The 55,315-nt window shown below is 68.8% G+C and carries 52 protein-coding genes and 1 pseudogene (2 of these 53 only partly in view); 25 read left to right on the top strand and 28 right to left on the bottom strand.

What is annotated here, in order from left to right:
* Positions 1 to 77, bottom strand: the 5' portion of a protein-coding gene (locus ACLJQ7_RS37900; protein ID WP_410653001.1) for an MSMEG_1061 family FMN-dependent PPOX-type flavoprotein. Its footprint begins 565 nt before the window's first position; 77 of the gene's 642 nt are visible here — the first part of the coding sequence; the start codon lies at positions 75 to 77; its stop codon lies off the left edge, out of view.
* A gap of 67 nt (positions 78 to 144) precedes the next feature.
* Between ACLJQ7_RS37900 and ACLJQ7_RS37895 the strand changes: the two genes are divergently transcribed.
* Both ACLJQ7_RS37895 and ACLJQ7_RS37890 read left to right on the top strand, forming a co-directional pair.
* On the top strand, positions 145 to 762 hold the full coding sequence (locus ACLJQ7_RS37895; RefSeq protein WP_410653000.1) for a TetR/AcrR family transcriptional regulator: 618 nt from the start codon (positions 145 to 147) through the stop codon (positions 760 to 762).
* A 62-nt stretch (positions 763 to 824) separates the two neighbouring features.
* Entirely contained in the window at positions 825 to 1,046 is a 222-nt protein-coding gene (locus ACLJQ7_RS37890) for a hypothetical protein (RefSeq protein WP_410652999.1), read from the top strand.
* A gap of 1 nt (position 1,047) precedes the next feature.
* Here the strand turns inward: ACLJQ7_RS37890 and ACLJQ7_RS37885 are convergent, their stop codons facing one another.
* Positions 1,048 to 1,863 (bottom strand): oxidoreductase, encoded by an 816-nt coding sequence (locus ACLJQ7_RS37885; RefSeq protein WP_410652998.1) that lies wholly within the window; start codon positions 1,861 to 1,863, stop codon positions 1,048 to 1,050.
* 148 nt (positions 1,864 to 2,011) lie between these two features.
* Here ACLJQ7_RS37885 and ACLJQ7_RS37880 point away from each other — a divergent pair, with 148 nt between their 5' ends.
* Positions 2,012 to 2,683, top strand: coding sequence for a helix-turn-helix domain-containing protein (locus tag ACLJQ7_RS37880; protein ID WP_410652997.1), 672 nt, complete (start codon positions 2,012 to 2,014; stop codon positions 2,681 to 2,683).
* A 58-nt stretch (positions 2,684 to 2,741) separates the two neighbouring features.
* Here ACLJQ7_RS37880 and ACLJQ7_RS37875 read toward each other — a convergent pair whose 3' ends face one another.
* Entirely contained in the window at positions 2,742 to 3,560 is an 819-nt protein-coding gene (locus tag ACLJQ7_RS37875) for a peptidoglycan-binding domain-containing protein (RefSeq protein WP_410652996.1), read from the bottom strand.
* A gap of 255 nt (positions 3,561 to 3,815) precedes the next feature.
* Between ACLJQ7_RS37875 and ACLJQ7_RS37870 the strand changes: the two genes are divergently transcribed.
* The 3 genes from ACLJQ7_RS37870 to ACLJQ7_RS37860 all read left to right on the top strand — a co-directional run bounded on the left by ACLJQ7_RS37870 (position 3,816) and on the right by ACLJQ7_RS37860 (position 8,628).
* Entirely contained in the window at positions 3,816 to 4,577 is a 762-nt protein-coding gene (locus tag ACLJQ7_RS37870; protein ID WP_410652995.1) for an NBR1-Ig-like domain-containing protein, read from the top strand.
* Between the two features lie 323 nt (positions 4,578 to 4,900).
* Complete coding sequence (locus tag ACLJQ7_RS37865) at positions 4,901 to 5,470, top strand: YbhB/YbcL family Raf kinase inhibitor-like protein (RefSeq protein ID WP_410652994.1); 570 nt, start codon at positions 4,901 to 4,903, stop codon at positions 5,468 to 5,470.
* Positions 5,471 to 5,502: 32 nt separating this feature from the next.
* A complete protein-coding gene (locus ACLJQ7_RS37860; protein WP_410652993.1) occupies positions 5,503 to 8,628 on the top strand; it encodes a BTAD domain-containing putative transcriptional regulator in 3,126 nt (1,041 codons plus the stop codon).
* On the opposite strand, the gene ACLJQ7_RS37855 is transcribed toward ACLJQ7_RS37860, so the two are convergent.
* Both ACLJQ7_RS37855 and ACLJQ7_RS37850 read right to left on the bottom strand, forming a co-directional pair.
* A complete protein-coding gene (locus tag ACLJQ7_RS37855) occupies positions 8,612 to 9,355 on the bottom strand; it encodes an ABC transporter permease (protein ID WP_410652992.1) in 744 nt (247 codons plus the stop codon). The genes ACLJQ7_RS37860 and ACLJQ7_RS37855 overlap by 17 nt on opposite strands.
* Positions 9,352 to 10,284: an ATP-binding cassette domain-containing protein gene (locus tag ACLJQ7_RS37850; RefSeq protein ID WP_410652991.1), complete on the bottom strand. Its 933-nt coding sequence runs from the start codon at positions 10,282 to 10,284 to the stop codon at positions 9,352 to 9,354. Before ACLJQ7_RS37850 ends, ACLJQ7_RS37855 begins: the two co-directional genes overlap by 4 nt.
* 133 nt (positions 10,285 to 10,417) lie before the next feature.
* On the opposite strand from ACLJQ7_RS37850, the gene ACLJQ7_RS37845 reads away from it, so the two are divergent.
* Complete coding sequence (locus tag ACLJQ7_RS37845; protein ID WP_410652990.1) at positions 10,418 to 11,635, top strand: cytochrome P450; 1,218 nt, start codon at positions 10,418 to 10,420, stop codon at positions 11,633 to 11,635.
* Here ACLJQ7_RS37845 and ACLJQ7_RS37840 read toward each other — a convergent pair.
* Positions 11,619 to 12,521, bottom strand: a complete 903-nt coding sequence (locus ACLJQ7_RS37840) for an EamA family transporter (protein ID WP_410652989.1) — start codon at positions 12,519 to 12,521, stop codon at positions 11,619 to 11,621. The genes ACLJQ7_RS37845 and ACLJQ7_RS37840 overlap by 17 nt on opposite strands.
* A gap of 93 nt (positions 12,522 to 12,614) precedes the next feature.
* On the opposite strand from ACLJQ7_RS37840, the gene ACLJQ7_RS37835 reads away from it, so the two are divergent.
* Positions 12,615 to 13,121, top strand: a complete 507-nt coding sequence (locus ACLJQ7_RS37835) for a MarR family winged helix-turn-helix transcriptional regulator (protein WP_410652988.1) — start codon at positions 12,615 to 12,617, stop codon at positions 13,119 to 13,121.
* Here ACLJQ7_RS37835 and ACLJQ7_RS37830 read toward each other — a convergent pair.
* The 5 genes from ACLJQ7_RS37830 to ACLJQ7_RS37810 all read right to left on the bottom strand — a co-directional run bounded on the left by ACLJQ7_RS37830 (position 13,110) and on the right by ACLJQ7_RS37810 (position 18,204).
* The gene (locus ACLJQ7_RS37830; RefSeq protein WP_410653031.1) at positions 13,110 to 13,478 is read right to left on the bottom strand and encodes a GntR family transcriptional regulator; all 369 of its coding nucleotides are present in this window, start codon (positions 13,476 to 13,478) and stop codon (positions 13,110 to 13,112) included. The genes ACLJQ7_RS37835 and ACLJQ7_RS37830 overlap by 12 nt on opposite strands.
* 5 nt (positions 13,479 to 13,483) lie before the next feature.
* Complete coding sequence (locus tag ACLJQ7_RS37825; protein ID WP_410652987.1) at positions 13,484 to 14,191, bottom strand: hypothetical protein; 708 nt, start codon at positions 14,189 to 14,191, stop codon at positions 13,484 to 13,486.
* Positions 14,192 to 14,242: 51 nt separating this feature from the next.
* Positions 14,243 to 14,821, bottom strand: coding sequence for a DUF4232 domain-containing protein (locus tag ACLJQ7_RS37820; protein WP_410653030.1), 579 nt, complete (start codon positions 14,819 to 14,821; stop codon positions 14,243 to 14,245).
* A 64-nt stretch (positions 14,822 to 14,885) separates the two neighbouring features.
* Positions 14,886 to 17,417 (bottom strand): phosphocholine-specific phospholipase C, encoded by a 2,532-nt coding sequence (locus ACLJQ7_RS37815; protein ID WP_410652986.1) that lies wholly within the window; start codon positions 17,415 to 17,417, stop codon positions 14,886 to 14,888.
* A 373-nt stretch (positions 17,418 to 17,790) separates the two neighbouring features.
* Positions 17,791 to 18,204 carry a hypothetical protein gene (locus ACLJQ7_RS37810; protein WP_410652985.1) on the bottom strand — a complete coding sequence of 138 codons (414 nt, stop codon included), beginning with the start codon at positions 18,202 to 18,204 and terminating at the stop codon, positions 17,791 to 17,793.
* A gap of 186 nt (positions 18,205 to 18,390) precedes the next feature.
* Here ACLJQ7_RS37810 and ACLJQ7_RS37805 point away from each other — a divergent pair, with 186 nt between their 5' ends.
* The 3 genes from ACLJQ7_RS37805 to ACLJQ7_RS37795 all read left to right on the top strand — a co-directional run bounded on the left by ACLJQ7_RS37805 (position 18,391) and on the right by ACLJQ7_RS37795 (position 21,196).
* Positions 18,391 to 19,104: a Crp/Fnr family transcriptional regulator gene (locus ACLJQ7_RS37805; RefSeq protein WP_410652984.1), complete on the top strand. Its 714-nt coding sequence runs from the start codon at positions 18,391 to 18,393 to the stop codon at positions 19,102 to 19,104.
* A gap of 77 nt (positions 19,105 to 19,181) precedes the next feature.
* Positions 19,182 to 19,379 (top strand): hypothetical protein, encoded by a 198-nt coding sequence (locus ACLJQ7_RS37800; RefSeq protein WP_410652983.1) that lies wholly within the window; start codon positions 19,182 to 19,184, stop codon positions 19,377 to 19,379.
* Positions 19,379 to 21,196: an aKG-HExxH-type peptide beta-hydroxylase gene (locus ACLJQ7_RS37795; protein ID WP_410652982.1), complete on the top strand. Its 1,818-nt coding sequence runs from the start codon at positions 19,379 to 19,381 to the stop codon at positions 21,194 to 21,196. Before ACLJQ7_RS37800 ends, ACLJQ7_RS37795 begins: the two co-directional genes overlap by 1 nt.
* 1 nt (position 21,197) lies before the next feature.
* Here the strand turns inward: ACLJQ7_RS37795 and fxsT are convergent, their stop codons facing one another.
* The 5 genes from fxsT to ACLJQ7_RS37770 all read right to left on the bottom strand — a co-directional run bounded on the left by fxsT (position 21,198) and on the right by ACLJQ7_RS37770 (position 30,564).
* Positions 21,198 to 25,589: an FxSxx-COOH system tetratricopeptide repeat protein gene (fxsT, locus tag ACLJQ7_RS37790; protein ID WP_410652981.1), complete on the bottom strand. Its 4,392-nt coding sequence runs from the start codon at positions 25,587 to 25,589 to the stop codon at positions 21,198 to 21,200.
* 1 nt (position 25,590) lies between these two features.
* Positions 25,591 to 26,673 (bottom strand): AAA family ATPase, encoded by a 1,083-nt coding sequence (locus ACLJQ7_RS37785; RefSeq protein WP_410652980.1) that lies wholly within the window; start codon positions 26,671 to 26,673, stop codon positions 25,591 to 25,593.
* A gap of 13 nt (positions 26,674 to 26,686) precedes the next feature.
* Complete coding sequence (locus ACLJQ7_RS37780; protein ID WP_410652979.1) at positions 26,687 to 28,498, bottom strand: hypothetical protein; 1,812 nt, start codon at positions 28,496 to 28,498, stop codon at positions 26,687 to 26,689.
* A gap of 142 nt (positions 28,499 to 28,640) precedes the next feature.
* A complete protein-coding gene (locus ACLJQ7_RS37775; protein ID WP_410652978.1) occupies positions 28,641 to 29,357 on the bottom strand; it encodes a S1 family peptidase in 717 nt (238 codons plus the stop codon).
* 172 nt (positions 29,358 to 29,529) lie between these two features.
* Entirely contained in the window at positions 29,530 to 30,564 is a 1,035-nt protein-coding gene (locus tag ACLJQ7_RS37770; RefSeq protein ID WP_410652977.1) for a PucR family transcriptional regulator, read from the bottom strand.
* 96 nt (positions 30,565 to 30,660) lie between these two features.
* On the opposite strand from ACLJQ7_RS37770, the gene ACLJQ7_RS37765 reads away from it, so the two are divergent.
* The 4 genes from ACLJQ7_RS37765 (at position 30,661) to ACLJQ7_RS37750 (ending at position 36,245) form a co-directional block, all read left to right on the top strand.
* A complete protein-coding gene (locus ACLJQ7_RS37765) occupies positions 30,661 to 31,563 on the top strand; it encodes an alpha/beta hydrolase (RefSeq protein ID WP_410652976.1) in 903 nt (300 codons plus the stop codon).
* Positions 31,560 to 33,302, top strand: a complete 1,743-nt coding sequence (locus ACLJQ7_RS37760) for an ABC transporter ATP-binding protein (protein WP_410652975.1) — start codon at positions 31,560 to 31,562, stop codon at positions 33,300 to 33,302. The genes ACLJQ7_RS37765 and ACLJQ7_RS37760 overlap by 4 nt, the downstream gene beginning before the upstream one ends.
* Positions 33,299 to 34,999, top strand: coding sequence for an ABC transporter ATP-binding protein (locus tag ACLJQ7_RS37755; RefSeq protein ID WP_410652974.1), 1,701 nt, complete (start codon positions 33,299 to 33,301; stop codon positions 34,997 to 34,999). Before ACLJQ7_RS37760 ends, ACLJQ7_RS37755 begins: the two co-directional genes overlap by 4 nt.
* 61 nt (positions 35,000 to 35,060) lie before the next feature.
* Positions 35,061 to 36,245, top strand: a complete 1,185-nt coding sequence (locus ACLJQ7_RS37750; protein WP_410652973.1) for a GNAT family N-acetyltransferase — start codon at positions 35,061 to 35,063, stop codon at positions 36,243 to 36,245.
* A gap of 95 nt (positions 36,246 to 36,340) precedes the next feature.
* Here ACLJQ7_RS37750 and ACLJQ7_RS37745 read toward each other — a convergent pair whose 3' ends face one another.
* Entirely contained in the window at positions 36,341 to 36,877 is a 537-nt protein-coding gene (locus tag ACLJQ7_RS37745; RefSeq protein WP_410652972.1) for a dihydrofolate reductase family protein, read from the bottom strand.
* A gap of 91 nt (positions 36,878 to 36,968) precedes the next feature.
* Between ACLJQ7_RS37745 and ACLJQ7_RS37740 the strand changes: the two genes are divergently transcribed.
* A complete protein-coding gene (locus ACLJQ7_RS37740; protein WP_410652971.1) occupies positions 36,969 to 37,556 on the top strand; it encodes a TetR/AcrR family transcriptional regulator in 588 nt (195 codons plus the stop codon).
* Positions 37,557 to 37,595: 39 nt separating this feature from the next.
* On the opposite strand, the gene ACLJQ7_RS37735 is transcribed toward ACLJQ7_RS37740, so the two are convergent.
* The 3 genes from ACLJQ7_RS37735 to ACLJQ7_RS37725 form a co-directional block, all read right to left on the bottom strand.
* Positions 37,596 to 38,570 (bottom strand): sporulation protein, encoded by a 975-nt coding sequence (locus ACLJQ7_RS37735; RefSeq protein WP_410652970.1) that lies wholly within the window; start codon positions 38,568 to 38,570, stop codon positions 37,596 to 37,598.
* Positions 38,571 to 39,078: 508 nt separating this feature from the next.
* A complete protein-coding gene (locus tag ACLJQ7_RS37730) occupies positions 39,079 to 39,921 on the bottom strand; it encodes a carbohydrate-binding protein (protein ID WP_410652969.1) in 843 nt (280 codons plus the stop codon).
* 78 nt (positions 39,922 to 39,999) lie between these two features.
* Complete coding sequence (locus ACLJQ7_RS37725) at positions 40,000 to 40,905, bottom strand: AraC family transcriptional regulator (RefSeq protein ID WP_410652968.1); 906 nt, start codon at positions 40,903 to 40,905, stop codon at positions 40,000 to 40,002.
* A gap of 134 nt (positions 40,906 to 41,039) precedes the next feature.
* On the opposite strand from ACLJQ7_RS37725, the gene ACLJQ7_RS37720 reads away from it, so the two are divergent.
* Both ACLJQ7_RS37720 and ACLJQ7_RS37715 read left to right on the top strand, forming a co-directional pair.
* The gene (locus ACLJQ7_RS37720) at positions 41,040 to 42,218 is read left to right on the top strand and encodes a glycosyltransferase 87 family protein (RefSeq protein WP_410652967.1); all 1,179 of its coding nucleotides are present in this window, start codon (positions 41,040 to 41,042) and stop codon (positions 42,216 to 42,218) included.
* The gene (locus tag ACLJQ7_RS37715; protein ID WP_410652966.1) at positions 42,206 to 42,955 is read left to right on the top strand and encodes an SDR family NAD(P)-dependent oxidoreductase; all 750 of its coding nucleotides are present in this window, start codon (positions 42,206 to 42,208) and stop codon (positions 42,953 to 42,955) included. The genes ACLJQ7_RS37720 and ACLJQ7_RS37715 overlap by 13 nt, the downstream gene beginning before the upstream one ends.
* Before the next feature lie 30 nt (positions 42,956 to 42,985).
* On the opposite strand, the pseudogene ACLJQ7_RS37710 reads toward ACLJQ7_RS37715, so the two are convergent.
* Positions 42,986 to 43,681: pseudogene (locus tag ACLJQ7_RS37710) on the bottom strand (transposase family protein).
* Positions 43,682 to 43,797: 116 nt separating this feature from the next.
* Here ACLJQ7_RS37710 and ACLJQ7_RS37705 point away from each other — a divergent pair.
* Positions 43,798 to 44,340 carry a GNAT family N-acetyltransferase gene (locus ACLJQ7_RS37705; RefSeq protein WP_410652965.1) on the top strand — a complete coding sequence of 181 codons (543 nt, stop codon included), beginning with the start codon at positions 43,798 to 43,800 and terminating at the stop codon, positions 44,338 to 44,340.
* Positions 44,341 to 44,539: 199 nt separating this feature from the next.
* Complete coding sequence (locus ACLJQ7_RS37700; protein WP_410652964.1) at positions 44,540 to 45,796, top strand: DUF222 domain-containing protein; 1,257 nt, start codon at positions 44,540 to 44,542, stop codon at positions 45,794 to 45,796.
* A 238-nt stretch (positions 45,797 to 46,034) separates the two neighbouring features.
* On the opposite strand, the gene ACLJQ7_RS37695 is transcribed toward ACLJQ7_RS37700, so the two are convergent.
* The 3 genes from ACLJQ7_RS37695 to ACLJQ7_RS37685 all read right to left on the bottom strand — a co-directional run bounded on the left by ACLJQ7_RS37695 (position 46,035) and on the right by ACLJQ7_RS37685 (position 48,590).
* Positions 46,035 to 47,231 (bottom strand): FAD-dependent monooxygenase, encoded by a 1,197-nt coding sequence (locus ACLJQ7_RS37695; RefSeq protein WP_410652963.1) that lies wholly within the window; start codon positions 47,229 to 47,231, stop codon positions 46,035 to 46,037.
* Between the two features lie 19 nt (positions 47,232 to 47,250).
* Positions 47,251 to 47,811 (bottom strand): TetR/AcrR family transcriptional regulator, encoded by a 561-nt coding sequence (locus tag ACLJQ7_RS37690; RefSeq protein ID WP_410652962.1) that lies wholly within the window; start codon positions 47,809 to 47,811, stop codon positions 47,251 to 47,253.
* An 80-nt stretch (positions 47,812 to 47,891) separates the two neighbouring features.
* Positions 47,892 to 48,590, bottom strand: a complete 699-nt coding sequence (locus ACLJQ7_RS37685) for a type 1 glutamine amidotransferase domain-containing protein (protein ID WP_410652961.1) — start codon at positions 48,588 to 48,590, stop codon at positions 47,892 to 47,894.
* Positions 48,591 to 48,710: 120 nt separating this feature from the next.
* On the opposite strand from ACLJQ7_RS37685, the gene ACLJQ7_RS37680 reads away from it, so the two are divergent.
* The 3 genes from ACLJQ7_RS37680 (at position 48,711) to ACLJQ7_RS37670 (ending at position 50,416) form a co-directional block, all read left to right on the top strand.
* A complete protein-coding gene (locus tag ACLJQ7_RS37680) occupies positions 48,711 to 49,613 on the top strand; it encodes a LysR family transcriptional regulator (protein WP_410652960.1) in 903 nt (300 codons plus the stop codon).
* A gap of 83 nt (positions 49,614 to 49,696) precedes the next feature.
* Positions 49,697 to 49,885, top strand: a complete 189-nt coding sequence (locus ACLJQ7_RS37675) for a hypothetical protein (protein ID WP_410652959.1) — start codon at positions 49,697 to 49,699, stop codon at positions 49,883 to 49,885.
* Positions 49,886 to 49,921: 36 nt separating this feature from the next.
* Entirely contained in the window at positions 49,922 to 50,416 is a 495-nt protein-coding gene (locus tag ACLJQ7_RS37670; protein WP_410652958.1) for a hypothetical protein, read from the top strand.
* A gap of 8 nt (positions 50,417 to 50,424) precedes the next feature.
* Here ACLJQ7_RS37670 and ACLJQ7_RS37665 read toward each other — a convergent pair whose 3' ends face one another.
* Complete coding sequence (locus tag ACLJQ7_RS37665; RefSeq protein ID WP_410652957.1) at positions 50,425 to 51,381, bottom strand: GlxA family transcriptional regulator; 957 nt, start codon at positions 51,379 to 51,381, stop codon at positions 50,425 to 50,427.
* An 86-nt stretch (positions 51,382 to 51,467) separates the two neighbouring features.
* Here ACLJQ7_RS37665 and ACLJQ7_RS37660 point away from each other — a divergent pair, with 86 nt between their 5' ends.
* Together ACLJQ7_RS37660 and ACLJQ7_RS37655 are read left to right on the top strand one after the other, a co-directional pair.
* Positions 51,468 to 51,611: a hypothetical protein gene (locus ACLJQ7_RS37660; protein ID WP_410652956.1), complete on the top strand. Its 144-nt coding sequence runs from the start codon at positions 51,468 to 51,470 to the stop codon at positions 51,609 to 51,611.
* A 356-nt stretch (positions 51,612 to 51,967) separates the two neighbouring features.
* The gene (locus ACLJQ7_RS37655; protein ID WP_410652955.1) at positions 51,968 to 53,716 is read left to right on the top strand and encodes a BCCT family transporter; all 1,749 of its coding nucleotides are present in this window, start codon (positions 51,968 to 51,970) and stop codon (positions 53,714 to 53,716) included.
* 64 nt (positions 53,717 to 53,780) lie between these two features.
* On the opposite strand, the gene ACLJQ7_RS37650 is transcribed toward ACLJQ7_RS37655, so the two are convergent.
* The 3 genes in view from ACLJQ7_RS37650 to ACLJQ7_RS37640 are tightly spaced (at most 26 nt apart) and all read right to left on the bottom strand, a layout consistent with a single transcriptional unit that may run on beyond the window.
* Entirely contained in the window at positions 53,781 to 54,146 is a 366-nt protein-coding gene (locus ACLJQ7_RS37650) for a DoxX family protein (protein WP_410652954.1), read from the bottom strand.
* Positions 54,146 to 54,622 carry a carboxymuconolactone decarboxylase family protein gene (locus ACLJQ7_RS37645; protein WP_410652953.1) on the bottom strand — a complete coding sequence of 159 codons (477 nt, stop codon included), beginning with the start codon at positions 54,620 to 54,622 and terminating at the stop codon, positions 54,146 to 54,148. Before ACLJQ7_RS37645 ends, ACLJQ7_RS37650 begins: the two co-directional genes overlap by 1 nt.
* Positions 54,623 to 54,648: 26 nt before the next feature.
* On the bottom strand, positions 54,649 to 55,315 hold the 3' portion of the coding sequence (locus ACLJQ7_RS37640; protein WP_410652952.1) for a sigma-70 family RNA polymerase sigma factor. It continues 197 nt past the right edge of the window; the window shows 667 of its 864 coding nt (coding positions 198–864); its start codon lies off the right edge, out of view; it ends in the stop codon at positions 54,649 to 54,651.

Below are 55,315 nucleotides of genomic sequence, written 5' to 3'. Positions count from 1 at the left end.
TCCCCCAGCCGGGCACGGACCTGCTCGGGCGAAAGCCGGCGCGGACGCGTCTCGTTCACGAGATCACTGCTGGTCATGGCACAATTATGAGCAATTGTTCAGCGTTCTCGCTACTCGCTTTCTCGCCGCTTCACCGGGAGTGTCATGACGTCGGAGCAACGACGGATTCAGCCACGTAAACAGCCACGCCAGGTCCGGGCCGAGCTGACCAGGCAGCGCATCCTCACCGCCGCTGCTCACGTTTTCGCCGAGTACGGGTACGCCGCGGGCACGACGAACCGGATCGCCGAACGGGCCCGGATCTCGATCGGTTCGCTGTATCAGTACTACCCGAACAAGGACGCGATCCTGGCCGAGTTGCTCACCCGTCACCTCGACGGCGACCGGGCCGCCGACACGTTGCGCCGGTACAAGGAGTCGCCGGAGCCGCTCGAGACCGTCATCCGGGAATTCGTGCGCACGGTGATCGAGAACCATCTCGACGATCCGCGGCTGCTGCAGATCATGATCGAGCAGGCTCCCCGCTCCGGTGAACTGCTGGAACGCATCACGCGGGTGGAATGGGAGATCATCGGTGACCTGCGGGAACTCCTCCAAGGTCACCCCGAAGTCCGGGTGCGGGACAAGGACACCGCGGCCCGGCTCGTCGCGTCCACGGTCGAACTGAACGTGCATCAGCTCATCGCCGCGCCCGGATCCATCGACGTCGCCCGGCTCGAGAACGAACTCGTGGCGATGATCACCGGCTATCTCCGCGCCTGATTTCCGGGGGTTGACCAGGCGATGAGTGGGTATCCACCGGTGTGAGCCGAGTAGAGAACAGGATGCGCGACGTCGCCGCCCGATGGCGGCGGCGGGGCGGCACCCTCGCGCTGATCTGGACGCTGATCACCCTCGGCCTGGTCACGATGCTGTGGGTGTCGGGTTTCCGCGCGTGGCCGGTGTACCTGACGACGGTGCCGGGCGCCGTCGTCTCCGTCCTGTTGTGGATCGGGGTCGCCCGCACCCGACGCAGGAAGGCCGTCGGAAAGCAGCCGAGCGGTTGAGCTACTTCGTCGCGCGCATGGCCAGCTGGTCGAACTCGCGGTCCGGCAGGGTCCTGTTGAGTTCCAGGAGTTTCTCGGCGAGGTGGCCGACGGCGTAACGCGTTTCCGGGTTCTCGGACTCGACGGCGCGGCGGATGGCGTCCACGACCACGGACGGGTCGGAGCCGTCACTGAGCCCGGTCTCACCGTGCCGCGCCATGGCCTCCGCCATCTCGCGGTAGGCCCCGCGGCCGGAATTCTCGCGGAGCTGCGCGGCGGTCTGGTCCTCGAACTCGGTTTTGATGATGCCCGGCTGGATGATCACGACGTCGATGCCGAAGGGCGCGACCTCCATGCGAAGCGTGTCGGAGAACGCTTCGAGCGCGTGCTTCGACGCGTAGTACCAGGCTCCGAACGGCAGGGCGATCTCGCCGCCGATCGAGGAGACGTTGACGATCGTGCCGGACCGCTGGGCCCGCATGGCGGGCAGGACGAGCTGAACGAGCCTGGCGGGCGCGAGAAGGTTGACTTCGAGCTGATCGCGCGCGCGGTCGAGCGGCACGTCCTCGACGGCACCGTGCAGCACGGTGCCGGCGTTGTTGACCAGGACGTCGATCCGTTGGTGCGCGTCGAGAACGGTGCCGACCGCACGGCGGAGATCGTCCTCGTCCCTGGCGTCCATCTTCAGCGGATGGCCGCCCGCCTCACGCAGGTCGTCCATCTTCTCGACACGCCTCGCGGCGCCGTAGACGATGTGCCCGGCGCGCAGCAGTTCCAGCGCGGTGGCGTGGCCGATCCCCGACGAAGCGCCGGTGACCAGGCATACCTTGGCCGTCATCCCGGTTCCCTCCCGATCTCTCTCTTTCACCGGGAACACTAGGCTCGATTTTCCATACCCGGCAACTTCGCGCTGCGGTTTCCCGAGGTAGAACGCCTACAATCGATGCAATGACCATGGAGCTGAATGCACCGGGAGGGCAGGACGGGTGCCGGGAAGACGCCTGACCCACGAGGAACGCGGGCAGATCGCCTCGGGCCTGTCGGCCGGCCTCGCGTACGCCGAAATCGCCCGCCGGATGGGCCGCCCCAAATCGACGGTGATCCGCGAAGTCGCGCGCAACGGCGGCGCCCACGGCTACCGCGCGGGCCAGGCGCAGCAGGCGACGCGATGGCGGGCGCGCCGCCGCAAACCCGGCCCGCCGCCCGGCACCGCACGGACCTCGGAGACGGTGCGGGACTTCGAGACCGAATTCGCCGAGACGATGGCCGCGACCGGTGTCCCGTCGATGATGGCCAGGGTTCTCGCCTGCCTGTTCACCGCGGACACCGGCGGCAGTACCGCCGCCGAACTGGTCGCCAGGCTGGAAGTCAGCCCAGCGTCGGTGTCCAAGGCCGTGGGCTGGCTCGAACAACGCGGCCTGATCACCCGCGAGCGCGAGGGCGGGCGGCAGCGGTACGTCGTCGACGACGACTTCGGTTATCGCGCCTGGCGCACCAGTCTCGACGCGATGACCCGCTGGGCGGAGGTCACCCGGCGGGGCGCCGGGCTGATCGACGGACAGGCCGGGGCACGCCTGGACGCCACGAGCCGGTTCTTCCGGCATCTGCACAAGGACATGAGCGAAGCCGCGGAACACTGGCGGCGCACGGCGCGGTGATCACCACACGACAGGGCGGGCGGCCGAAGCCGCCCGCCCTGTCCGAACCACCGTGGGGTCACCCACGCTTGAATTCCTCCCAGGTCACCTTCTTCACCTTGGGGCCGTCGTCCTTGGCGTGGCTCGCCAGGCCGTTGAGGCCCTTGAAGTAGTCACCGGCCTGGGCCTGCGCCTGCGGCGACATGTCGGTGTCGCTGATCGCGATCCCGTGGATGTGCTCCGCCCAGTTCCCCTGGCTCGGGGTGCGGTGCCACGCGGCGAACCCGACCTCGCGCAGTGCCTTCACCGCGGCGGACTTGTTCGAGATGTTGTTCACCGAGATGTCGACGGCACCGCCGCCGTCGTGCGTACCGCCCGAGGCGCCGACACCGCCGGCGTTGTACGAGCCCTGGGTGATGGTGAACTTGACCCCGGCCTTCTTCTCCGCGGCGGCGATCATGTCGGCGGTGCGCTTGTTGACCGTCTTGCCGTCGAGGCTGGTCTTGGCGCCCACGCTGATCGGCGCGGTCACCGTGTAGCGGCCTTTGCCCAGTTCGGTCAGCGAGCCCTTGCCCGGCAGACCGCTGGCGGCGAGGCCGCTGTGCCCGAGCGACTTCTGGTACTTCTGGTACGCGGTCACCGTCGAGGTGCCGAAGTGACCGTCGACCTGCTTCTTGTCGAGCAGGTTCTTCGCGGCCAGCGCCTGCTCGACCGCCTTGACGCTGTCCCCGGAGCCAGGCGTGATCGACTGGTCGGCCTTGTACGGATCCCACATGGCCGCCTTGACGACGGCCTCCATGTTGACCGACGGCGCGGCCGCCGCGGGCTGTCCCGCCGTCATCCCCAGCGCGGTCGCGGACAGTGCGGCGAACATCGCGGCGGTTGCCACCTTGCGCATGACTGCTCCTTCACTCGATGGCTGCTCCCCGTGAGCAGCTCGTGACCGACACTGGCCCGGACCCGGTGTCAGCCGGAACCACCTGTACGGAACGTCTGACGTCAAAAACCGCAGGTTGACAGCGTCTGACAGCGCCGGTGCCCGGCGGATTCCGCAGGTCGGCGCGGCGATCCGGACACTCCTCGCGATATAGTCACCAGGCCGCGCAGAGTGACGGAAATCTTTGTCAGGTCGGACACGATCGCGAGGGGGAGCGTGCCGGAACCGCGAACAGGAGAACGCACACCGGAGCTGGAAGCGTTCATGGACGGGCTGCGGAAGCTCCGGACACGGGCCGGGGAGCCGTCCTTCCGGAAGATGGCGGCGAAGTCCGGCGCGGTGTCCCACGCGACCCTGCACCTCACCGTCACCGGCACGCGGTTGCAGCCGTGGGAGACGGTCCGGGAGTTCGTCCGCGCCTGCGACGGTGACGAAGAGGAATGGCACGCCCGATGGCAGGGCGTCCAGCTCGTGCTCTCCGCCGGCCGCGAAACGGAACCGGCCTCGCGATGGCGGTCCAAACGCGTCCTGGTGCCGCTGGTCCTCGTGCTCGTCGCCGCGGTCGCCGCCGTCGTGGTCATCCTGCTGCCGGGCGAGCAGGACACGCCCGCACCGCCGCATCCCGGTGACTCGAGCCGATTCGTCGCCGACGTGACGATCCCCGACGAGACCGTGGTCAAACCCGGCACCCAGTTCGTGAAGGTGTGGGAACTCGAGAACACCGGCACCGTCGAGTGGTGGAAACGGTACCTGCGCCGCACCGATCTCCCGGTCGCGCCCGGCACCTGCCGCACCCCCGACCGGATCCCGGTCAACGACACCGCGCCGGGCGGGCGCGTGCAGGTGACGGTCACCGTGAGCACCCCGCCGAACGCCCCGGCCGACTGCAAGGTGTTCTGGAAGATGGTCGACGAACAGGACCGGGAACTCTTCCCGGCCAACAGGCCGATCTACTTCTCGGTCCTCGTCCGCGCCTGAAGCCGTAACTCGCGTGATCATGAGGGGAAGTCAGACGTGTCGTGGTGCGACCGCGACCAAGACCCTTCCCGGTGTCCGATTCGGGTGCTTTGCGTGGGGGTCGTGAGTGGTAATGGTCGCTCTAACGCTCTTCAGCACTCACGACCCCGGCGCGAAGCGCCCAAATCGGGCATCGTGGACCGATCTTCTGGCTTACCTCTCACCATCCGGACGGATCCGGCGAAAACACCTCGATAGGCCGGGAAAGTGCGCTAGCCGCCGCTTTCCGCGCTGCCTAGGCTGAATTCCGCGCACGAGAACCACAACGTCCTCGGGAGTCTCCGATGAGAGCAACGAGAATCGTGTTCTGCGCCCTGTTCGCCCTCGGCGCCGCCTGCCTTTCCCCGACGGCGTCGGCGGGGCAAACCGCGTTCAGCCTGTCCAGTACCGCGTTCGCCGACGGCGGCCGCATGCCGAAGATCCACGAGTGCACCAGCGGCGGCGGGCAGGACCCGGCCAAGAAGAACGAGTCGCCGCCGTTGGCCTGGTCGGGTGCTCCCGCCGGGGCGAAGAGCTACGCGATCGTCATGCGCGACCTCGACAACGCCGCCCTGATCCACTGGGTCATCTACGACATCCCGGCGGCCACGGCCTCGCTCCCCCAGAACGTCCAGCACGTTTACCGGCCACCGGTGCCCGCCGGCTCCAGGCAGGTCTACTACCGCGGGAGCGCGAGCCTCTACGGCTACCAGGGCCCGTGCTCGCCCTCGACCGTGAACACCTACGAGTTCGTCGTGCACGCCCTCGACCGGCCGTCGCTCACCGGCCTGAACTCCGGTTCGTCGACCCGGGCCGCCGCCCAAGCGATCACCGCGGCTTCGATCGGCTCGGCGAGGATCACCGGCGAGTCGTAAGTCCCCTGGTCACCCGTGGCAAAATCGGCCCAATGCAGATCGGGATGCTGGGGCCCTTCGAGGTACGCACGGACGACGGTGACCTCGCCGACGTGCCCGGCGCCCGGTTGCGCGGGCTGCTGATCGCGCTCGCGCTCGAACCGGGCCGGGTGGTCCCGAAGGCGACGCTCGTCGACTGGATCTGGGGCGAACAGCCTCCCGCCGACGCGGCGAACGCCTTGCAGCGCTTGGTTTCCCGGCTGCGGAAGGTGCTGCCGGAAGGCGTCGTCGATGGGCAGACGGACGGCTACCGGCTGAAGGTGGCGCCCGACGCCGTCGACGCCGTGCGGTTCGAGCGGCTCGTCGGCCAGGCCCGTGGCGATGAGGAGCCGAAGCGGCTCCGCGAGGCCCTCGCCCTGTGGCGCGGCGCCGCCATGCAGGACGTCGGCCTGCAAGACAGTGGTGCCTTCGACGCGGCGGTCACCCGGCTCGAAGGGCTTCGCCTGACGGCGTTGGAGGATCGGTTCGACGCGGAGCTCGACCTCGGCCACGGCGCGAAACTCGTCACCGAACTGACCGATCTGGTGGCCGCGCATCCGCTGCGCGAACGACTCGTCGCCGCCCTGATGCGGGCTCTCGCGGCGACGGGCCGCGACACCGAAGCCCTGCTCGTGTACCAGCGCACGCGGGAAGCCCTGGCCGACGCGCTCGGCGTCGATCCGTCGCCGGAGCTGTCCGCGGTGCACGTCGCGCTGCTGCGAGGCGAGCTGGGACGGCGTGAAGAGAACCGCAAGACGAACGTGCGCGCCGAGCTGACCAGCTTCGTCGGCAAGGAAGCCGACGTCGCCAAGGTCCGCGACCTCGTCGCCGGGCACCGGCTCACCACCCTGATCGGCCCCGGCGGCTCGGGTAAGACCAGGCTGGCCACGGAAACCGCGCGCACCTTGCTCGGCGACCTGCCGGACGGCGCGTGGCTGGTGGAACTCGCCGCCATCGGTCCGGAAAGTGATGTCGCGCAGGCGACTCTCGCCGCGCTCGGCCTGCGGGACGCCCTGCTCGGTGACTCGTCGAACGCGGAACCCGTCGAACGGGTCATCGCCGCGATCCGGGACCGGGAGGTCCTGCTGATCCTCGACAACTGCGAGCACGTGATCGAGGCGGCCGCGGCGTTCGCCCATCGTGTGCTCGGGGAATGCCGCCGTCTCCGGATTCTGGCGACGAGCCGGGAGCCGCTCGGTATCACCGGCGAGACGTTGTGGCATGTCGTGCCGCTGGCCGTGCCGGACCGGCACGCCGGCCCCGCCGAGATCGAATCCTCCCCCGCCGTCCGGTTGCTGCGCGACCGGGCGAGCGCGGTGCACAAGGATTTCGTGGCCGACGAGACGACGTGGGCCACCATGGCGCGCGTCTGCCGGATCCTGGACGGGATGCCGCTGGCGATCGAACTGGCCGCGGCCAGGCTGCGCACCATGTCCATCGAGCAGCTCGCGAACCGGCTCGACGACCGGTTCCGCCTGCTGACCGGCGGCAGCCGGACCGCGCTGCCCCGGCACCGGACGTTGCGCGCCATGGTCGACTGGAGCTGGGAACTGCTGTCCGACGCCGAGCGGACGGTCCTGTGCAGGCTCTCGGTGTTCTCGGGCGGGGCGAGCCTCGAAGCGGCCGAGCGGGTCTGCGCCGGCGAGGCGGTCGAGCAGTACGAGGTCCTCGAACTGCTCACCACGCTGACCGAAAAGTCGCTGCTGGTCGCGGCGGGCGACGAGGCGCCGCGCTACCGGATGCTCGGCACGATCAAGGAGTACGCCGCGCAACGGCTCGCCGAGGCAGGCGAAACGGAGGTGGCACGCCACGCGCATCTCGCCTGTTTCACCGAGCTGGCCGAGGCCGCGGAGCCGATGCTCCGCCGCGCCGAACAGCTGGAGTGGCTCGCCAAACTCAAGGCCGAGCACGACAACATCACGTCCGCGATGCGCGGCGCCCTCACCGCGGGCGAGGGTCCGGAGGCGATGCGGCTGGCGGCGGCCTGCGGCTGGTACTGGTGGCTCAGCGGGCACCGCACGGAGGGCATGGAGCTGGTCAGCGCGGCCGTCAAGACACCGGGCGAGGTGTCCGCCGACGTCGAGGCCGTGGTGTACGGGCTCGTCTCGCTGTTCGTGAGTTCCGGTTTCGCCGACGAGCACACCGCGGCGAAGTGGATCCACGAGTCGTACCGGCTGAGCATGCACAGCGACTCGCGGCATCCCTTGCTGGGGCTCGTCGTCCCGCTCGAACGCATGCTGGCCGGGGACGAGGCGCTGTCCGCGTGGGAACCGGTGCTGGCGGACGAGAACGACTGGGTCCGCGCGCTGGGCAGGCTGCACCTCGGCAAGATGCGGATCACGCTCGGCCATCCCGGCCGGGAGGCGGACGAGTATCTCGAGCAGGCGCTCCGCGAGTTCCGGGTGATCGGCGAGCGGTTCGGGATCTCCTTCGCCCTGACCGAACTGGCGGACCGGATCGCCACCCGCGGCGAGTTCGCCACCGCGTGCGCGTACTACGAAGAGGCGATCACGGTCGTGACCGAGGTCGGCTCCCTCGAGGACCTCATCCGGCTGCGGTCGCGGCAGGCGCAGCTGTACTGGCTGATGGGCGACGAGGAGGGCGGCGCGGCCGCGGTGGCCGAAGCGCAGCGGTACGCCGAACGCGTCACCTGGCCGGGCGCGCTGGGCATGCTCGCCCTCGCGAACGCGGAACTCGCCCACTGGCGCGGGGAGACCGAGGAGGCGGCGCGGCAGCTCGACATCGCGATGACCGTGATGGGCGACGAAGCCGGTCTCGGCCACGTTCGCGCCATCAGCCACGACCTTCGTGGCTATTTCGCGGAGGAGCTCGAAAAGTCCCGTGAACACCGGCTGGCGGCTTGGCAGGCGGCCGCCGAGGTGCGGCACGTGCCTCTGATCGCCCACATGCTCGTCGGGATCGCGGATCTGGCCCTGCGCCAGGACGATCCCGAACAGGCCGCGCGGCTGCTCGGGGCGGCGGACGAACTGCGCGGGCTGCCGGACCGGTCCCGTCCGGACGTGACCCGGATCGAGGAAACAGTGCTGCGCCGCCTCGGCGAAGCGAAATTCGCGGAGGCGGCGCGAGAAGGCACCGAAGCGGACTGGAAGCGGCTGGCCGAGGTCACGCTCGCTTCTTGAACGTCGAGGACGCCCACAGGTAGCCGGCGAGCGCGATCCCGGCGCACCACCCGAGGGCGGGGAGCACGTCGCCCGCGGCCGGTGCCCCGTCGAGCAGGCCGCGCAGGGTCTCGATGATCGGCGTGAAGGGCTGGTATTCCGCGAACTCCCGGAGCCCGGGGCCCATCTTCTCGGCGGGCACGATCGCGCTGCTGAAGAACGGCAGCATGACCAGCGGCACCGAGGCCATCCCAGCGGTCTCCGGGGATTTCGCCGACAGCCCCAGCGCGACCGTGAGCCAGGCCGCCGCGAAGCCGAGCAGGACGACGATCCCCACTACCCCGAGCCAGTCGAGGAAACCGGCCGCCGGGGAGAAGCCGAGCAGGAAGGCCACCCCGGTGAGCGCCGCGATGGCGAGCAGGTTGGTCAGCACGCTGGCGACGACATGTCCGTTCAGCACCGCGCCGCGGGAGACGTCCATGACCTTGAACCGGTTGATGATGCCCTTGGTCATGTCGGAGTTCACCGCGGTCGCGGTCGCGCCGAGCCCGTAGCAGACGGCCAGCAGCATCAATCCCGGCGTCGCGTAGTCGACGTAATCGACGCCGACGCTGAACGCGTCACCGAACACGTACACGAACATCAGCATCATCACGACCGGCATCAGGATCGCGTTGAACACCGAGGTCGGGTTGCGGACGAGGTGCTTGAAATTACGGCGCAACATCACCGTGGACGCGGACTTCATTTCACTGCCTCCGTGTTGTGGCCCGTCAGGGCGAGGAAAACGTCATCGAGATCGGGGGTGTGGACGGAGAACTCTTCGGCGGCGACCGCGTACTCGTCGAGCCGGTCCAGCAGCGAGCGCAGGGATTTCGTCCCGCCGTCGCTGGGGACCCGCAGGGTGAGCGCCTCGTCGTCCCTGGTGGCCCCGGGGAAGATCCGCGCGGCCGCGTCGAGTTCGGCGACGGTGGTGAACCGCAGCCGGACATGCGTTCCGGGCATCCGGCGCTTGAGTTGATCGGGCGTGCCCTGTGCGACCAGGCGGCCCTGGTCGAGGACCGCGATCCGGTCGGCGAGCTGGTCGGCTTCTTCGAGGTACTGGGTGGTGAGGAAGACGGTGACCCCGCCGTCCACCAGTTCGCGGATGATCGACCACATCGTGCGACGGCTGCGCGGGTCCAGTCCCGTGGTGGGCTCGTCGAGGAAGATGATCCGCGGATCACCGACGAGCGTCATCGCCAGATCCAGTTTCCGGCGCATGCCACCGGAGTAGGTCGACGCCGGTTTCCGTGCCGATTCCACCAGGTCGAAGCGTTCCAGCAGGTCGGCGACGACCCGCTTGCCCGCGGCAGGCCGGCTCAGGTCCGCCATCAGCTGCAGGTTTTCCTGGCCCGTCAGCAGTTCGTCCACCGCCGCGAACTGGCCGGTGACCCCGATCGCCGCGCGTACCGCCTTGGCCTCGGTCACGAGGTCGTGGCCGGCGACCTTCGCCGTCCCGCCGTCGGACTTCATCAGTGTGGTCAGCAGGTTCACCGTCGTGGTCTTCCCCGCCCCGTTCGGGCCGAGCAGGGAGAAAATGGTGCCGGCGGGGACTTCCAGGTCGATACCGTCGAGCACGACCTTGTCCCCGAAGGTCTTTCGCAGTCCCGAAACCGCGATCGCTGTTTCTGTCATGGGCACCACTTTGGGCGGCCACGCTGACACGCCCCCGCCACGGCGCTGACACGGGTGGTGTCAGCGCCGTGTCAGCCCGATGTCAGGCCCCACGAGCACGGTGGTGGTCACAACCACCACGAAAGGCGAAGCGATGACTCAGACGGTTCCCATCCCGCAGGGCCTCCCGATGGACCGCGACGCGGGCCCCTTCGACCCGCCCAGCGAGATCACCCGGCTGCGCGAGGCCCGCCCGGTGAGTCCCATGGTCTTCCCCGACGGCCACGAGGGCTGGCTCGTCACCGGCTACGACGAGGCGCGGCAGCTGATGGCCGACACCAGGTTCAGCTCGCGCCAGGACATCGGCGTCCTCCACGCCCCGTACGAAATGCCGGGGATGCCCACCCCGACCGAGCCCTCCCCGCCGATGCCGGGCATGTTCGTCGCCATGGACCCGCCGGACCACGGCCGGCTGCGCAAGCGGCTCACCGGCGCTTTCACCGTCAAACGGATGAAGCAGCTCGAAGACCACATCGTCGAGATCACCGAACGGCAGCTGGACGCGATGGCCGCGCTGGTCCCACCGGTCGACCTGGTCAAGGAGTTCGCGCTGCCGGTGCCTTCACTGGTGATCTGCGAGCTGCTCGGTGTTCCCTACGAGGACCGGGATAGGTTCCAGGCCGACTCCGCCCAGCTCATGGTCAGGGACCAGACGCTGGAGGAGAAGATGGCCGCGTTCATCGGGATGAACACCTTCCTCACCGAACTGGTCACCCGCAAACGCGAGACGCCCGGCGACGACATCCTGTCCGACCTCGGCCGCCACGAAGACCTCACCATCGAGGAGCTGGCGGGAGCCGCTTTCCTGCTGCTGCTCGCGGGCCACGAGACCACCGCGAACATGCTGTCGCTGGGCACTTTCGCGCTCCTGGAGCACCCTGAGCAGCTAGCCGAACTGCGTGCCGACGCGGAGCTGCTGCCCGGTGCCGTCGAAGAGATGCTTCGCTACCTGTCCGTCGCCGACATCTTCTTCCGCTACGCCACGGAAGACCTGGAACTGGGCGGCGAAACGATCCCCGCGGGGTCCACCGTCATCATCTCGCTGCTGGCCGCCAACCGTGATCCACGGCGGTTCGAAGACCCCGACGCCCTGGACCTGCACCGCAACGCCCGTGGTCTGTTGTCCTTCGGGCACGGCATTCACCAGTGCCTCGGCCAGCAGCTGGCGCGGATCGAGATGCGGGCGGGGTTCGAGGCATTGTTGCGCCGCTTCCCGACCCTCGCGCTCGCCGTCCCCGCCGACGAGGTCAGGCTCAAGACCGACATGAACATCTACGGCGTCCACGAGTTGCCGGTCACCTGGGACTCCTGAGGGTCTGGCTGAGCGTCAACGCGGTGAGGGCGACGGCGAATCCGGTGAGCTGCCAGCCGGTGAGTGTCTGGCCGAGCACGAGGAACCCGGCGGCCGTGGCGACGAGGGGGTTGGTCAGCGTCAGCAGGGAGACCGACGCCGGGGCGAGGCGGTCGATCCCGCGGAACCACAGCGGGTAGGCCAGCGCGGTGGTGACGATGCCGATGTAGCCGTAGCCGAGCAGGTTCGCGGTCGTCAGCGAGTCCGGGAGGCCCTCGAACAGGAGCGTCGCCGGGGCGAGGACGACACCGCCCAGGCTCAGCTGCCAGCCGGTCATCGCCAGCGGATGCTCGGGACGGCCCCATTTCTTGGTCAGGATCAGGGATACGGCCATCAGCCCGACGGCGGCGAACATGGCGGCCAGGCCGAGCGGGTCGAGGCGGGCTTCCGCCGAAAGGGTCAGCAGGGCGACACCACCGGCGCCGACGATCGAGGCGAGCACGATCGGCGCCGGTGTCCGGACGCGGAGGATCGGCAACGCGAGCAAGGCGACCAGCAGGGGCTGGAGGGCGCCGAGGGTCGCGGCGACCCCGCCGGGAAGGCGGTACGCGGCGAGGAAGATCAACGGCAGGAAGGCCCCGAAGTTGAGCATTCCGAGCACCGTCGTCTTCCACCACCAGGATCCTTGCGGAAGCCGTCTGGTCAGCGCCAGCAGGAGCAGCCCGGCCGGAAGCGCCCGCAGCGCGGCGGCCAGCAACGGCCGGTCCGGCGGCAGAAGGGTCGCGGTGACGACGTACACGGTGCCCCAGCTGGCCGGTGCCAGTGCGGCGAGCCCGGCGTCGCGGAGCGTCGGTTTCGCGGCCGCCAGCTCGGTCGCGGCGACAGGCCGTTCGGCGATGACCGCCATGATGTCTCCTCACTGATAATCTCAACGTTGAGATAAAAGCAGCGACTTCTGTCAATGTCAAGTCTCTTAATGTTGAGATGATTGGAGGGTGTCATGGCCGACGCGGTGGACGCGGTGATCGCGCTGTGGCGGCACGAGCGGCCGGACCTCGAAGACAAGCTCTGGCCCGCCGAGGTGATCGGCCGCGTTCAGCGGCTTTCCCGGATCCTCGACCGGAGGCTCAAGGAGTTCAACGCCCGGCACGACCTGGAGTCGTGGGAGTTCGACGTGCTCACCACGCTCCGCCGCTCAGGCGAAGCCGACGGCCTGACCCCCGGCGCGCTGCTCAAGGCCGCCATGGTCACCTCGGGGGCGATCACGAACCGGATCGACCGCATGGAGGCCAAGGGCCTGGTCGAGCGGGTGCGCGACAGCGACGACCGCCGCTCGATCAAGATCCGGCTGACCGGCAAGGGCCGCGAAGTCGTCGACGAGGTCTTCGAACTCCACCTGGAGAACGAGGCAGGCCTTCTCCCCGAGCTGAAACCGGCGCAGTGGGCCGAACTGATCGGCGGTCTGCGGCTGCTGCTCGAACACTTCGGTGACACGTCACTGGAGTGATTTCAGCGCGGCCGCGGCGGCGTCCAGCGCGGCATCCGGATCGACGCCGAGTTCCGTGACGGCACGGGCGTAGTCGTCCGCCGCCGCCCGCAGAAGGGCCGCCGGGCCCGGGCGGTCGGCGAGTTCGGCGACGACCGTGCCCTTGGCGCGGGCGGTGCACACCCAGCCGGTCTCCTCCAGCTCCCGGTAGACCCGGGCCACGGTGCCCGAAGCGAGCGCCAGATCCCTGGCGAGCTGCCGGATGGCGGGCAGCCGGGTGCCCGGCGCCAGCGCGCCCGTGGTGATCAACCGGATGATCTGGTCACGCACCTGACGCCACGGCGCGATCCCGAGCTCCGTGTCGACGACGACTTTCAGTGGCGTCACACGGCTTCCGCGGGCGAACGGTGGGCGAGGTGGTACCAACCGGCGAGCCCGGCGAGGATCACGGCCGCCGAACCGACGTTCGTCGCCTCCGGCATCGCCAGTGTCACGGTGGCGGCGAGCCCCAGGCCCGCGGCGACCCGCGCACTGCGGACCCGCAACGCGCCGTCCGCCGCGGTGTCCCCTGTGGACGGTCGGCGCACGGCGAGCAGGACGATCAGCCAGGTGACCGCCGAAACGGCCGCGGCCACGCCGAGCGGCGCCCACCAGCGATGGACCACGAGCCAGACCGCCGCGGCCGCGACGACCACCGCGTAGAGGATCAGCCCCCAGCCGGGAACGAGCCCGCGCACCCCACGCCGCTCCAGCCCCGCCTCGCGGCGAGCGCTCTTTCGCGGCCGTTGAGCCAGAACCTCGGCGATCAGCGCCCCGATCAGCAGTGTGGCAAGGACAAGCGACGCGCTGTCACCGCGAATGCCGGCGAGATCGGCCAGCACCGGCAGCCCGAGGAACAGCCACGGATACCAGAACCGGCGACGGCGCAGGTAACGCACTGCCTCGGCGACATCGGCCGGCGAAGGATCGCCGACACCCCATCGCCGCAGCACCTTCTTGCCCTGCTTTTCGCCCGGCCACAACAGAACCAGGATCGCCAGGCCGAACAGGCCCATGATCAGGGCGACGGCCACGATGTTGTCGAACGGCACGATCGACCTCCTCGGTCTTGTATCAAGTACATGATACAAGACCGCCGGGGCTCACGCCGGATCGGCGAGGATCCCGTTCACGTAGGTCCCCGGACGCGTGGCGGCATCCTGGCGCAGCACGGGAAGATCCGACGGCCAGTTCGCGGTGAGCGGTTGGGTCTGTCCCGGCGGGATGCTCGTCACGCGCGTCGGCGTCCACGTGCCGGAACCCGCGGCGGGCTTCAGGATCGTGACGGTCGCGGTCGCGGTGGAACCCGCCGGAACCTCGTTGTACTTCACGCCGTTGTCGACCCGGGGCAGGTGGTAGACCGGCCCGTTCGGGTCGTCGGGACCGTTCAGGTCGACGCCGGGAACGCCGTACAGCGCGCAGGTCCGGGGCGAAGTGTTCTTGTAGGTCAACGGCACGTCGACCTGCCCTTGCGCGTTCGGGCTCGGCTTGGGCGCGCCGAGCACGAGCGAGAGATCCGTTGTGGCACAACGGGGAGTGCTGCCCGATCCGGCCTGCTTCCCGGTGGCCTGAGGTTTCGTGGTCCCCTCGTTCCGCGCGGCGGAAGTCGCCGGTGGCGCGGAAGTGGCGGTCGGCGCGGCGGAGGGGGCCGGAAAGATGCGCCGCGATGACGCTGCTCTCAGAAAAGCAACCTCGGCGGCCGACGCACATCTTTCCCTTTGGGACAAGGAATTCTGCCCGTTCGGGTCACGTCCAGCCGAGCGGGGTCACCTCCGCCGCCGACGTCCACGGGCCGCGCCCGCCCGCCTCGGTGAGGGCGCGGAACCGCACATAGCGCGCTCGAGCCGGCCAGAACCGCAGGGTCTTCCGGGCGGCGTCGTCGGCAAAGGTACCCGTGGCGACGGGGCTTCCCCAAGCCGACCCGTCGGCGCTCAGGTAGACCTCGTATGCGCCGACGCGGCCATTGCCGGAACCGTCCTGACGCGGCAGATAGGCCAGCCCCGTGACAGTGCGGGCGGCGCCCAGGTCGAGTTGCAGTTCGTGGGGCAACGGGTCCGCCCCGCCGGACCACTTGGTGTGCCAGTGGGTGGCCGGATCACCGTCGACGGCCTTCGTGGCGGCGCCGGACTCGCCCGCGGTCTCCTGGCTGTCGGCCGAGCGGACGGTGGCGGCGAGCGGCCCCGAGCCCATCACCGGGTCGCTGATGGTCTCGGCACCCGTCTCGACATGCCCCGCGAAGCGGCGAAGGAATCCGCCCGGCCCCTGAACGGTCAGGTCGTACCAGCCACCCATGCCGCCTTCGGTGCTGAACCAGTCCTCCACCGTCGCGCCTTGGGCGACCGTGTACGTCCACGGTCCGCCACCCCGGTTGCCGGTGCGCACAGTCAGCTCGCACGCGGCGCCGGCGTTGGTCATCTTCAGGTACACGACACCGGAACCCGGCCGCAGCACGACTTCCGGATTCGGTGCGCCGCCGGTGGTCGCGGTGATCCGATTACCCGCGAACCGGCGAAGGAAACCGTTGGGGCCGTGCGTGGTGAGGTCATACGCGCCTTCCGGGGAACCCGCCTGCCAGTAGTCCGAGAGCGTCGCGTTCGCGCCGAGCGTGTAGCGCCAAGGCCCGTCGGTGCGGTGCGCGTTGGCGTACACGTAGAAGTGAGCGCCCGCGGTTCCGGTGTTGGCGAAGTCGATCCAGAACCGCTCGGCCGTCACCCGGCCGGAAACCTCGAACCGGTAAGGCAGGGGCCGTGCGGGCCGGATACCGGTCTCCGGAACCGGCGGCTTCTGCACGGAAGGCGGCTGCGGCTGGGTGTTCCACGGCCCGCTCGTCGGCACCGGTGCGGGCAGCGCCGGATAGCTCGCGTTCGGCGCCGCGGTGTCCAGCGCCGAAGTCAGGTCGCCGCATACGGTGCGCCGCCACGGCGAGATGTTCGGCTCGGCGACACCGCTCCACCGTTCCAGGAACCGCAGCACGGAAGTGTGGTCGAAGACCTCCGAACACACCTTCCCGCCCCGGCTCCACGGCGAGATGACGAACATGGGCACCCGCACGCCCAGCCCGATCGGTTCACCGGACACGAATTCGTCGGTCGTGGCGACGGAACTCTTGCCCTCGTCGTCGGAGAACGGCGGCGCGGGCGGTGGCATGTGGTCGAAGAAGCCACCGTCTTCGTCGTAGGTCAGCAGGAACAGGGTCTTGTTCCACACGCCGGGTTTGGAGGCGATCGCGTCGAGGATCGACTTCACCAGCTCGGCCCCGGTGTTGGGCCCCCACGCGGGATGCTCGGTCTGCGATTCCGGCGCGACGATCCACGACACCGACGGCAGCCTGCCCGCGTCGACGTCGGCCTTGAAGGCGATCGGCAACTGTTTCGGCGCGAGCCTCGCCAAACCCCTGTCGTACAGAGCGCGCTCGGTCGCGGTCAAGGTCGCCACCCCCGCGGCGAGTCCGTCGAGCAGCCGGGTCCGTTCGGCGGCCGAGGCCGAATCCAGGGCGTAGTAGAAATACTCGAGCTTCGGAAAGGCCTTGCCCGCGGAGTCCTTCACCTTCGACAGGGCCTTGGTGCCGACGGCCAGCAAACTACTGAAATAGTCCAGCGAATTGTCGCCGTAATTGTCCCATTCCTGATAGACCCGCCAACTGCGGCCCGCGGCCTGGAGCCGCTCGGCGTAGGTCTTCCAGGTGTAACCGGTGTGCCCGGGGTTCTGCCACGCGTCGTTGCCGATCGCGCGGGTCTTGCCGTCCGGTTCGAAGCCGAGTTTGCCGGTGAACAGGTACATCCGGTTCGGGTTGGTCGGGCCCATTTCCGAGCAGTGGTAGGCATCGCAGACCGTGAACGCGTCGGCCAGTTCGTGATAGAACGGCAGCGCCGAACGCTGGTGATAGGTCAGCGAACGCACGCCCTTGGCCGCGCGCCACGCGTCGTGGCGGCCCTTGTTCCACGCCCGGTGCCCGCCGGACCAGCTGTGGTCGACGTCGGCCATGAACTGGTCGTCGATCGCATACGGCAGCAGGGTTCCCGCGCCGTCGGGCTGCTGGAAGACCGACGCTCCGGACGGCAGCTTGATCGCGGCCGGATCGGCGAAACCCCGCACTCCGCGCAGCGTCCCCAGATAATGGTCGAACGACCGGTTCTCCTGCATGAACACCACGACGTGCTCGATGACTTCGAGCCCGCCCGTCGGCGCTTCCGCGGCCAGCGCCTGCCGGACACTCGCCGGAAGCAAGGTGAAAGCGGAAGCCGCGCCAGCGGCCTTCAGCAGGGTACGACGGCGCACGGAGCCCTCCAGGAACTGCGTTGAACCCGATCAAACGTGTTCGAAACTGCACCTTTTCTGCGACTACCGAGCAGATAGAAGCATACGGGCCTGATCGGTTCAAGAGTTCCGTCTGCGGGCTGCATGATCGGAGCAACAAGACGCGACTTTCGGATGGTAGATCCCGCCGCCGGTGCCGGGGTCATGAGTGTTCGGGGTCATTAGCCGTCCGGTCCGTGAAGGCCTCGCCAAGTACATGAAGGCCCCCATCCTTGCGCCTGGGTACAGGAAGGGGGCCTTCATGTACCGAACGCACCGGCACGCAAACCGTGGTGGGGGCCGCCCCCCTTGAGCGTCCCCCACCCGGTTCACCCGGCCGGAAACCGGCCGGACGTCATTTCGTGGTGTCGTCCCGACGGCCGGACAACGCCGCCACCGCGAGAAGCATGACCACGGGCCAGATCACGGCCATCGACGCGGCCCCGCCGAAAGTGATCGCCGTGACCGAAACCGCCGTCGCGATCAGCCCACCGACGGGCGACACATAACAAAAGCCCAAAGGCCCCAGAAAGAGCACCCACGACAACGCCGCCTTCACCGATTTGGCGGGCGGACGCGGAACCGGATACCGCCCCGGGCCGACGACCTCGTGGTCTTCGCCCTGATACCACCCGCCGGACATCAACGGCGGGTGCGGCGCGAAGAAGGCCGGTCTTCGGCCGAATGCCCGCGGCGTCCGCGGATTCGGTACGGCCGGTTCACGCCGGTGATCCTTCGGCCGTTTCATGACACTTTCGGCGCTGCGCATGACGTCCTCCCCCCGTCGCCGGCCCGAGGCCTGGTGAACTCACCCCTTGCCTGGCACAATTACCGGTTGCGGTGCGAAACTTCCGGGTCGTTCTGCCCACTGACCATGCTGACGAGTCGGGGGAGTGGCTGATGCGTCAAATGGAACACAGCGCGAATCCGGCCCCCGGCGATCCGGAGGGTCAGGATGACCGGTTCTCCATCGGGTGACCACGGTGGCTACGGAACCTGGGGCCGGCTGACGCCCGCGGAGCAGTCGGCTCTCCGGCGCGCGGGCCATGTGAAGGTGTGGCGGCCAGGCCAGATCCTCGCCCTCCAGGGCAGTCCGCCCACCAGTATGTTCGTCGTCCTCCATGGCTGGGTGAAGATCAGCGCCACCAACTACCGCGGCGAGGACGCGCCGCTCGCCGCCCGCGGCCCGGCGGAGATCGTGGGCGAGCTGGCCCCGATCAGCGGGCTCCCCCGGTCCGCCACCATGTCGGCGATCGACGAGGTGCGCACCCTCGTCGTGCCGAGGGAGAAATTCCTCGGCGTCCTGCGAGACCGGCCGCGTATCGCCGAAGAAATCTTCCGTACCGCGGCGATCCGCCTGCAGCAGTCCGACCGGCTGCGCCTCGAAGCGGGCGGGCCGGATTTCCCACAACGTCTCGCCGCGGTTCTCCTGGAGCTGGCGCTGCAGCACGCCGTCGACTGGACGGACGGGCAGCAGGTCGATCTCCGGTTCAACCAAGGGGAATTGGCGGGCTTCGCGCGCGTTTCGCGCAGCACCCTGATCCGGGGACTCGAAGAACTCCGGCGGCTGGGCGTCGTGCGCACCGCGCGCCAGCGCGTCACGATCACCCGTCCTCGCGCATTACGGGAATTGGCGGCCGGGCGGCCACCACCGCCCGCCGAGGCCTGATCGGTCGCGAAATCTCGGCTATCCTTGTCGAGGTTCGACTCTGGCAACCGTTCCACGGGGTGGAGGGAATCGGCACGATGAGTTCTTTCTCGGCGAACACCGAACCGGACATCGAATCGGCGTTGATCGATCTCGACGCGGTCTCCTTCACCGCGTTACGGGAGCTGGACGGCGAAGCCTTCCGCCAGTCCGCGCTCCACGTCGTCGAACGCACCCGACGCGTCCACGCGCGCTACAGAAGCGCTGCCAGCGCGGGCGGCGAGCGCATCGACTGATGCCGCCGCCCGCCGAGGCTCGCCCCGCGTTCCACCGGTTGTCGTGGCGGGACTTCGACGCGCTGGCGCGCCTTGACGGCGACGAGGACATGGCCCGGCGGTTGCGGCGGGCCGAGCGAAGCCGTCGCAAACTGCTGATTCACGCGTTGCTGACCGAGGCCACGAAGACGCCGGGCCATTCAGGTCCCCTGCCCTCGCTGGATTCCGCCTGGGAACTCCTCGCACGTGCCGAGGCACGAGCACCCCGCGCGGTGAACCGGATGCTCACCAACCCGTACACCGGAAGCTGGGCGGGTTACACGACTCGCCTGCTGCGCGACGGGATCGACGGTGTCGGTCCTTTGTGGATGCATCTGGGCCACGCGCACGCGATCGCGGCGGCCGCGGCGATCCGGGCGGAGCTCGACTTCGAGACGGCCATCCCGGCCTGGCACGGCAACGCCATGCTCCCTTCCCTCGGCATGGCGAGATTTCCCGGTACCGCGCCGTTTTCCTCGGCCATCGTGCGCGGCGAGAACGGCCGGTACTTCGTCTCGAACGCCGAAACGACGGTCCGCCTGCCCGGCTCGCCCGACACCGGCGCACCCGGCTGGTGGGGAATCCGACGGGTGCGGAGCCAGGTCGGCGCACACCGGTTCTCCCTGTTGCTGGACGATCTCGACCCCTACCGCGGGCTTTACGAACCGATCCCACCGGAACGCCTGCCTGCCAAGGAATTCGCCGATTGGCAGCGGCTGATCGACGAAGCCTGCCGTCTGATCGCCGCCCATCTCCCCGGCCTGGCTCGCATCATGCCCGTGGGGCTCGCCTCAGTGGTGCCCAAACCCCAGGTGCTCTTCCGGAATCCGAGCGCGTCGACCGGGGAGGCGTTCGGCAGCGCGGTGGTCGGCCTGCCCGCCGACGGCGCGTCCCTCGCGGAGACCTTGATCCACGAGTTCCAGCACATCGTGCTCGGCGGCCTGCTGCATCTGGTCGAGTTGTACGAACCGGATCCCGGTGAACGGATCTACGTGACCTGGCGGGATGATCCACGGCCCGTGAACGGTGCCCTGCAAGGGGTCTACGCGTTTTTCGGGGTCACCGCGTTCTGGCGCGCATTGGCCCGTGCCGGTCAAGGTCCCCGGCGCTCCGCCTTCGAATTCGCGTTCTGGCGCGAGCAGACGTGGCGCACTCTGCGGGTCCTGCGCGTGGACCCGACACTGACCGACGCCGGACGCCGGTTCCTCGACGGCATCGCCGAACGCCTCGGCCCCTGGCAGGACGAGCCCGTACCGGCGGAGGCGCGCGAACCGGCCGCGGCCGCCGGCCGGGATCACCTCGCCGGCTGGCGGGTCCGCCACCTGCGGCCGGATCCGTCCGTGGTCACCGAGCTGGCGGGGGCATGGCTCGCCGGAAGACCGAGGCCGCCGATCACCCTCGACGCCCCGGACCTTCCCCCGACGCCGGTACCGGACGGAGCCTGGTCCCACGCCAGAACGGACCTGATCCGGCTCGCCGTCGGCGACACACCGCTGTCGCCGGACGGACGTCCTCCAGCCGTACCCGGCGCCACCGCCGCCGATTTCGCCTACACCGCGGGCGACTTCCTCGAAGCGGTCCAGGCCTACCGGCGGGAACTCGCCACGGATCCCGACCGGCCGAACTCCCTGGTCGGCTTGGGCCTCGCGCTCGCCGCCCGAGGCCCGCATCCCGCCGCCCGCGCCCTGCTGCACTGCCCCGAACTCGTCCGAGCCGTGCATCGGTCCTTGCGAGCCGTTCCGCGGCCACCGACCGTGGAACAGCTCGCCGCCTGGATCGGGCAACTCGTCCCGGGCTGATTCACATCAGGATCGGGTCGATGTCGCAGTTGGCGCGGGCACCCCGGCCCGCCGCCTGCGTTCCGGGGTGGGCCTCGCCGAGGACCCGGCGGTACCGCACCAGGATCGGGTCGCGGAACGGTACGGCCTCGTCCGTCCGGCCGAGCTCGGTCAGGTCCAGTCCGAGGTTGAAGCACGCCGCCAGTACCGTCGGATGGTCTTCGCCGAGTACCTGCGTACCGCGCTCGACCGCGTCCCGTCCCAGTTCCACCGCCCGGTCGAACTCACCCAGCGCCGCCAGGTCACTCGCCAGGTTGATCGTGGCGGCGACGGCGTACGGGTGGTCCGGGCCGATGCCGGCCCGGAACTGCTCGAGGGCGCGCTCGTCGAGGACACGAGCGGCCGCGGCGTCGCCCATGAGCCGCAAGGTGACCGCCAGGTCGACATTGGCGACGAGGGTGTGCGGGTGATGCTCGCCGAGTCCGCTCCGGTATCGCTCGAAGGTCTCCTCACCGAGCCGCTTCGCCGCGGCCAAGTCACCCGAGTGACGAAGGTCGAGCGAATGGGCGAGAGCGCAGCTCATCGTGACGGAGTGGTCGTCACCATAGGCGAACCGGTACCTCTTGAGGGCGTCCGTGGACATGCTGAGCGCGCCCGCATGGTCGCCGTCCTTACGCCGGTTCACGGAAAGCAGGAACGAATGGGTCGCGCTGTCCAGCTGGTCCGGGCCGAACCGCGCGTGGAAGTTCTCCGTGAGCCTTTCCTGCTGCACCCGGGCCTGGCCGTAGTCCCCCGCCTCGCGCAGGTCCACGATCAAGGAAGCGTTGACACTGAAGGTGCGGACGTGATCGCGGCCGAGTACCTCGATCCGGCGCCGGAGGGTGTCCTGGTCCAGTTCCGCGGCGGCGCGGTAGGCACCGCTCAACCGGAGGCTGATGGCGTGCTGGTACGCGGCGTTGAGTGTCTCCGGGTCGTCCTCGCCGAACATGCGTTTGGACTTCTGGTAGATCTCTTCGCTCAGTTTGGTCGCCGCCGCGAAGTCGCCCTGCGCCCGCAGGTCGATCGTGATGTTCCGCTGGAGGGCGAAGGTCTCCTCGTTCTCCTCACCGGACACCTGAAGGCGCAGCGCGAGAGTGCGCTGATTGAGTTCCGCGGCTTCGGAGTACCGGCCGATCGCCCACAGATAGAGCCCCAGCCTCGACGAGACTTCGAGCGTCTGCGGATGGGTGGGGCCGAGGGCGTCGGTGAACCTCTTCCGAGCTTCGAGGCCGAGCCGGGCGGCCTCCTCGTGATCGCCGTACTCGAACAGGTAACGCATCAGGTTGATGTAGAGCTGACGCGGCCAGTCGTCGTCGCAGCCCAGCACATTCGCGGCGTAGGCGTGCGGCAGCAGTTCGCGGTAGCGCGCCCAGTGCCTGCTGGACTCGGGGTCGTTCGGGTCCAGCGCGGCCAGCAGCTGGTGGGCACCGTGTTGCATCCGCGCGTGCACCTGACGGGCCATGACCCGGTTGCGCAGGACCAGCTGGACCAGCCGGTGCAGCTGAAGGGTGTTGTTGCCGTGGTCGATCTTCGCGAGGCCGTACCGGTTGATGTCCCGGATGGCCCGCGCGAGTTTGATCGGGTCACGCAGGGCCGCGTCGAGCTCCGGGGAGATCGACACCCGGTTGACCCCGGTGAGCAGGTCACGCGAAATCGGCTCCGGCGAGAAAAAGGCGCAGATGTGCAGGATCTGATGCGCCGCCGGGTTGCGGGTCTTCAGCTCCTCGAACGAAACATTCCAGGCCGCGGCGACGGACACCTCGTTGTCGGGCGCCGAGGCGGTGTCGAGGATTTCCTCGACCGACTCGTCGAACAGGCGCAGATACTCCTGCACCGGCATCCCGGTCACCGCGCGCCAGGCCGCCGCCTGTTCGACGGCCAACGGCAGATCGCCGAGTTTTTCGGCGAGTTCGTCGGCGTCGGCCGGGTCGATCTCCGGACCGCGGCGTCCGAGCAACTCGACGCTTTCCTCGCGTTTGAACACCGCCAGTTCCAGCGGCCGCGCGATCCCCGCCCAATCGGAGTTGCGCGAGGTGATCAGGATTTCACCGGGACCGTTGCGCGGGAAGAACGGCAGCACGGTGTCCGGGCTTTCGGCGGCGTCGAAGACCAGGAGCCAGCGCCGGAACGGCCGTCCGGTCCGGAGTGCCTCGATGACCGCCGGAACCGCGACGCTGGCCTCGGACGCGCCCTGCAGGCCGAGCATCCCGGCGAGTTCGGTGAGACCGGCACGGATCTGGGTCGTATGCGCGGCGTCGATCCACCAGACGAGGTCGTAATCCTGGAGGTGCCGGTAGATGTACTCGGTGGCCATCTGCGTCTTGCCGATACCGCCGAGACCGTGCAGCGCCGAAGGGAGCACGGCGGTGGTACCGCTGCTCAATCGTTTGGTGAGCTGGTCGAGCAGTTCGTCGCGACCGGTGAAGTTGGGATTGCGCGGGGGGACGTTCCCGAAGACCAGCGGCGGGTCTTCGGGCTGCCGGTTGGGGAAGTGCCGGGAACTGTCCGCCGCCGAAGGGTGGACGATCCTCGTCGTCGGTTCGTTCGCGTCGGGCTCGCCGAGATGAGTCGAGCGTCCCTGTGGCACAGGTGTCGAAGCAGGTGGACGTTCGGCCGTCTCAGGCATTTTTGGGCTCACAGCCTTCTTTATTGATTCAGATTCCGGTGCGACGAGACCCCTGCCTTTTACCGCGTTGCGCAGCCGGTCGGCCCGGGACAGGTACGGTCCGGAAAGCGCGCGCATGAGCGCGCCTTCCAATTCCACATCGGCCGGGGACTCGCGGGTGAGGTCTGGATCCGGTGTGTTGTTCGGGTCGGCGATGGCGTCCCGGAGGTGACCGAGCAGCCTGATCCGGTCACCGAAATGGGTGGCGGCCACTCGGACGACACTGGCCGTTTCCGACCGTCGTGCGCCACTGAGCAGCAATTCCCGGACTGCCTCGGGAAAAGCGAAGACCCCGTCGGTGTCCCAAGTGGACTCGCCCTCCCTGAGTGCGGGAGCGTACATCATCCCCGAAAGCAAAAGTTCGAGGAGGTGCTCCACTCCCGCTTCCGGTACGAACCGCTGTCCGACCAGCTTCGCGATGTCGAGACGGACCGGTACCGCCGCGAGCAACTGCGCCAAGCGTAGCGCCGGCGGTGACGCAACACTGCGGAATCTGTGCACTCTTTCGGCGGGTGACAAAGTTACCGGCGGGTCGGCGGAATCGGACCGGGAAATCCGTTCCGTGGCGAGGACTACCGTTCCTTCGGCGGCACCGGCGTTCTCGCCGGTCATCAGTCCGGCCCACCAGCCCAGCGACCGCGGCCGCAGTTCGAGCACCGGCACCGGGACGAGGTGGCCGGGCACTTTCGAGCCGGGTTCGAGCCAGGCGTCCGCGAGGTCGCAACCCCATCTGCTGTTGGGTGCCAACGCGTTCGGGACCCGTAACCACGCCTTGTGCGGATCCATGCCGCACCGACCCCACAGCCATGGCGGCAGCAGGTGGACGATGCTCACCGGCATCGTCCTTCCCCAGCGCGCCAGCACCGGGTACAGCGCGTCCTTGTGCTGCCAGGCATCGCCGACACCGTCGGTCAGCAGCAACACGGCCCGCCGTCCCGAAGAATCCATGATCTCGTTCGGGTCGCGGGCGGGCGCACCGGGTGTGCCACCACGAAGAACGAGTCCCTCTTCGCTGTCCTTCGCGGTTTCCAGCAGCCGGACCTGAATGGTACGGAAAGCACCCGCTTGCCGGAGTAATTCGACGAACGCCGACACCCTCGGCCGCCACAACGCCATCGAGGGACCATTGTCGAGGACGAGCGTCAGGTCCAGCCAGCGCTCCTTGCTCGATCGGGTGACCGGCCACCACCGGCCGGTCTCCGCGACCCGGACGGCGGTCGCCACTTCGTCCAGGACCACATTGTCGTGTCGCCGCGAGACCGTTTCCCGTTTCAGCGATCTCAGTGCGCGGAAGTACTCCAGCGATTCGAGGAGTACCACTCCCCCCGGTCCGGTGCCGTCGACCGCGGGTTCGGGCAGCTCTCCGGGTACGGCTTCGATCGCGACGACCTGATCTCCGTCCTCCGCGGGAGCCTCGGCGCCGGCGATCCGGGACAGCTCCGATCCGGGCGGTTCCAGGGTTTCCCCGCGCTCGGCGGGAGCGTTGCGGATCCGCACTTTCTCCGGAGGCTCCTCCGGCTCCTCGGCCGGATCGGATCCGTCGGCGGCCCGCCGCGGCGAGATGGCCGCGGCCAGCCACACGATGTCGGCGACGTCGGTCCAGCTCAGGTCCTCGAACCCGAACCGCTTCACCCCCTGGGGGGAACCGGTCTTCCGCCGCTCCGCCACCGGGGCGGAACGCGAGTCGGACACACCGCCCGGCCCGTCCACGTCACCGCACCGTCAGTCGTTGCCAGAGCGCGTCCACCAGCCGCGGCCATGCCTCCTGATCCGGCTGGTACGCACCCGACGTCGCGAGGTAGACGGCGTCGAGCAGCCTGTCGGTGGGGAGACCGCCTTCCGCCTTGCTCCGTTCGGCGAACTCCCGGATGAGCCTGTCCCGGTGTTCGCCGTTCTCGTCGACCAGATGGCCCGCCACGATCGCCGCGAGCTGCTCCTCGTCCGGGTTCTCTATCCGCAATTGCAGGCAGCGGCGCAGGAAGGCGGGCGGGAACTCCCGTTCGCCGTTACTGGTCATGACGACGATCGGGAAGGCGTGGCAGGCTATCCGGCCGTCGCGGACCGTCGCGGTGCGCTGCGGGTCGGCGGTGTGCACGGTGACTTCGGGATGCCGGTTGCGCACGCGCGCCAATTCCTCGATGGAGAATTCGCCGTCCTCGAAGAGCGACAGCAGATCGTTGGGCAGATCCGCTTCGGATTTGTCCAGCTCGTCGATCAGCAGTACCCGCGGCAACCTGCTCGGGAGGAAAGCGGTGCCCAGCGGGCCGAGCCGGACGAAATCGCCGATCGGTGGTTCTTCCGCCTCGCCGCCGCGCTGCGCCTGACTGGTCGCCGCCGCCTGCACGCGGCCGATCGCGTCGTAGCCGTACAACCCGGAACTCAGCGCGGTATGGCTGGTGATCGCCCAGCGCAGCACCCTGCCGAGACCGAGTTCCCTGGCGATCCGATACGCGAGGCTCGACTTCCCGGTGCCCGGGTTTCCGGTGACCAGCAACGGACGGCGCAGGTACAGGGCGGCGTTGACCATGTTCAGCTCGCCGGCGTCGACGGTCAGCTCCGACAGGGTGAACGCGGTACCGAGACGACGCTCCGCCTCGCCGTCGTCCGGCGGCGGCACGTCGTCCTCCGGGGGCGGATCCCCGCGATACGAACGCCACGGCGGCGGCGCGGGCAGCAACTGCGCGAGATCGATGTCGTGAATGGGCCGTCCGGTTCCCCGGTAGATCCACCAATCGGGGGCATCGTGCTGAGGCGTCCGGTCGTTCACGGCCGTGTCCTGATCGATCCCGCTCATCCGCGGTATCCCCTTACAGTCGAGTCGGGATCAACGGCTGGTCCAGAACGATCACACGTTTCGGATCGTCCCACATTACCACCAGATCGTGAGCCAGAGAATTCTTGAACGGTACCGCCGCACCCGAATTCGCCAGTTTGCGGCGATCCGGAAGTTCGATGAAACCGCTGTCCGCGGCCAATACCCAGTCGAGCAACTCGCGCAGGTTCTCCGGCTCGGCGTCCGGATGCCAGAGCACCACGGGAAGGCCGCTGCGGAGCGCGCTCGTCAGTTCGTCCGGCAGGCCGCCCGGTTCCCCTTGGGGCGACGGGGGTTTCGCCAATACCAGGCCGACCCAGCGATCGTCGCTCAGGATGGCGTCGATCGGGTGATCCTCGAACTCCGCGCCTGAGGAATAGTGCAGCCGATCGGCGGCGGGGTCCTTCACCATCGAATCCCAGCGAACGTGCCATGCCCGATGCCAATGCCTCGCCCGCATCCTTTCCAAGGACCGTATTCCGAGCCGGTACCCGTAGCGCAACGGCTGGGGATGGCCGGTCTCGTGCTCCTTCGCCCAGCGCTGCACGGGCAAATTGATCAATGTCCTCGGCAGCAGGAATTCCACCGACGCGGACATGCTCTGGCCGGACCAGACGCCTTCAGTCTCCAAGATGACGTCGTCGACCCTGAACTCGACCTCGTCTATCCCGATTTCGCGCACTCCACCGAGTGACGGCGGCCAGACCTCCGGATCATCCTGCCGCCAGAACGCGAGCGTGCAACGCGTCGGATCCCCGGAAACCGGTTCGAGCATGATCAGCAGATGTAAATGGGGCCGGTCCGGAATCGGTGGCCTGCTCTGCCGCTGATGCCCGAGAGCGGGACCGAGCCGCAGTGATCGGGCCTGGTCACCGATCCAGTTCGTGATCATGGCCGCGGGCTCGTCCGCCACGTTTTCCGCGAGCAGGCCCAGAAAAGTCAGGGCCGGCGGGACACCGTCCGGCCCCGCGTTGAAGTCGGCGAGCAGGTGGAAAGCGCCCCACGCGTCGGTGATTCCGTCCAGCCGCGGCAACGGGACCGCGGGACCGAGCGCGCGGCTCACCATGACCGCCAACTGGGGGACTTTCAGCCGGGTCAGCCTGCGGTGCAGGCCGGCGAGATCCTTTCGGGGGATCAAATCCAGAACGGCGCTGTTCAGCTCGGCCAGAAACAGGTCTTCGGCGGCCACCGACGCCGGATCGGCGGATTTGGCGACCGGCGCGGTGACTTCTCCGTGCAGTCGTAAATAAGCCGTTCCGGTGAAAGTCTTCACCGAAACGGGTATCGGACTGTAGGACTCGGGCAAGAGGCCCGGGTCCCTTTCGATGACATCGGCGAAAAAACGCTGCGAACAGATGAACGCGATCATCCGGCCGGATTCCGCGAACGCGTCCTTCGCGTGCTGCGCGTCCAGAATGCGGAAAGCGATGTCGACCGCTTCACCGACCCATCCGTTGCCGTCGTCGATCACCTCGCCGGAGTTGAGGCTCACCCGGAGCCGCATTTGCGCCTGCGGCGTCCGCGTGTGGTTGTACCGGCGGAGGGCGACCGCGATGCGATCCGGAAACAGGTCGGCGACCAGGCTTTTCGTCGTTCCGGGTGGCAGCAGGACCAGCACGCCGTCGCCGCGGTCCTCGTGCGCGCAGGAATCGAAGTCGATGCCGCTTTCGGCGAAAGCGGTCTTCAGCACCTCGTACATGCCTTGGTGCACGGCGAGTCTGTCGAGCGGGTTGCGGTCCGGCGCGGTGAACCCCACGACGTCCACCACGACGATCGTGCGGTCGAGAGCCCGCGTCGGTCGCGCCACTGGCCCCCTCCCAAGGTCCACGGCGCCGACCCTCCGGCGCCGACCGCCACATTATCGCGTCGATCGGCCCGGAGGGTGCGTGTCACTTGACAAATTGGACGGGGCGGAAACGTGCTGGGTCAGGCGAGTGGTCAGGACGCGGTCAGACGCCGGCGATCTGCTGAATCCAGCTGCGGTAGCGGGTGATGTTGGTGTAGGCGGTGTTGTTCGACCGGTCGCTGGTCGAGGCGACGCCGACCTGGCGGCCACCGGAGAACATCGGACCGCCCGAGTCGCCGCCGGCGGTGATGCCGTCGACGCGGTTCGCGCAGACCGCCACGCCACCGTTGTAGTCACTGCAGTTGACCGAGTTGACCCGGACGGTGGCGACCTTCAGGTACCGGGACTGGCAGTTGATCTCCGAACCGCACTGGCTGGTCGCGCCCCAGCCGTAGACCTGGACGTTCTGGCCGACCGCGACGTTGCTCGTGGTGCCGAGCGGCGCGTAGGTGGCGTTGACCGAGCTGGTCAGCCGGACGATGGCGAGGTCCGCGCCGGAGTGGCGGGTGATGCTCGCCGCGGTGGCCATGGTGCCGCCGCTCTGCTGGTCGAGGCTGCCGATCCGGAACGTGTAGCTGCCGCTGCCGGCGACACAGTGCTTCGCGGTGAGGATGTACTGCGGCGCGATGATCGTCGCGCTGCAGTTCTGCTGCCCGTTCACGAACAGCCGCGCCGCCCACGGCCCGCTCTGCGCGTACTGGCCTCCGATGATCATCGGCTGCACGCCCGAGGGCTCGGCGGCGGTCGCGGCGGGGGCGGTCGAACCGAGCAGCGCCATGAAGGCGGTGCCGGCCAGCAGGACAAGAGAGCGCAGTCGCATGTTCCGACTCATTTCTGCGGCGGGGTTCCGGCCGCTTCAGTGGGGACGAACGCGCTGATTCTGTGTCGTGCCAAGGGAACCCGGAAACCGACGAAAGTTCGCGCGGGCTACCTATTTATTTCCATGACGGACGGCGGCGGTTTTTGAGTACCCGGCGAAGATCATTAGGTAGTCATTCGCCGAGCAGCCGCCACGCGGTGAGAGCGAGCCTCGCCCTGGTCAGCCCGAGCGGATCGGTCAGGTCGACGCCCAGGCTCCTGCCGATCTGGGTCAGCCGGCGCGCGACGCTGCTGTGGTGCAGGTGCAGGGAATCGGCGGCTTGACGCACCGAACCCGTGGCGCAGTAGGCGTCCAGCGTGCGCAGGTCCTCGGGATCCGCCGCCAGCTTGGAGATCGCGACGACGTCGGCGTTGGCGCGCGTGTCCTCTTCCGGGATCCGCGCGAGCAACGCCAGCGCTCCGAGGTCGCCGTAGTGGATCACCGGACGGCGCGCGGTCGTGAAGCGCAAAGCGGTCCTGGCGTCCTGCCAGGACCGATGCGGGCACGCGGTCTCTCCGATCCCCGCCCGGACGTCCTCCGGGAAACGGTCCGGATCCACCGCGGTGGCGAGGATGATGCCGACGTCGGTGAGGGACGCGGCCTTGACCGGGCGGCCGGGGCAGATCAGGCTTCCGATTTTTTCGAGCGGGAGCCCCGACCGGACGGCGACCACCCGGATCGGCGCGTCGGCGGGGAAACCCAGCAGCCGCAGGGCCCGGGTCCTCGCGGCGTCGTCGCCGTCGGCGCTGATCACGAGTTCCACCAGCGCCGGATCGGCCATGGTGGTGCGGGCCGGCCCGTACCGCTCGACGACCGTCGCCACGGCGATCGCGAGCCGGTCCAGCACCGCTTCGTCGAGGGCGTCGGGTGCTCCCTCGCGTTCCAGCCACACCGTGCCGATCTCCTCGTCGTCGAGGGTGATCGCCTCCGTGATGGACGCGGGCGCGGAGGCCGGCCCGGCTTCGCGGCCGTCCGGCGCCATGCGGAGGGTGCGTCCCGTGCTGTGGAGCCGGATACCCGCCACGCATTCCGCCAGTCCCGCGGTGGCGCGCGCGAGCGCGGGGAGGTCGACCCGCCGCCGCATCAGGGTGTCGTAGAACATCACGACCCGGATCGCGCCCTCGACGTCGGGATCCAGATGCGACAACCGTGCGGCCAGTGCCTCCATGTCCGCGAGCGTACGCGGCGATCGTCGCGCGAAGAGGCGATCACGCGCGACGGATGGCGGCCGCCTTCCGGCCCGGGAGCCGGGAGGATCGTGGTCATGGATCCCGAACTCGAAGCCTTCATCGCCCTGTTCCCGCAGGCGAAACTCGACGACCCGGTCGCGGACCGCGTGAGCTTCACGAAACTCGCCACGTCCGTGCCGCGGCCCGACACGTCGGCCATGGAGGTCGAAGACCGGACGGTGCCCGGCGAACCCGGCGTCCCGATCCGGATCTACCGGCCGCGGGAGGCACAGGGCGCCATCATCTGGCTGCACGGCGGCGGCTGGGTCATGGGCAACCTGGAGACCGAACATCCTTGGGCGGCACGGCTCGCCGAAGCGTCCGGCGCGACGGTGATCTCGGTCGACTACCGGCTGGCACCGGAAAACCCGTTCCCTGCCGCGTTCGACGACGTCTACGCCGTGCTGAACTGGACGGCGGACCACGCGGCCGAACTCGGAGTCGCCCCCGACCGGATCGCGATCGGCGGGCACAGCGCGGGCGGCGGGCTCGCGGCGGCGACGGCACTGCGGGTCCGCGACGAAGGCGGCCCGCCGATCTGCTTCCAGCTGCTCAACCAGCCGGGGCTCGACGACCGGCAGGAGTCGTGGTCGGCGCGGAACTTCACCGACACGCCGTGGATGAACCGAGCCAAGATCACCGCCGCGTGGGGGCACTACCTGAACGGAAAGCCCGCGTCTTCGCCGTATGCCGCCCCTTCGCGGTCCACCGACCTCTCCGGCCTGCCGCCCGCGTATGTGGCCTCCGCCGAGTTCTGCCCCAACCGCGACGAGAACATCGAGTACGCGCTCCGGCTGCTGCAGGCGGGGATTTCGGTCGAACTGCACCAGTGGGCGGGCACCTTCCACGGGTCGCAGGCCATCCTGTCCGCCGAGGTGTCCCGGCGCCAGATCGACGAACTGGGCGGCGTCCTGCGCCGCGCCCTGGCCTCGTCATGACGGCACCCACGACCGCTCGGTTGCTGCGCCCGTTCGCCGGAAGTTTCGCCGCGGTCGTCGTTTTGCAGGTCATCGGCGCCATCTCGGGGTTGGCGCCGCTGCTCGCGGTCGTCGAACTGGGCAGGGCGCTGCTGGTGCCCGGCCCGGCCGACGCAAGCCGGGTGTGGACGGCGGTGGCCGTGGGCGCGGCCGGGCTGTTCGTCCGGCTGGTGCTCACGGCCGCGTCGTCCGGGATCGGGCATCTGCTCGACGGCCGGGTCCAGCTCACGTTCCGCCGTCTGCTGGCCGAACGCCTGGGACGCGTGCCGATCGGCTGGTTCTCGAGCCGCCGCACCGGTGAACTGGCCAAGGTCGTCGGCGAGGACGTCGGCGCCGTGCACCCGTTCATCGCCCACACCCCCGGCGAACTCGTGTCCGCCTTCGTCGTCCCGCTGGTGTCGCTGGTCTACCTGCTCACCATCGACTGGCGGCTCACCTTGATCACCCTGATCCCGGTGGTGTTGGCGGTGGCCATGGTCCCGTTGATGATGACGCCCTCCCGGCTGCGTGAGCAGGAGGAGTTCGACCGGGGTATGGCGGGGATCTCGGATTCGGTCGTCGAGTTCGTCCAGGGCATCGCCGTGGTCAAGGCGTTCGGCGGCGCGGGCCGCGCCCACCGCAGGTTCCGCACCGCGGCGGACGCCTTCGTCGCCACCTTCACCCGGTGGGTGCACGGCATGGCCGGGCCGGCGGCGGGGATGCAGCTGGCGCTGTCGCCGCCGTTCGTCCTGCTGGTGGTCCTGGTCGGCGGCACGCTCCTGATCACCGGCGGCGGCCTCGCCCCGGTGGATCTCCTGCCGTTCCTGGTACTGGGCCTTGGCTTGACCGCACCCGTCGCCGCGCTCGGCCACGGCTTCGACGAACTCCAGGCCGCCCGTCGCGCGACCGGCCGGATCCGCGAGGTGCTCGGGGTCCCGTCGCTGCCCGAGCCGTCGGATCCCGTCGCGCCGCGAGGCCATCGGGTGGAACTGCGCGGCGTCCGGTTCGGTTACGAGGCCGGCCGCGAGGTCCTGCGCGGGATCGATCTGGCGCTCGAACCGGGCACGGTCACCGCGCTCGTCGGGCCGTCGGGCGGCGGGAAGTCCACTTTGGTCACTCTGCTGCCGCGGTTCTTCGACCCGACGGACGGTTCGGTGCTGTTGGGCGGCGTCGACCTGCGCGAGATCGGCAGCCGGGAGCTGTATCGCAAGGTCTCCTTCGTGTTCCAGGACGTCCGCCTGCTGCGCGCGTCGGTCGCGGACAACATCGCGCTCGCCGTACCGCACGCCGATCGCGAAGACGTCGTGCGCGCCGCCCGGCTCGCGCAGATCCACGACCGCGTCCTCGAACTGCCGCGAGGCTACGAAACGGTGCTGCACGAGGAAACCGGGCTCTCGGGCGGCGAAGCGCAGCGGATCTCGCTGGCCCGTGCGCTGCTCGCCGACACGCCCGTCCTGGTACTCGACGAGGCCACCGCGTTCGCCGATCCGCGTACCGAACTGGCCGTGCGCCGGGCACTGACGACGGCGCGCGCCGACCGGACGGTCCTGGTCATCGCCCATCGCCTGGAGACCGTCGTCGACGCCGACACCGTCGTACTGCTGGAGAACGGCACCATCACCGAACGCGGGAAACCCGCGGATCTGCTGGCACGGAACGGGAAGTTCGCCGCCTTCTGGCGTTCGCACCGCTCCGCCGAACCACTGGGGGAACCTCGATGATCCGGATGTTGCTGAGCGTCCTCGGACCCGGCCACGCCCCGCCCGTGCGGCGCACCGTGGCACTGATGACGGCGACCGCGATCGTCGAAGGCCTGTCCTACGCGTTGCTGGTCCCCCTGCTGCGGGCCCTGCTCGGGAGCACCCCTGGCGACGCCGTCCCCTGGCTGATCGCGTTCGGCGTGGCCTTCTCGGTGTTCGCGATCCTGCGTTACCGCGCCGATCTTTCCGGCTTCCGCGCCGGGACGACGTTGCTGCGCGGGATGTACCACCGGTTCGGCGACCATCTCGCCCGGCTGCCGATGGGCTGGTACAGCGGGAAACGGGTCGGTGAGGTTTCGTCGCTGGCCGGACCCGGTGTCCTGCAGGCGATGGGCGTGATCGCGCATCTGCTGGCGCCGTTCATCGCCGCGTGCGTCACCCCGCTGACGATCGTGTTCGTGATCCTCGTCTTCGACTGGCGGCTGGGGCTGGCCGCGCTGATCGCGGCGCCGGTCGTGGCGGCCATCCAGGTCTGGACGGGCCGTTCGATGGCCGCCGCCGACGAAGAGGCCGCGGAACGCGAAAACGAGGCCACCGGGCGGGTCATCGAATTTCTGCGGGCGCAGCCGGTACTGCGCGCGGGCGGGCGCACCTCGGAACGGTTCCGGTTGCTCGACGACTCGCTGCGGGACCTTCAGCGGGCGAACCGCCGGTCCACGCTGTCGGCGCTGCCCGGTGTCGTGGGGCTGACGTTCACGGTTCAGGCGGTGTTCACCGGCCTGCTGATGCTGGGCGCGTTCCTCGCGCTCGGCGGGGGTATCGGGGCGCCCGAGGTGCTGACGATCCTCGTCCTGGCCGCGCGCTGCGCGGATCCGCTGCTCTCGCTGACCGATATCGGCGGTAAGCTCCGCGGCGCCCGTTCGGTGCTGACGAGGCTCGACACGCTGCTGCGGACCGAACCACTGCCGGAACCACCGGACCCCGCCCGGCCGGAGCGGCACGACCTCGAATTCGAATCCGTCGTCTTCACCCGCGGCGGCCGCACGGTGCTCGACGGCCTCTCGCTGACCGTCCACGAAGGACAGAAGCTCGCCGTCGTCGGGCCTTCGGGCGCCGGGAAGAGCACGGTGCTGCAGCTGCTCGCCCGGTTCCACGACGTGGATTCGGGAGCGGTCCGCGTCGGCGGGGTCGACGTCCGCGCGATGGGCACCGAGGACCTGATGTCGCGGATCGCGATCGTCTTCCAGGACGTCCACCTCTTCGACGGCACGATCGAGGAGAACATCCGGCTCGGCCGTCCGGACGCCGACGACGCCGAAGTGCGGGCCGCCGCGACGGCGGCCCGGCTGGACGAGGTGATCGAACGGCTTCCCGGCGGCTGGTCCGCGAACGTCGGCGAGGGCGGGGCGCTGCTGTCCGGCGGGGAACGCCAGCGGGTCTCGATCGCGCGTGCCCTGCTGAAGGACGCGCCGATCGTGGTGCTCGACGAGGTGACGTCGGCACTGGATCCGGTCAACGAGACGGCCGTCCACGAAGGAATCGAACGGCTCATGGCCGGCCGGACCGTGGTGCTGGTGGCGCATCGGCTGCGGACCGTCGAACGCGCCGATCACGTGGTCTTCGTGGACGGCGGCCGGATCGTGGAGGAGGGAAGCCACGACGAGCTGGTCCGGCTCGGTGGCCGGTACGCCGGGTTCCTCGAACTGCAAATCGCTTGACGCCACGCGGGAACGGCAATGCACTGTGCCGATGAAACCTGGGCCGATGAAGACTGGGCCGATGAAGATCCGCTCCACGACCGCCGAGGACCGCGACGTCTTCGTCGACACGATGTTCACCGCGTTCGCCCGTTTCCCGGACACCGCGGGCGAGACCTGGTCCGCGCTCGAACTGGACCGCGGCCTGCTCGCGGTGACGGAGGACGGGCGGCCCGTCGGCACGGCCGCCGCGTACTCGTTCGAGCTCACGCTGCCCGGCGAGGTCGTCGTCCCGGTCGCTGGGGTGACCGCCGTCGGCGTCCTGCCCTCGCACCGGCGGCGAGGGGTGCTCAGCGCGATGATGCGGCATCAGCTCGCCGAGTTCCGGGAGCGGGGCGAGTTCATCTCCGTCCTGCTGGCGTCGGAGGCGCTGATCTACCGGCGGTTCGGCTACGGCCCCGCGACCTACACCGGGCGTCTGACAGTGCAGCGCCATCGGGCCGCCTTCGCCGGCGGGACGGCCGTTGGCTCGATCGAGGTGCTACGCCGGGCCGAGTGCGGCGAGCTCCTGGAGGAGATCTACGACCGATATCGCCGCGCCCGGCCCGGCGCGCTGTCACGACCGCACCGCTGGTGGTCCTTGGGCGCCGGGCAGCCGCCGATCTCCCGGGCGGCGCGCTACATCGCCGTTCACCGCGACGCCGACGGCAGCCCGGACGGGTACGCCTCGTACTCACTCACCGAACCGAGCACCTTGACCGTCGACGAGACCATCGCCGTCGACGACGAGGTGTCCACGGCCCTGGCCCGGTTCATGCTCGAACACGACCTGACCACCGAGGTCGTGTTCAAGCACTGCCCGCCCGATCATCCGCTGCGGTGGCAGCTCGAGGACTTCCGGGCCGGCGAAGTCGGCGACGACACGGACTGGCTCTGGGTGCGGCTGCTGGACGTGCCGCGCGCGCTCACCGCACGCGGATGGTCCACCGACGGCGAGCTCGTCCTCGACGTCGACGACCCGGCGCTCGGCGAGCGCGGCCGGTACCTGCTCACCGTCCGGGGCGGTGAGGCGGACTGCGTCCCGACCGACACCGAACCCGACCTGTCCCTGGACGTGAGCGACCTTGGCTCGATCTATCTCGGCGGCACCGCCCCGAGCCTGCTCGTGCGGGCCGGGCGCGTCCGGGCCCATCGCCCTGGTGCGGCCGCGCTGGCCGACGCTCTTTTCCGTACGGAGCGTTCGCCGCACTGCCTGCACTGGTTCTGATCACGCGCGAGCACACCCGCGCGTGGCCGTACGGCGGCGACAACATGACGTCCGTCGGCGAAGCTGACCTGATACACCTGTGCCCGGGCGGCCGCCTAACGCGCGACGGCATAGGTGAGCAGCAGCGCACCCGAAGCGAACCGTCGGTCATCGACGAGCGTGAGCGCCGTCTTCGCGTACTCGCCATCGAACAGCCGCGTCCCGCCGCCGAGGAGTACGGGGTTCATGACGAGCCGCACTTCGTCGAGCAGCCCGAGCCTGGCGGCGGACGTCGCGGCTCCTCCCCCGGCGAAGAGCGCGATGTCACCTTCGAGGCCGGCGAGCGCCGAGGCGTCTTCGAGCACGTGGGAGTTGTGCCAGTCCGTGGACCGGAGCGTGCGCGAAAGGACGTACTTCGGCAGTTCGTGCATCCGGCGTCGCTGCGTTGCCGAGACCTCGTCTCCGGCGGTCGGCCAATAGCCGGCGAGGTCCTCGTAGGCCCTGCGACCGAAGACCATGCCGTCGATCGACTCCAGCAGCTCGTCGATGTGGCCCTGGAACTCTTCGTCGGCGAACCGCCAGTCGATGTCGCCCGCGGCGTCGGCGATGTAGCCGTCGAGCGAAACGTTGATATGCAGGAAGAGACGCCCCATGTGAACTCCTCGCGCTGACTTTTTGAACAGCTGAACAAGAAGTCAAGGTACACTTCTTGAACGCACTGTCAAGAAGTCGTACGATGACGCCATGCCACGTACGGGACGGCCGCGATCCTTCGACGAGGACCAGGTGATCGGGGGCGCGCTCGACGTCTTCTGGCGGCGGGGTTACACGGCCACGTCGATGCGCGATCTGAAGGAGGACCTCGGCATCCTGCCGGGAAGCCTGTACGCCGCGTATGGCGACAAGCACACACTCTTCCTGCGAGCGCTGGAACGCTACGCGGGCGGCGCCGCGAACCAGGCTGACGCCCTCGCCGAAGGCCCTGTTCTCACACATCTGCGCGAACTTCTGCTCAGCGTCCTCGAAGCGGCACGGGAAGCGCCTGGACGCGGGTGCCTGCTGGGCAACACCGCCGCCGAACTGCTGCCCGCGGACGAAGCCGCCGGGAAGATCGTCCACAGTGGATTCGAAGCGTTGGAAACCGGTCTCACGCAAGGGCTCGAAGCCGCACAGCGTTCCGGCGAGATCCGCGCGGACATCGACTGCGGAGCGCAGGCGCGGCTCCTGCTCGTCGTCATGCAGGGCCTGCACGTGGTGGCCAGGGCGGAGACGGATCCACGCCGGCTCACTGACGCGGTCGACGCCGCATTGGCGCCCTTGACCGCGAAGTGACCCCTGGGCACACCGGCGCCGGTGTGCCCAGGAGCCGGATCACTCCTCGAAACCTTCGCCGCCGCCGTCGAAGGCGTCCTCCATGACCTCGCCGAGGATCATGCCGCCGACCACACCTGCCGCGGCGCCGGCGACCACGCCGCCCATCCCCGGTCCACGCCTGCCGTGGTGCCCGTGATGACCGTGGTGGTCGTACTCGTGGCCGTAGTGCTCCTGGTGCCCGCCGAACATGGCGTGCCCGCCGCTGGACTCGGCGACCTTGGCCAGCCAGCCGTCGATGGCCGCCGCCCAGTCGGTGCGCAGGGCTTCCTCATGCGACACGTGGAAGCGGCCGAAGGAGTCGCCGCCGGAGCGGAACATGCCACCCCGCCGATCGGCCTCCAGCACCACCACGAGGTCATCCGGGCTCGCGACGAAGGTCAACTCCACCTGGCTGACACGACCCGCGTAGCGCGACGGCGGGAAGAACTCGATCTCCTGGAAGAACCCGAGCTCCTGCCGGACTCCGTGCAGCCGCCCGGCTTCGACGTCGGCGCTGCGGAACGAGAAGCCCAGCTCGCCGAATGCCTCCAGCACCCGGTCCTGCGATTCCAGCGGGCCGACGAGCACCGGGTCGAGGTCGCCCTTGTCCGGCGCGCCGGCGATGACGAGCTCGGTCCGCACACCGACGACCATGCCCGGCAGCTCACGTCCGCCGACCGCGCTGATCGGCGTCTCCCACGGCAACGCGAGCTGGAACGGCACGGTGGTCAGCTGGCCCGCCGTCACCTTCACCTTGCGGCCCGCGCTGACCCGCAGGAACTCCGCTGTCCCGGCGCGCTCGTGATCGCCGTGCTCCACCTCGACCCTGGTGACCAGCGAAAGCAGGATCTCCTCGATCTGGGCGTCGCTCGAGCCGCCCTGGATGCGGACCTGGCCGGTGATCACCTCGCCGGGAACGGCGTGCGGTGAGTCGAGCACGGTGTCGACGGACGGGCCGCCGACCCCGAAGGCGCTGAGCATCCGTTTGAACATCAGGGATTTCCTCCGCTGGCTGCTGGAACAAGAAGGGGTACCGGAACACTTCGACTACTACCGAGATTCGTCGCGGCACGCCAGGTAAAACGGGTTAAAACCCCCTAAACGGGCGCGACGTCACTACCCTCTCAGATCGGCCTGACGGACGTCGTGGAGGTGGATGACGTCGTCGCAGGACCGCCCGGGCGAGACGGCCGGGGTCGACCGGGAACCGGGGGTCAAGGGCGAGGGCGGCCCGGGCAGTGTCCAGGCGTGCGCGGACAGGCCCTTCGGATCCGCGAGGTCGACGACCCCGATTCCGGCTCTCTGTCATAACGCCCACCCCTTCGCTCCGATGTCTGAGATGATCATCGTCCGCGGACCGGGGTCTGCGCGCTGGGGTAAAGCTCCTACTTGGGGTGAGGAAAACCCCACCCACGAAAAAGCGGGTGGACCCCGCCGCCGGGGTGTGGGTCCCGGCGGCGGGAATCCACCCGCGTTTATCTCCCTCCGCAGCGGCTGTCCGTCACTCCGCGCGCCACAACGCGGGTGTGGACGGCGGCTCCCAGCCGGGCTGGGCCGTGTGCGCCTGCAAGCACACGTAACCGCGACCGCTGTAAGTGACCCGGGCGCCCGCGGAATAGCCGGTTCCCGCCGCCCAGGTCGACCCGCCGGGCGGGTTGGAGGTCGAAGTCGACGTCGTCGGCGTCGTACTGGTCGGCCGCGAGGTCGATGTCGGCGTCTGCGGCACATTCAGCACGAAGTCGAACGCCGCCTGCTTGCCGGGAGGCTGATCGCGCACGGTCATCAGCAGCCGCGGGTCGAAGATCGAGTCGGTGTTGTTGCGCGGCTCGTTGGGGAAGTAGAGCTGCGTGGTCAGCACCGGCCTGCCGGGTGCCTGGACCTTGACGTGGATGTGCCGCGTACGGCCGGGGTACAGGCCGGGCACGATCGTGCTCAGCGAGAACGCGCCCTGGTCGTTGGTGAACTGGTGACCGCGGAAGGTGTACCCCACGTTGTCGTAGGCGCCGTTGACGTCCGCCTGCCAGAAGTCCAGCAGCGCCCGCGCGATCGGAAGACACCCGAGACCGAAGACGTAACCGGAGACGGTGAGCCTCGTCCCTTGCGTGTTCGGCGTGACGAGCGACGTCCGCTGCGGGGAATTCGGCTTGAAGTAAGGACCTTCGGTCTGCGGCGGGGTCGGGTCGTCACCGTCGTCACAGGCGGGGGTCAGCTCGGGTGCCTGACCGTTCGCGACGGAGGTGCGCGCGAGGGCGGGACCGCCGATCAACGCGACCGGAGCCGCCACACCCGCGGCGAGCGCGGCCTTCAGCACGGTCTTCCGGCTGAGCTTGTGTTCTTCGTCCATACCTGCTCCTCGTGGGGGCTTCGGGAATCACCCTCGACGGTATGGAGAAGATCAGCTGCGGACGATGGACTGAGCTGGTCAGTCGTGGTGAATCTCCGGGGGCGCGTCACCGGTCCTGCGGTAATCGCCGGGGCTCAACCCCGTTTCCCGCCGGAAGAACCGGCAGAAATACGCGGGATCCGCGAATCCGACCCGGCTGGCGACCTGCCGCACGGTGAGATCCGTGCCGCGCAGGAATCGTTTCGCCTCTCGAGTCCTCGCCTCGCGCATCAGTTGTGCCGCCGTCCGGCCGGTCGCCGTTTTCACCGCGTCGGTGAGATATCCCGGCGTGACCCCGATCCGTTCCGCGAGCGCGCCGACCGACCAGAGGCCCAGATCGGGCCGGCCGAGCAACCGGGCGAATTCCGTGCCCACCGCCTGCGCCCTGGCGGGCGGGCGCGGGTCCGCCAGTCCCGGAAGGCGTCCCGCCCGCACGATCAGCACGTGCATCAACGCCCGCAGCACCGAATCGGTACCCTGGCCGCCACAACGGAATTCCTCGTCGAGTTCGGCGACCAGCCGCGCCGTCTCCTCGGCCGCGCGCTCGTCGAGCCGCCACGGCTGCTGGCTCAGCCTTCTCAGGGTTTCGCGATCCGACGGATGTTCGAGCAGGAAATCGTCGGTGAACAACACGACGAATCCGCTGAGATCGCGGGCATCCCAATGATGCACCTGCCCCGGTGTTATGACCGCGAGTTGTGGCGGCCCCAATTCCCAGCGGGTGAAATCGATGACGTGGTCGCCGGTACCGCCGGTGACATGGACTATTTCGTAGAAGGTGTGCCGATGCGGGAACGCCGCCCGTGACATCGGCCCGATCGTGTCGAATGTGCCGACCGTGAAAGGCAGGGCGTCCGGCGCGCGGACCTCCAGCCGATGCAGTGGCAATTCCCCCGCCTTCGGTTCTAGGCAGGGCGTCCTCGGCAACACCGTCGTTCCGCGCATGGACCGGTCCCTTTCACCACACTGGGAATAAAAAGTCTAGACCAATAACCGGCCGTCGGCTGCCGACGGAAGTCGCTTGTCGCCGTCGGGGTACAGTCGCGATCATCGACGCACGTCCGAAGGGTCACCACGCGATGTCTCCCACCAAGTCGCGCGGTCGGGCCTGGTGGCCGGTCGGCGCGTTCGCCGCGCTGGCGCTGGCGTGTGCCGTGGCGTGGGCGACGACGGGCGCTTCCCACAGCGATCTCGAAATCTACCGCTTCGGCGTCGACACCCTGTGGAACGGCGGCGACCTCTACGGCGCGTTGCCGCTTTCCGACGCGGGCATCCCCCTGCTGTTCATCTATCCGCCGTTCGCCGCGCTGGTGCTCACCCCGCTGGCCCTGGTGCCCTGGAGCGGTGCGGTGTTGCTGCTGTTCGCGCTCAGCCTGGCCGCGCTGGGAATCACCTTCTACGGGATCGTCCGCACGCTGTGGCCGTCCGGGGATCGGCGGAAGGCGCTGCTCGTGGCGTCGCTGGCGATCACGCCGGCGCTCTTCCTCGAACCGGTCCGCCAGACGCTCGGCTTCGGCCAGATCAACCTGCTGCTGATGGGTCTCGTCGCGGCCGACTGCCTGCTGGCCAAGGGCCGCTACCGGGGCATCGGCGTCGGCCTCGCAGCCGCGATCAAGCTGACCCCCATGGCGTTCCTGTTGTTCTTCCTGGTACGCAAGGACTTCCGCGGCGCGCTGACCGCGTCGGGCACGTTCGTGGCCGCGTCCGCCGTCGCGTTCGCGGTCGCCCCGGAGGCTTCCGCGCGGTATTGGTTCGGCGGACTCGCCGGGGCGTCCGGCATCAGCGGCACTTCGTTCCACACCAACCAGACCCTGCAGGCCGTGCTGGCGCGATTCGGCGTCGAGGGCGCCGCGAAACCGCTGTGGATCATCCTCACCGGTGTTCTGCTGCTTCTGGTGACACTGACCATGTACCGGTCGGCGGTGGTGCCGGCGCTGCTGCTGAACGCGACGTTCGCCCTGCTCATCTCGCCGACGTCGTGGTCACACCACTGGGTGTGGATCGCCCCGGCGCTGTTCACCACCGCCGCCTACGTGGTGCTCAGGCGCCGGGCGGTGGTTTGGCTCGCCGTCACCGGCGTAGTCGCCACGATCTTCGTCGCGGCGCCGTTCCGGTATTTCCCCGCCTTCGACCGGCCGGGCCAGACCTGGACGACCACCCAGCAGTGGCTGGGGAACTGCTACGTCGTCGCGGGCCTGGTCTTCCTCGTCGTCGCGGCCGTCATCGCGCTGCGGAAAGGACCCCGATGCTCGACCTGAGCGGCACCACGACCCTCGTCACCGGCGCCAGCGGCGGCATCGGCCACGGCATCGCCCTGCGCTTCGCCGAAGCGGGCAGCGCAGTCGCCGTGCACTACCACCGCGATGAAGCCTCCGCGTTCGCCCTCGTGGAGCGAATCCAGAACGCGGGCGGCACCGCCAAGGCGTTCTCCGCCGACCTCACCGACGACGGCGAATGCCACCGTCTCGTGGCCGCCGCCGCGGCATGGACCGGACGGCTGGACACGTTGGTCAACAACGCCGGAGTGCAGCCGATAGAACCCTTGCCGGAGATGTCGGCGGAAAGCTGGCGCGCCGTCCTCGACGCGAACCTCACCAGCGCGTTCTCGTGCACGCAGGCCGCGGCCGAGATGATGGACGGCGGCAGCGTCATCCACATCGCCTCGATCGAAGCGGCCCATCCCGCGCCGGGGCACGCGCACTACAGCAGCGCGAAGGCCGCCCTGGTCATGCACGCCCGCGCCGCCGCGCTCGAATACGGGCCGCGAGGCCTGCGCGTCAACGCCGTCTCCCCCGGCCTGATCGACCGCCCCGGCCTCGGCGACACCTGGCCGGAAGGCGTCCGCCGCTGGGAACAGGCCGCGCCTCTCGGGAGGCTCGGCACCCCCGGCGACGTCGCGAACGCCTGCCTGTTCCTCGCGTCGCCGCTCGCGGCGTGGATCACCGGGCACAACCTGACCGTGGACGGAGGCGTCTCCGCGCATCCCACCTGGTGATCACGGGTTCGCTCGCTTGCTTCACGTTCCCTAGTGGCAATTCGGCTCATGTTCAGTTTTTCGCCGTGGCTCGATCCTGTGCTTCATCATTTCCGGCGTCGACACACGGAGCTCGCGCAGGAGACGTGCCCTTCAGGGCTGCGTTGGCCTGCTCCCCTACGACCCGGATCCGGGTGTGTGAGCGGTTGGGCGCCTGCTGGCCTGCGGAGCGCCCTCAGTAGGGCAGACGGCGCCGCGGCAGCCCTTGTCAGCCCAGCAGCGGATGTCGGCGGCGGTCAGTGCCTCGATTATCCCGTGGGCACGGCGGCCTTGATGTCGTGCACAGCGCCGGGCAGGGCGGGCGAGGCCCACAACAGACGGCCGAGCGAATCGACCAGGACCTACACGTTCATCCCGTGTTTGCGGTGCTTTCCGGAGTAGAAGGGGCGGTCGGCGGCGATCCGGTCGAACTCCAGGAGCGTGCCGTCCAGGATCACAAAGGCGATCCGCCGGGCCTGCCGGATCGCGTCGGCCAACTTGGGCGCGAGCAGGTCGACTGCTTCGCGGAGGTAGCGGTAGGCAGTGGCCACGCCGATCCCGAAACTGGCGGCGAGGCGTGCGCAGGTATCCCCGCGGCGCGCAGGTGCGCGAGCACGAGCAGTGTCTGGCGAACGCCGTTGCAGGTGCCCCGGCGAGGAGCCGCAGGTGCGAACTGGACAGGTCGATTGCGGATGAGTAGACAAGCATGGCGAAGTCCCTGGTCGAGCGAGTGACCTTGGACCGACGAACTCCAGCCTGTCGCACCAAGGTTGGTAAGTGCTCACTGCCTGACGGGTGATGTTCAGGGCACGATACTGGCCTTCATGACTCCAGCGAACCGCCCGGACAAAGTCCACTTGAGGGCGTTCACCGAGGCCGACCTCGCCTTTCTCGACCGCCTCTGCACGGATCCCGATGCGCTCGGCGAGTTCGAGTGGCCGGGATTCGGTGATCCGAGGGCACGCCGCAAGCGATGGGAGATCGACGGGTATATCTCCGCCGAGTCCGCGGCGGTTGCGATCGCGGGGACCGACGACACGGTTGCCGGCATCGCCACCTGGAAGCCTCGCGGCTTCCCCTCGGGTGTCACCTACGAGATCGGCGTGGGGGTGCTACCCGAGCATCGTGGACAGGGGGTGGGCACGGTGGCGCAGAGGCTGCTCGTGGACTACCTGTTCGGCCGCACGACTGCGAACAGAATCGAAGCCCTCACCAATGGCGGTAACGTCAGCGAGCAGAAAGCCCTCGAACGCTTGGGGTTCCGCCGGGAAGGGGTCATGCACGGCAGGTCCTTCCAGCACGGCAAGTATGTCGATGTGCTCGTCTACGGTCTGCTCCGCTCAGAGCATTGTCCCGGAACGCCATGAGCACTCCTCCCAACCTGTTCAGAGTGAGGCTCACGCAGTCTCGCTTCGCGTTCTTTAAGCCCTTCGCGATCTTAATAACGCTTCGGTTCTTTAACCTCCTTCGCACTCTTAAGCGCGCTTCGCTTCTCGTTTTAAGCAATTTCCTTTGTTGGTCCGTTTGGGCTAGCGCAGGTGTTCGACTCGGGGTAATGTCGGTGTCGTGGCCAGCGACGATGCACCTTCAGGGACGTCCACCGAGTGGTGGCGCGTCGACACCGCGACGCTGCATGCCCGCAAACAAGAACTCGAAATCCTCAAGCGCCGGGCGGATGCGGAACAGAACGCGATCCTCGCGGAAATCAATTCCCGCGGTATCCGTGGATGCAGCGGGCATGCGACGCTGGCGGCACTGATTTTCGAGGACTTCCTCGTAACGGACAAGGAAGCCAGTGACCGCGCCGACCGGGTCCTGGCGCTGCACCCCGGCCCGGCGATCGGCGGCGACCCCGAACCACCGTTAGCCCCGTTGACCGCCCAGGCCGCCGCTGAGGGCGTGATCGGGGGGTCGCAGATCGACGCGATCATCCGCACCCTCGCCCGCATCCCCACCGCCGTCGCCGAGGAGGACGTGCGGGGCGGGGAGAAGATCCTGGTCGAACTGGCTCGCCGGGCGGGGCCACGGCAGATCGCCCGCGCCGGACGCCGCCTGCTCGACACACTCGACCCCGACGGCAAAGAACCCCGCAACGAAAACCCCAAAGACACCCGCCCGGAGCTACGGTTCATCAAACACCGCGACGGCACCCTCGGCGTGAAAGCCAGACTCGACCTCGAAACCTACGCCCGCCTGAAATCCGACCTCGACCCCCTGGCCAAGCCACACAAGGCCATCGACGGCGTGCGGGACTCCCGCACCCAGGACGAACGCTACGGCGACGCCTTCACCGACTACGTCCGGCTGAAAACCACCAGCCGCAACCTCCCCGGACAAGCCGGAGAAGCCACCCACATCCTCGTCACCATGTCCTACGAGGATCTGATCAACGACCTCGGTGAGGCGCACTTGGATTTGGTGGGGCCGATCAGCGCCACCGACGCGAGGATCCTCGCCTGCGACGCACGGGTGCGGCCCGGTGTTCTGGGTACCGCAGGCGAACCGTTGGACATCGGGCGGTCGAAACGCACCGTGTCACTGGCCCAGAAATACGCGCTCACCCTCCGCGACGGCGGCTGCGCCTTCCCCGGCTGCGACATGCCCGTCCCCCGCTGCACCGCCCACCACATCGTCTTCTGGCGACACCACGGCGAAACAAAGATCGACAACCTCGTCCTGCTCTGCACCAAACACCACCGGCTCATCCACCACAGCACATGGAAAGTCCGCATCGCCCAAGACGGACTCCCCGAATTCACCCCACCTGGCTACCTCGACCCCACCGGCACACCGAGACGGAACACCATGCACCTCAGGACCTAGGCCGAACCTTGCAACCTCCGAAATCGAGTCGGCCCGGCGACGCCGGGCCGCGACATCGGCCGGCGCGGCTTCGACGTCGGACCACGTGGCTCCATCTCTCCGGCCCGATCGCACCGGAGACCGGCCGGCCACGCCCTCTCGTAGCCGTCGCCAGTCAGAACCGCCCACCGGAACCGCCGCCATCCAGAACCGCAGCTTTCCAGGACCGGCGCGGCAAGCGAGACAGGCGGCCGGAACATCACCGGCTCCGGATCTCGGCCCCATGCCTCAGGTTCGTCACCAACGCCGTCGACTTTCCTGTGACAGCGGCGGCGAGCGGCCGTTCGAGCCCGGGAAGGCGTGCCACGTGAAGAAGCAGACGACGCGCCTGGAGCAGGAATCGGTCGGCGGGCAGGAACCATCGCGCGCCACGGCGGGCGACATGCTGCTTTTCGGTTACCACCGGGCGGACCAGGTTTTCGTACTCCGCGAATGCGGTTTCGATCGAGGTCGACCGGGTGAGTTGTTCGGCCAGCACGAACGCGCCCGTGATCCCCAGCGAAGCGCCCTGTCCGGCGAGAAGGGAGACGGCATAACAGGAATCGCCGACGAGAACGACCCGGCCACGGTTCCATGACGGCATCTCGATCTGCGCGACCTGGTCGTAGTACACCTCGCTGGAAGGCGGACACAGCGCGAGCGCTCGAGGGACCGCCCAGCCGAGCGAACCGTAGGTCGCGCGGAGGGCCGCTCGCGCGTCGTCCGGCAGGGCCGGATCCGTGGTGCGGTGCACGGCGTACGCCGCGAGCTTGCCGTCGCGAAGACCGTAGAAACCCATCTGCATCCCGATCGTGTCGGTCAGGCAGAACCGCTCCCCCACCTGCGCACGAATTTCCTCATCCTCGAAAACGAAGGCCGCCGTATGAAACCCGAGATGACTCAAGAACCGGCTCTCTTCGCCGAAGACCAGCCGCCGCACGGTCGAATGAATCCCGTCGGCCCCGACCAGCAGATCGGCTTCGAGTGTTTCGCCGTCCGCCGAAGTGACCCGCACCCGGTCGCCGAGATCCTCGACTCCCGTGACACCGGCACCGAATCGGACGTCCACTGTGGACGGAAGTCCGGTGTGCAGGACACATTCCAGATCCGGTCGCATGATGCTGCAGAGCCTGCCCCGCACCGATTTGGCGAACCGGACGTAGTCGATGGCCGCCCGGCGGCGACCACCCTCGTCCAGCAGACTCGCCTCGTTCACCCGGTACGCCGCGGCTTCGACCTGAGGCAGCAGGCCCATCTCCTCGACGGCGTCGAAACCGGGGCCGAAGAAGTCGATCATGTAGCCCTGCTCGCGCGGTCCCGCGGCCCGCTCCAGCACCACGACCTCGACGTCCAGCGTCGCGAGCCGGTGCGCCAGCGCCAGCCCGGTGATCCCGGCACCGCAGATCGCCACCTTCATGAGGGTCCTCCCTTTCGGTTCAATCGACCAGCCTGCGCAGGACGGCCGGTGAGACATCGCCCGACCCCGGCCCGAGTGCCCGATGCAGCAGAAGCCCGTCCACCGCCGCGAGAAGGACCGCGGCCGTGCCCTCGGCGTCGGCCACCCCATGTCGCGCCAGCCAGCCGCCGAGCCGGGTACGCAGATCGGCGAGCAGCTCGCGGATGCCTTGGCGCAGGGTGTCGTCGCGGGTCGCGGCGAGGTAGGACTCCGCGAACAGCAACGACATCGGGTCGATGCCGGAGTAGCCACCGACCGACGCCAGCAGCGCGTCGACCGCGTCCGCGGGCGTTTCGACGGTTTCCAGTGCCGGTTCGAAGGCGAGGGCGACTTCGCGCATCGCCCCCAGCACGGCCTCGATCAACAACGCCTGCAGCGAAGGGAAGTGATAGTGCACGACGCTCGGCGTGACACCCGCGCGTTCGGCCAGGATCCGGGTGCTGACCGCGGACCAGCCGAGTTCGGGCACGAGCGCGACGGCCGCTTCGAGCAACCGCCGACGAACGAGCTGGCCGCGCGCCGCGGCCGGGGATCCTGCCACCGGTTCATCTCCTAGGGCGTTCGTCCTGTACGACTGCCCTGATCGTATGCCCGGATTCGGCCATGGCGCAAACCCGGTGGTCAGGCCGCCTTGAGAAGCTCCACCACGCGCTCCGCGGTCGCGACGCTGGACTGCGGGTTCTGTCCGGTGACGAGATTTCCGTCGACGACGACGTCGCTCGACCAGGCGGCCGCCGGAGTGACGATCGCGCCTTGCTCGCGAAGCCGGGTCTCGACGAAGAACAGGCTCTTGTCGCCCAAGCCGCCCTGCCGCTCCTCTTCGTCGCTGAACGACGTCATCGTTCGGCCGGCGAAGGTGAACGAGCCGTCTTCGCCGCGCGCACTGAGCAAGGCGGCGAGTCCGTGGCAGAGCGCGGCGATGGTCTTGCCGCGCGCGTCGGCGTCGTTCAGCAGGGCGCCGAGGTCGGCGTCGTCCACCAGGTCGGTCATCGGACCGTGCCCGCCCGGCAGATAGACGGCGTCGTAGGGGTCGGGGGAGACATCGGAAAGCTTGAGCGGCGCCGAAAGATCGAGTCCTTTGAGGTATTTCGCGAACTTCGCGCCTTCGGCGGGGTCGACGCCGCCGCGTTCGTCGAGGCTGACGGGATCGACGGTCGGGCGGCGTCCGGCCGGGGTCGCGATCTCCACCCGGTGACCCGCCGCGGCGAGCACCCGATGCGATTCGGCGACCTCTTCGGCCCAGAACCCGGTCGGGTGGTCGGTGCCGTCGGTGAGCCTGACGTGGTCGGCGGCCGAGACGATCATGAGGATCCGAGCCATGACTGTTCCTTTCGTTGCTCCGGGGCGATGTGCCCCTTGCCGGCTTCAACCAGGTCTTGCCCGCGCGTACTCCGCCGCAGCGGCTACGATCCATAAGATTTCTTATGGAAGGTGACTTGCATGCCCAACTTGGATCGGCTGGCGACCTTCCTGGCCATCTACCGTCAAGGCTCGCTTTCCGCGGCCGCCGCGGAGCTTGGCCTGACCCAGCCCGCGGTCACCGGGCAGCTGCTCAAGCTCGAGGAGGAGCTCGGCGAGCAGCTGTTCGTCCGGTCACGACAGGGCGCGGCGCCGACCGCCCGCGCGGCCGAACTCGCCGCCAGGATCGGCACCCGCATCGACGAACTGCGGGGCGCGCTGACGGCAGGCGACGACGACGTCCAGTACCGCGAACGGGTGGCGCTGGGCGGTGCGAGCGACGGTATGGCGACACGGTTCCTGCCCGCGCTCGCCCCGCTGACCGAACGCGGGATGCGCATCACCGTAACTCTCGGGCTCGCCGACGAACTCCTGTCCGCGCTCGAAGCCGCGCGCCTGGACCTCGTCGTCTCCTCGGTCCGCCCCCGGCAGCGCGGCATCACCGCCATTCCGCTGATCGACGAGGAATTCGTCCTCGTCGCCGCTCCTGCCCTCGCGCGGAGCGTCGATCCCGCGCTGCTCACCACCGACCCGGTGCCGGCGCTGGCCCATCTGCCCTTGATCTCGTACGCCGACGATCTGCCGATCATCCGCCGCTACTGGCGCAGCGAATTCGGGCGACGGCCGCCGAACCGCGTCAGCATGGTCGTTCCCGACCTCCGCGCGATCCTCGCCGTCGTCGTCGCGGGCGCCGGGGTGAGTGTGCTGCCGCGTTACATCGCCGCCGCCGCGCTCGAAGCGGGCTCGGTCTCGGTCGTGCACACCCCGGTGGTGCCGCCACTGAACACGATCTACCTCGCCCACCGGTCGGGGACGACGCGGCCGGTGGTGACCCTCATCCGCGACAGGCTGCTGGAACGCGCGCGCTCCTGGGGATCGCTCTGAAAGTCCCGACGCGGCAAAAATGACCTCTTTTCGCGTCGGAACGGTCGCGAGGCTTGCTCTTCTCACCGCTTCTTGGAGGAAACATGGTCTCGAAACCCCGCCTCGCACTGGGAATGCTCGTTTTGGCCGCCTTGGCGGGCGGGCTGCTCGCATTGCTCATCTCGCTCGACGTCGGCGCCTTCTGGGCAAAGACGCTGCCGCTCGTCCTGCTGGCGGGCGGGGCGGCGTTCGCCCAATCCCTCGGCCTGTTCAACAAGGCACCGAAGGATTAGGGACCGGTCCCCGCACTCGCCGTTAGCGTCCTGCCCGTGACCGAACTGGGTGCCTACGTCGAACGCTTCGAAACGAATTGCCGCAGGCGTGCGCTCCGGGGTGTGGCCGCGATCGTGCTCGGCACGCCGATCGCGGTCCTCGGTGTCGTCGTGTTCGTGCTGGGCCAAGAGGCCGGAGTTTCCGGCGGCGAGATGATCATCGGCCTCGTCATCGGCTGCGGGCTGGGGCTGGTGCTGATGGGCGCCTGGGGCTGCTGGCACGCGATCAGCAAACGGGGCGAGATCTTCACCTTGTACGAGCAGGGATTCGTGCACACCTGGCGGAAATCGACCACCGTCGTGCCCTGGAGCAGGGTCGAGGTGGCCGTCGACCACGCCAAGAAGAACGCCCTCGCCAAGGCGTTCGGCGGCGATGTCGGCTGCCTCGTCAAACTCACCGACGGCCGGAAGATCCTCATCAACGGGTTCACCGAAGGCGCCGCTTTGCTGGCCCACAACATTTTCGAGGCCGTCGGGCGGCGTCCCGGCTGAGCGCCGAGTCAGACGCGTTGCGGCGCGAAGGTCCGGCGATAGTCCTGTGGGGAGACGCCGACGATCTTGTGGAAATGGTGCCGCAGCAAGGCTCCCGAGCCGAAGCCGCAGCGGCGCGCGACCTCGTCGATGCTCATCGTCGTCGCCTCCAGCAGCGACCTCGCGTGCAGAACCCGTTGTGTCGAAAGCCATCGGTGCGGCGTGGTGCCCGTCTCCGCGACGAACTTGCGCGCGAAGGTGCGCTCGGACATCCGGGCCCGGCGGGCGAGATCGGCGACCGGATGTTCGTGGGCGATGGTGTCGAGCATCCAGGTGAGCACCGGCTGCAGGCTGTCCCCCGTGCACTCCGGGATCGGCACCTCGACGAACTGGCGCTGTCCGCCTTCCCGCTGCGGCGGCACCACCATGCGCCGCGCGATCGCGGTGGCCGCGGCGGAGCCGAGTTCGCGCCGGACCAGATGCAGGCAGGCGTCGATGCCGGCGGCCGTGCCCGCGCTGGTGACGATGTCGCCGTCGTCGACGAAGAGGACGTCCGGATTCAGCTGCGCCTGCGGGAACCGCTTCCGGAACGCCGCGCTGTGGCGCCAGTGGTTCGTGCACCGCCGCCCGTCGAGCAAGCCGGCGGCGCCCAGCACGAACGCGCCCGTGCAGACCGAAAGCAGCGTGGCGCCACGCTGCGAAGCCGCCCGGAGCGCGTCGAGTACCGCAGGCGGATACTCGTCACGTACGTCACAAGCGGGGACGACGACGAGATCCGCGTCCTCCGTCGCTTCGAGCCCGTGTTCGGGGGTCACTTTGACGCCGTGGCCGAGGCTGAGCGCCTCTCCCGCCCGCTCCCCGCACACGCGGAAGTCGAGCAGCGGCACTCCGTCATCGGTGCGGTCGTAGCCGAACACCTCGCAGACGACACCGAACTCGAAGGCGGCGAAATCGTCCAGCAGCACCACGGCGACGCTTTTCAGCATGGCCGGAGCATAGCTGGCAGGATTTTGCCGCACAACGACAGAACTGCCACTTCTGGCAGGATCTCGGGTGGCGCAAACTTACTGCCATGACCGCAATCATTGTCACCCTCGCCCTGATCGCCCTCGTCGGCTACCTCCTGGAGCGCAACCACACGCGCCAGGGACGCCCGGACGCCGCCGGCGGAGACCCGCTCGGCCGACCCTTCTGGAGGGGCGGCGCCCCGGTCTGAACTCCCTCGAAACTGAGGGGTTTGTTGGCCGGTAAACGGCGTTTTCTTCGTCCTCTCCCGTGGAGCGCGGCCGTGCAGGCCGGGTGCTGCCTTCCCCAGAGCCCGTCGCTCCGAGTCCGCGGGCTGCGAGGAAATCCTCGCCAAAGAACCGCAGTTCAGCGTGTCGTGAGCGCCACGTTCCCCGCCGAGAACACTTAGCAGACCCGCATCCGCCGAGGTCAAACCCATAATCACGGGTTTAAACCACTTCGCCCGTATTTTCTGCCGGTTACCAGTTTTCTGGTTAGGGTGCAGTGGTGCAAACGGGTTAACATCGGGCGGAAGGAGAGCGCGCCGCAGGCGGCGCGTCATTGAACATGAGTTCGCAGGACGGTAAACAAGCGGAAGAAGAGGTCGTCGCGGAGACCGCGACCGACCTTGCGCACGCACCGGACACGACGGGTCCGGGCCACCCGCCCGATGAACACGTCCCCCTCGACCTCGCCTCCGAACGACCCGCCGAGACCGACCGGACCGTGTTCGGGGTGGCGGCGGTGCTCGCGCTCGCGATCATCGTCTGGGGCGTGCTGGCCCCGGAAAACCTGGCGAGTGTCGCGTCGACGCTGCTGAACGACGCCGTGATCCCTTACGGCGGTTGGGCTTTCGTGCTGACCGCGAGCGGTTTCGTGCTCTTCGCGGTCTGTCTGGCCATAAGCCGCTACGGCCGGATCCCGCTCGGCGGGGACAAGGAACTGCCCGAATTCCGGACCTCGTCGTGGATCGCGATGATGTTCAGCGCCGGTATGGGCATCGGCCTGATGTTCTTCGGGGTGTACGAACCGGTCTCCCACCTCGCGAGTCCGCCTCCGGGTACCGCGGCCCCGAATTCCGACGAAGCCGTCCACACCGCGATGGCGACGACGTTGTTCCACTGGACCGTGCACCCGTGGGCGATCTACGCGGTCGTCGGTCTCGCGATCGCCTACAGCACCTTCCGCAAGGGCCGCACCCAGCTGATCAGTTCGGTGTTCGCGCCGCTGATCGGCAAGCGGCGCACCGAAGGCCCGCTGGGCAAGGCGATCGACATCATGGCGATCTTCGCCACGCTGTTCGGTTCCGCCGCTTCACTCGGCCTCGGAGCGCTCCAGGTCGGCGGTGGCATGGGCGCCGTCGGCTGGATCGACGACCCTGGCAAGGGCCTGCTGGTCGCGATCATCGCGATCCTCACCATCGCGTTCATCGCTTCGGCGGTTTCCGGTGTGGCCAAGGGCATCCAGTGGCTGTCCAACATCAACATGGTGCTCGCCGCGGTGCTCGCGGTGTTCGTGCTGGTGGTCGGGCCGACCGTGCTGATCCTCAACATCGTGCCGGGCGCCATCGGCGACTACTTCCGCGAGCTGGCGGAGATGTCGGGCCGCACCGGGATGACCGGCGGCGAGGAGATGCAGACCTGGCTCGGCGGCTGGACGGTCTTCTACTGGGCTTGGTGGATCTCGTGGACGCCCTTCGTCGGCATGTTCATCGCGCGGATCTCGCGCGGCCGCACGATCCGGCAGTTCATCTTCGGTGTCATCGCGATCCCGAGCGTCGTGAGCCTGATCTGGTTCGCGATCTTCGGCGGCGCGGCGATCAGCAGGCAGCGAGCGGGGACGGACATCGCGGGCGCGGGCAGTGCCCAGTCGGCGACGTTCGAACTGCTCGAAACGCTGCCGTGGTTCATCCCGATCGCGATTCTGGTGATGATCCTGGTGTCCATTTTCTTCGTCTCCGGTGCGGACGCGGCGTCGGTGGTGATGGGCACCTTGTCCCAGCGCGGCAGCGTGCATCCGAAGAAGACCGTCGTGATCTTCTGGGGTGTGCTGATGGGCGCCGTCGCGGCGGTGATGCTGCTGGTCGGCGGCAACAAGGCGCTGACCGGTCTGCAGAACCTCACGATCCTGATCGCGGTGCCGTTCGTGTTCGTGATGGTCGGGTTGTGCGTCTCGGTCTGGAAGGACCTGCGCAACGACCCGCTGATGAAGCAGGAAGACGCGATGATGTTGTCGCTGAAGGAACTGCACGAGGAACGCACCAACAGCCACGGTGGACGCCGTCGCATCCTCGGCCGTCCGAAACAGCGCACCTGACCTCGTAAGTACATGAAGGCCCCCATCCTTGCGCCTAGGTACAGGATGGGGGCCTTCATGTACTTCAGGCGCGTCCGATGGCGACGAAGGCGCACAACGCGAGGTAGCCGAAGTCCAGCAGTGCGATCATGGGTTCGCGGCGACGCAGGCGCACGACCATCGCGCCCGCCATGACCAATGCAAGCCCGAGGGCTGCCAGCGGCACGAGTTCCGGCGCGATGTCGAGCAGGGCCGGCAGGATCAGGCCCACGGCGCCCAGGATCTCGACCAGCCCGATGAACTTCACCGTGCCGGAGCCGAACTCCAGCACCCATCCCGCGGCCGATCCCGCCTTGGCGATCGTTTCCCTTCGCAGGACAAGTTTCCCTACGCCGGACACGAAATACATGACGGCCAGCAGCCAGGCGACGACCCACAGCGCGGTGTCCATCAGTGCCCCGCGAACTGGCCGGGCGTGTAGTCGCCCGCCGGCTGCCGGGTGATGACGTTCAACCGGTTGAAGGCGTTGATGAGGGCGATCTGGGTCACCAGCGCGACGAGTTGCTCGTCGTCGTAGTGCTTGGCTGCGGCCGCCCAAACCTCGTCGGTGACACCGCTGCCGTCGGCGAGACGGCAACCCTGCTCGGTGAGCTCCAGCGCGGCGCGTTCGGCCTCGGTGAAGACCGTCGCCTCGCGCCAGCACGCGACCAGGTTCAGCCGGGTCGTGGTCTCCCCCGCGTGCGCCGCGTCCTTGGTGTGCATGTCGAGGCAGCCCGAGCAGCCGTTGATCTGGCTGGCCCGGATGTTCACCAGTTCCCTTGCCGCCAAAGGAAGTTCGCTGCCGTCGAGGACCTTCGCGGCCGAAACGAGGTGCTTCACCAGCTTCGGCGCGAGAGCGGTCTTGAGGAATTCGAGCCGTGCCTGCATGGGATTTCTCCTTCTCGTCGGTTCACTTACTTCGACGAGGAGGACTTCCGAGAGGTAACACCCATGGCCGCGAGGCGACGCGGGTCACTCACGGAATCGATTTCGACGATGCGGCCGTCGACGATGGTGCAGGACATCACGCCCAGCAGCTTGCCGGTCCGGCTCCACGACACGATCCCCGGTTTGCCGCCGACGAGCGCGGGACGTGTGGTGACGACGGCGCGCGCCCCGCGTTGGACCCGGGTGGCGACCTCGGCCGCGCCGAGCCGCACGACCTCGCCGTGCCGGCTCCGCGAGCGCCATGTCACGTCGGGGTCGAGCATCTCGACCAACCCTTCGAAGTCGCCTTCGCGCGCGGCCGCGAGGAACGCCTCGACGACCGCGTGCTGCCGGGGTTCGTCGGCGGGGCGCTGTCCCCGGACTTTCCGGCGGGCCCGGCTGGCGAGCATCTTGGCCGCGGCCGCGGATTTGCCGAGGATCTCGCCGACCTCGGTGAACGGGACCCCGAACAGGTCGTGCAGTACGAAGGCCAGCCGCTCCGCCGGGCCGAGGGTGTCGAGCACCACGACCAGCGCCACCCCGACCGACTCGGCGAGCAGCGCGTCCTCTTCCGGCGAGTCCTCCAGCACCAGCAGTTCGGGCGGCTCGTCGTAGGAATCCTCGGGGCGGGTCTTGCGGGAACGCAGGACGTCG

Source organism: Amycolatopsis sp. cmx-4-54 (assembly GCF_046548895.1).
In the GTDB taxonomy this organism is placed as follows: Bacteria; Actinomycetota; Actinomycetes; order Mycobacteriales; family Pseudonocardiaceae; genus Amycolatopsis.
The sequence above is the reverse complement of the archived record's forward strand: the minus strand, read 5'-3'. Positions and strand labels throughout refer to the sequence as shown.

Coding starts and splice junctions, on each gene's coding strand:
- ACLJQ7_RS37895 (WP_410653000.1), top strand. CDS start 145: ATGACGTCGGAGCAACGACGGATTCAGCCACGTAAACAGCCACGCCAG.
- ACLJQ7_RS37890 (WP_410652999.1), top strand. CDS start 825: ATGCGCGACGTCGCCGCCCGATGGCGGCGGCGGGGCGGCACCCTCGCG.
- ACLJQ7_RS37885 (WP_410652998.1), bottom strand. CDS start 1,863: ATGACGGCCAAGGTATGCCTGGTCACCGGCGCTTCGTCGGGGATCGGC.
- ACLJQ7_RS37875 (WP_410652996.1), bottom strand. CDS start 3,560: ATGCGCAAGGTGGCAACCGCCGCGATGTTCGCCGCACTGTCCGCGACC.
- ACLJQ7_RS37865 (WP_410652994.1), top strand. CDS start 4,901: ATGAGAGCAACGAGAATCGTGTTCTGCGCCCTGTTCGCCCTCGGCGCC.
- ACLJQ7_RS37860 (WP_410652993.1), top strand. CDS start 5,503: ATGCAGATCGGGATGCTGGGGCCCTTCGAGGTACGCACGGACGACGGT.
- ACLJQ7_RS37855 (WP_410652992.1), bottom strand. CDS start 9,355: ATGAAGTCCGCGTCCACGGTGATGTTGCGCCGTAATTTCAAGCACCTC.
- ACLJQ7_RS37850 (WP_410652991.1), bottom strand. CDS start 10,284: ATGACAGAAACAGCGATCGCGGTTTCGGGACTGCGAAAGACCTTCGGG.
- ACLJQ7_RS37845 (WP_410652990.1), top strand. CDS start 10,418: ATGACTCAGACGGTTCCCATCCCGCAGGGCCTCCCGATGGACCGCGAC.
- ACLJQ7_RS37840 (WP_410652989.1), bottom strand. CDS start 12,521: ATGGCGGTCATCGCCGAACGGCCTGTCGCCGCGACCGAGCTGGCGGCC.
- ACLJQ7_RS37835 (WP_410652988.1), top strand. CDS start 12,615: ATGGCCGACGCGGTGGACGCGGTGATCGCGCTGTGGCGGCACGAGCGG.
- ACLJQ7_RS37810 (WP_410652985.1), bottom strand. CDS start 18,204: ATGCGCAGCGCCGAAAGTGTCATGAAACGGCCGAAGGATCACCGGCGT.
- ACLJQ7_RS37805 (WP_410652984.1), top strand. CDS start 18,391: ATGACCGGTTCTCCATCGGGTGACCACGGTGGCTACGGAACCTGGGGC.
- ACLJQ7_RS37800 (WP_410652983.1), top strand. CDS start 19,182: ATGAGTTCTTTCTCGGCGAACACCGAACCGGACATCGAATCGGCGTTG.
- ACLJQ7_RS37795 (WP_410652982.1), top strand. CDS start 19,379: ATGCCGCCGCCCGCCGAGGCTCGCCCCGCGTTCCACCGGTTGTCGTGG.
- ACLJQ7_RS37785 (WP_410652980.1), bottom strand. CDS start 26,673: ATGAGCGGGATCGATCAGGACACGGCCGTGAACGACCGGACGCCTCAG.
- ACLJQ7_RS37775 (WP_410652978.1), bottom strand. CDS start 29,357: ATGCGACTGCGCTCTCTTGTCCTGCTGGCCGGCACCGCCTTCATGGCG.
- ACLJQ7_RS37770 (WP_410652977.1), bottom strand. CDS start 30,564: ATGGAGGCACTGGCCGCACGGTTGTCGCATCTGGATCCCGACGTCGAG.
- ACLJQ7_RS37765 (WP_410652976.1), top strand. CDS start 30,661: ATGGATCCCGAACTCGAAGCCTTCATCGCCCTGTTCCCGCAGGCGAAA.
- ACLJQ7_RS37760 (WP_410652975.1), top strand. CDS start 31,560: ATGACGGCACCCACGACCGCTCGGTTGCTGCGCCCGTTCGCCGGAAGT.
- ACLJQ7_RS37755 (WP_410652974.1), top strand. CDS start 33,299: ATGATCCGGATGTTGCTGAGCGTCCTCGGACCCGGCCACGCCCCGCCC.
- ACLJQ7_RS37750 (WP_410652973.1), top strand. CDS start 35,061: ATGAAGATCCGCTCCACGACCGCCGAGGACCGCGACGTCTTCGTCGAC.
- ACLJQ7_RS37745 (WP_410652972.1), bottom strand. CDS start 36,877: ATGGGGCGTCTCTTCCTGCATATCAACGTTTCGCTCGACGGCTACATC.
- ACLJQ7_RS37740 (WP_410652971.1), top strand. CDS start 36,969: ATGCCACGTACGGGACGGCCGCGATCCTTCGACGAGGACCAGGTGATC.
- ACLJQ7_RS37735 (WP_410652970.1), bottom strand. CDS start 38,570: ATGTTCAAACGGATGCTCAGCGCCTTCGGGGTCGGCGGCCCGTCCGTC.
- ACLJQ7_RS37730 (WP_410652969.1), bottom strand. CDS start 39,921: ATGGACGAAGAACACAAGCTCAGCCGGAAGACCGTGCTGAAGGCCGCG.
- ACLJQ7_RS37725 (WP_410652968.1), bottom strand. CDS start 40,905: ATGCGCGGAACGACGGTGTTGCCGAGGACGCCCTGCCTAGAACCGAAG.
- ACLJQ7_RS37720 (WP_410652967.1), top strand. CDS start 41,040: ATGTCTCCCACCAAGTCGCGCGGTCGGGCCTGGTGGCCGGTCGGCGCG.
- ACLJQ7_RS37715 (WP_410652966.1), top strand. CDS start 42,206: ATGCTCGACCTGAGCGGCACCACGACCCTCGTCACCGGCGCCAGCGGC.
- ACLJQ7_RS37705 (WP_410652965.1), top strand. CDS start 43,798: ATGACTCCAGCGAACCGCCCGGACAAAGTCCACTTGAGGGCGTTCACC.
- ACLJQ7_RS37695 (WP_410652963.1), bottom strand. CDS start 47,231: ATGAAGGTGGCGATCTGCGGTGCCGGGATCACCGGGCTGGCGCTGGCG.
- ACLJQ7_RS37685 (WP_410652961.1), bottom strand. CDS start 48,590: ATGGCTCGGATCCTCATGATCGTCTCGGCCGCCGACCACGTCAGGCTC.
- ACLJQ7_RS37680 (WP_410652960.1), top strand. CDS start 48,711: ATGCCCAACTTGGATCGGCTGGCGACCTTCCTGGCCATCTACCGTCAA.
- ACLJQ7_RS37675 (WP_410652959.1), top strand. CDS start 49,697: ATGGTCTCGAAACCCCGCCTCGCACTGGGAATGCTCGTTTTGGCCGCC.
- ACLJQ7_RS37665 (WP_410652957.1), bottom strand. CDS start 51,381: ATGCTGAAAAGCGTCGCCGTGGTGCTGCTGGACGATTTCGCCGCCTTC.
- ACLJQ7_RS37660 (WP_410652956.1), top strand. CDS start 51,468: ATGACCGCAATCATTGTCACCCTCGCCCTGATCGCCCTCGTCGGCTAC.
- ACLJQ7_RS37655 (WP_410652955.1), top strand. CDS start 51,968: ATGAGTTCGCAGGACGGTAAACAAGCGGAAGAAGAGGTCGTCGCGGAG.
- ACLJQ7_RS37650 (WP_410652954.1), bottom strand. CDS start 54,146: ATGGACACCGCGCTGTGGGTCGTCGCCTGGCTGCTGGCCGTCATGTAT.
- ACLJQ7_RS37645 (WP_410652953.1), bottom strand. CDS start 54,622: ATGCAGGCACGGCTCGAATTCCTCAAGACCGCTCTCGCGCCGAAGCTG.